General features: G+C 68.7%; 37 protein-coding genes and 1 pseudogene (1 of these 38 running past the window's edge). 19 read left to right on the top strand and 19 right to left on the bottom strand.

Features of this window, described 5'->3' with window-relative positions:
• Positions 1–282, top strand: partial view of an AAA family ATPase gene (locus tag ACH442_RS42940; RefSeq protein ID WP_396343922.1) — the 3' end only. 1686 nt of this gene lie to the left of the window's left edge; 282 of the gene's 1968 nt are visible here — the last part of the coding sequence; the start codon falls outside the window, past its left edge; its stop codon occupies positions 280–282.
• 158 nt (positions 283–440) lie between these two features.
• On the opposite strand, the gene ACH442_RS42935 is transcribed toward ACH442_RS42940, so the two are convergent.
• The 3 genes from ACH442_RS42935 to ACH442_RS42925 form a co-directional block, all read right to left on the bottom strand.
• Positions 441–821: a VOC family protein gene (locus tag ACH442_RS42935; protein ID WP_396343921.1), complete on the bottom strand. Its 381-nt coding sequence runs from the start codon at positions 819–821 to the stop codon at positions 441–443.
• A 30-nt stretch (positions 822–851) separates the two neighbouring features.
• Entirely contained in the window at positions 852–1685 is an 834-nt protein-coding gene (locus ACH442_RS42930; protein WP_396343920.1) for a MerR family transcriptional regulator, read from the bottom strand.
• A gap of 111 nt (positions 1686–1796) precedes the next feature.
• Positions 1797–2849 (bottom strand): FAD-dependent oxidoreductase, encoded by a 1053-nt coding sequence (locus tag ACH442_RS42925; RefSeq protein ID WP_396343919.1) that lies wholly within the window; start codon positions 2847–2849, stop codon positions 1797–1799.
• Positions 2850–2929: 80 nt separating this feature from the next.
• Between ACH442_RS42925 and ACH442_RS42920 the strand changes: the two genes are divergently transcribed.
• Together ACH442_RS42920 and ACH442_RS42915 are read left to right on the top strand one after the other, a co-directional pair.
• Positions 2930–3508, top strand: coding sequence for a TetR/AcrR family transcriptional regulator (locus tag ACH442_RS42920; RefSeq protein ID WP_396343918.1), 579 nt, complete (start codon positions 2930–2932; stop codon positions 3506–3508).
• Between the two features lie 299 nt (positions 3509–3807).
• On the top strand, positions 3808–4950 hold the full coding sequence (locus ACH442_RS42915) for a glycosyltransferase family 39 protein (RefSeq protein WP_396343917.1): 1143 nt from the start codon (positions 3808–3810) through the stop codon (positions 4948–4950).
• 205 nt (positions 4951–5155) lie between these two features.
• On the opposite strand, the gene ACH442_RS42910 is transcribed toward ACH442_RS42915, so the two are convergent.
• On the bottom strand, positions 5156–6589 hold the full coding sequence (locus ACH442_RS42910) for an AAA family ATPase (RefSeq protein WP_396343916.1): 1434 nt from the start codon (positions 6587–6589) through the stop codon (positions 5156–5158).
• Between the two features lie 172 nt (positions 6590–6761).
• Between ACH442_RS42910 and ACH442_RS42905 the strand changes: the two genes are divergently transcribed.
• Both ACH442_RS42905 and ACH442_RS42900 read left to right on the top strand, forming a co-directional pair.
• Positions 6762–7253 carry a sigma-70 family RNA polymerase sigma factor gene (locus ACH442_RS42905; RefSeq protein ID WP_396343915.1) on the top strand — a complete coding sequence of 164 codons (492 nt, stop codon included), beginning with the start codon at positions 6762–6764 and terminating at the stop codon, positions 7251–7253.
• Positions 7254–7310: 57 nt separating this feature from the next.
• Positions 7311–9443 carry a hypothetical protein gene (locus tag ACH442_RS42900; RefSeq protein WP_396343914.1) on the top strand — a complete coding sequence of 711 codons (2133 nt, stop codon included), beginning with the start codon at positions 7311–7313 and terminating at the stop codon, positions 9441–9443.
• Positions 9444–9464: 21 nt separating this feature from the next.
• Here ACH442_RS42900 and ACH442_RS42895 read toward each other — a convergent pair whose 3' ends face one another.
• Positions 9465–10193 (bottom strand): alpha/beta fold hydrolase, encoded by a 729-nt coding sequence (locus tag ACH442_RS42895; protein ID WP_396343913.1) that lies wholly within the window; start codon positions 10191–10193, stop codon positions 9465–9467.
• Between the two features lie 87 nt (positions 10194–10280).
• Between ACH442_RS42895 and ACH442_RS42890 the strand changes: the two genes are divergently transcribed.
• Positions 10281–10709 carry a winged helix-turn-helix transcriptional regulator gene (locus ACH442_RS42890; protein ID WP_396343911.1) on the top strand — a complete coding sequence of 143 codons (429 nt, stop codon included), beginning with the start codon at positions 10281–10283 and terminating at the stop codon, positions 10707–10709.
• Between the two features lie 20 nt (positions 10710–10729).
• On the opposite strand, the pseudogene ACH442_RS42885 reads toward ACH442_RS42890, so the two are convergent.
• The 4 genes and pseudogenes from ACH442_RS42885 to ACH442_RS42870 form a co-directional block, all read right to left on the bottom strand.
• Positions 10730–11224, bottom strand: a pseudogene (locus ACH442_RS42885) (IS630 family transposase); the annotation flags it as partial.
• Between the two features lie 272 nt (positions 11225–11496).
• Positions 11497–12891 (bottom strand): ricin-type beta-trefoil lectin domain protein, encoded by a 1395-nt coding sequence (locus ACH442_RS42880; RefSeq protein ID WP_396343910.1) that lies wholly within the window; start codon positions 12889–12891, stop codon positions 11497–11499.
• Positions 12892–13341: 450 nt separating this feature from the next.
• A complete protein-coding gene (locus tag ACH442_RS42875) occupies positions 13342–13737 on the bottom strand; it encodes a roadblock/LC7 domain-containing protein (RefSeq protein WP_396343909.1) in 396 nt (131 codons plus the stop codon).
• A complete protein-coding gene (locus tag ACH442_RS42870; RefSeq protein WP_203753601.1) occupies positions 13734–14075 on the bottom strand; it encodes a hypothetical protein in 342 nt (113 codons plus the stop codon). The genes ACH442_RS42875 and ACH442_RS42870 overlap by 4 nt, the downstream gene beginning before the upstream one ends.
• A 300-nt stretch (positions 14076–14375) precedes the next feature.
• Here ACH442_RS42870 and ACH442_RS42865 point away from each other — a divergent pair, with 300 nt between their 5' ends.
• On the top strand, positions 14376–15269 hold the full coding sequence (locus ACH442_RS42865) for a DUF5995 family protein (RefSeq protein ID WP_396343908.1): 894 nt from the start codon (positions 14376–14378) through the stop codon (positions 15267–15269).
• On the opposite strand, the gene ACH442_RS42860 is transcribed toward ACH442_RS42865, so the two are convergent.
• The 4 genes from ACH442_RS42860 to ACH442_RS42845 are packed head-to-tail and all read right to left on the bottom strand — an operon-like array spanning position 15256 to position 23403.
• Entirely contained in the window at positions 15256–16458 is a 1203-nt protein-coding gene (locus tag ACH442_RS42860) for a TIGR02679 domain-containing protein (RefSeq protein WP_396343907.1), read from the bottom strand. The two genes, ACH442_RS42865 and ACH442_RS42860, sit on opposite strands and share 14 nt — an antisense overlap.
• Positions 16445–20533: a TIGR02680 family protein gene (locus ACH442_RS42855; protein ID WP_396343906.1), complete on the bottom strand. Its 4089-nt coding sequence runs from the start codon at positions 20531–20533 to the stop codon at positions 16445–16447. The genes ACH442_RS42860 and ACH442_RS42855 overlap by 14 nt, the downstream gene beginning before the upstream one ends.
• Positions 20534–20548: 15 nt before the next feature.
• Positions 20549–21868, bottom strand: a complete 1320-nt coding sequence (locus ACH442_RS42850) for a DUF2398 family protein (RefSeq protein ID WP_396343904.1) — start codon at positions 21866–21868, stop codon at positions 20549–20551.
• Positions 21865–23403, bottom strand: coding sequence for a TIGR02677 family protein (locus ACH442_RS42845; protein ID WP_396343903.1), 1539 nt, complete (start codon positions 23401–23403; stop codon positions 21865–21867). The genes ACH442_RS42850 and ACH442_RS42845 overlap by 4 nt, the downstream gene beginning before the upstream one ends.
• A 163-nt stretch (positions 23404–23566) precedes the next feature.
• Here ACH442_RS42845 and ACH442_RS42840 point away from each other — a divergent pair, with 163 nt between their 5' ends.
• The 6 genes from ACH442_RS42840 to ACH442_RS42815 all read left to right on the top strand — a co-directional run bounded on the left by ACH442_RS42840 (position 23567) and on the right by ACH442_RS42815 (position 37842).
• Positions 23567–24286 carry a GPP34 family phosphoprotein gene (locus tag ACH442_RS42840; RefSeq protein WP_396343902.1) on the top strand — a complete coding sequence of 240 codons (720 nt, stop codon included), beginning with the start codon at positions 23567–23569 and terminating at the stop codon, positions 24284–24286.
• Positions 24287–24296: 10 nt separating this feature from the next.
• Entirely contained in the window at positions 24297–25811 is a 1515-nt protein-coding gene (locus tag ACH442_RS42835; protein WP_396343901.1) for an APC family permease, read from the top strand.
• The gene (locus ACH442_RS42830; protein WP_396343900.1) at positions 25808–26398 is read left to right on the top strand and encodes a GNAT family N-acetyltransferase; all 591 of its coding nucleotides are present in this window, start codon (positions 25808–25810) and stop codon (positions 26396–26398) included. Before ACH442_RS42835 ends, ACH442_RS42830 begins: the two co-directional genes overlap by 4 nt.
• On the top strand, positions 26395–26595 hold the full coding sequence (locus ACH442_RS42825) for a helix-turn-helix transcriptional regulator (protein ID WP_396343899.1): 201 nt from the start codon (positions 26395–26397) through the stop codon (positions 26593–26595). Before ACH442_RS42830 ends, ACH442_RS42825 begins: the two co-directional genes overlap by 4 nt.
• Before the next feature lie 698 nt (positions 26596–27293).
• Positions 27294–32324 carry a RecQ family ATP-dependent DNA helicase gene (locus ACH442_RS42820; protein ID WP_396343898.1) on the top strand — a complete coding sequence of 1677 codons (5031 nt, stop codon included), beginning with the start codon at positions 27294–27296 and terminating at the stop codon, positions 32322–32324.
• On the top strand, positions 32317–37842 hold the full coding sequence (locus ACH442_RS42815; protein WP_396343897.1) for an SNF2-related protein: 5526 nt from the start codon (positions 32317–32319) through the stop codon (positions 37840–37842). Before ACH442_RS42820 ends, ACH442_RS42815 begins: the two co-directional genes overlap by 8 nt.
• A gap of 24 nt (positions 37843–37866) precedes the next feature.
• Here the strand turns inward: ACH442_RS42815 and ACH442_RS42810 are convergent, their stop codons facing one another.
• The 6 genes from ACH442_RS42810 to ACH442_RS42785 all read right to left on the bottom strand — a co-directional run bounded on the left by ACH442_RS42810 (position 37867) and on the right by ACH442_RS42785 (position 46122).
• On the bottom strand, positions 37867–42837 hold the full coding sequence (locus ACH442_RS42810) for an AAA domain-containing protein (protein ID WP_396343896.1): 4971 nt from the start codon (positions 42835–42837) through the stop codon (positions 37867–37869).
• A 109-nt stretch (positions 42838–42946) separates the two neighbouring features.
• Positions 42947–43432, bottom strand: coding sequence for a hypothetical protein (locus ACH442_RS42805; protein ID WP_396343895.1), 486 nt, complete (start codon positions 43430–43432; stop codon positions 42947–42949).
• The gene (locus tag ACH442_RS42800; protein WP_396343894.1) at positions 43429–44490 is read right to left on the bottom strand and encodes an EcsC family protein; all 1062 of its coding nucleotides are present in this window, start codon (positions 44488–44490) and stop codon (positions 43429–43431) included. The genes ACH442_RS42805 and ACH442_RS42800 overlap by 4 nt, the downstream gene beginning before the upstream one ends.
• Positions 44491–44498: 8 nt before the next feature.
• Entirely contained in the window at positions 44499–44948 is a 450-nt protein-coding gene (locus ACH442_RS42795) for a hypothetical protein (RefSeq protein ID WP_396343893.1), read from the bottom strand.
• Complete coding sequence (locus ACH442_RS42790) at positions 44945–45466, bottom strand: hypothetical protein (RefSeq protein ID WP_396343892.1); 522 nt, start codon at positions 45464–45466, stop codon at positions 44945–44947. The genes ACH442_RS42795 and ACH442_RS42790 overlap by 4 nt, the downstream gene beginning before the upstream one ends.
• Complete coding sequence (locus tag ACH442_RS42785; protein ID WP_396343891.1) at positions 45463–46122, bottom strand: DUF4352 domain-containing protein; 660 nt, start codon at positions 46120–46122, stop codon at positions 45463–45465. The genes ACH442_RS42790 and ACH442_RS42785 overlap by 4 nt, the downstream gene beginning before the upstream one ends.
• A gap of 191 nt (positions 46123–46313) precedes the next feature.
• Here ACH442_RS42785 and ACH442_RS42780 point away from each other — a divergent pair, with 191 nt between their 5' ends.
• The 6 genes from ACH442_RS42780 (at position 46314) to ACH442_RS42755 (ending at position 57624) form a co-directional block, all read left to right on the top strand.
• Positions 46314–48149, top strand: coding sequence for an N-6 DNA methylase (locus ACH442_RS42780; protein WP_396343890.1), 1836 nt, complete (start codon positions 46314–46316; stop codon positions 48147–48149).
• 13 nt (positions 48150–48162) lie between these two features.
• Complete coding sequence (locus tag ACH442_RS42775) at positions 48163–50130, top strand: N-6 DNA methylase (RefSeq protein WP_396343889.1); 1968 nt, start codon at positions 48163–48165, stop codon at positions 50128–50130.
• A complete protein-coding gene (locus ACH442_RS42770; RefSeq protein WP_396343888.1) occupies positions 50120–51379 on the top strand; it encodes a restriction endonuclease subunit S in 1260 nt (419 codons plus the stop codon). The genes ACH442_RS42775 and ACH442_RS42770 overlap by 11 nt, the downstream gene beginning before the upstream one ends.
• A 1-nt stretch (position 51380) precedes the next feature.
• Positions 51381–54419: a type I restriction endonuclease subunit R gene (locus ACH442_RS42765; RefSeq protein WP_396343887.1), complete on the top strand. Its 3039-nt coding sequence runs from the start codon at positions 51381–51383 to the stop codon at positions 54417–54419.
• A 38-nt stretch (positions 54420–54457) separates the two neighbouring features.
• Positions 54458–55981, top strand: coding sequence for a protein kinase (locus ACH442_RS42760; protein WP_396343886.1), 1524 nt, complete (start codon positions 54458–54460; stop codon positions 55979–55981).
• 131 nt (positions 55982–56112) lie between these two features.
• Positions 56113–57624 carry an AIPR family protein gene (locus tag ACH442_RS42755; RefSeq protein ID WP_396343885.1) on the top strand — a complete coding sequence of 504 codons (1512 nt, stop codon included), beginning with the start codon at positions 56113–56115 and terminating at the stop codon, positions 57622–57624.
• The last annotated feature ends 47 nt before the right edge of the window (positions 57625–57671 follow it).

Raw genomic sequence — 57671 nt, 5'->3', positions numbered from 1 at the left:
GCGGAGGCCTTCGCGGCCCGGGCCCGGCAGGAGCTGGTCGCGACGGGCGAGACCGTGGTGGCCCGCACGCGTCCCGAGAACGCCGAGCTCACCACCCAGGAGCTGCAGATCGCCCGCCGCGCCCGCGACGGACGGTCCAATGCGGAGATCGGGGCGGAGCTGTTCCTGAGCGCCCGCACCATCGAATGGCACCTGCGCAAGGTGTTCACGAAACTCGGCATCACGTCCCGCCGCGAGCTGCGGGACGCGCTCCAGGGGCCACCGGTGCACGGGCACCGGTGAGTCTCCCCCCGGGGCGGCACCGGCCCCGACCTGGCCACCCTCGTCGGCTGACCCATCGCCGGGGCGATCCGAATCGGCCTTCGAGTGCGCGGATCTGCCGCTGCCGGTAGGTCGCGCAGGATGTGGACCACCGGAAGCCCGGGGGTCTACTGGCGAATCTATGGGGTCGCGGCACCGGCACCGAGGTCGAACTCGTTACCTTCCGGGTCGCGCATGGTGACCCAATGCCAGCCGAATGCCTGGTGTTCATCGACCCGGGTGGCGCCGAGCGCGAGCAGCCGGTCGACCTCATCCTGCCAGTGCGGCACGTGCCGAGCGGCCAGATCGAAGTGCAGCCGGTTCTTGCCGTGCTTCGGCTCGGGGACCTTGATGAACATCAACGCTGGTGCGCTGCCGGTGGTCGAGGCACCGTGACCGATGGTGGCGAAGTCCGGGCCGGCGTCAGGATCGACCGGACGGCCGAGGGCCTGTGCCCAGAACTCGGCCAGCTTCTGCGCGTCGGCGCAGTCGACGACGATCTGTGCGATCGACAAAGGCATGGGGTCTCCTTGAACGAGGGTGAGGGAAGGTCAGGACGACTCGGTGGTGACGGGCCAGCAGACCTCGGTCCGCAGCCGGCTCGGATCGTCGGTGTCGGCCGGGGTGACCAGGTAGAGCTCGCGGACCGGGCCGGCGGTCCCGATCCCGCGTTCGAGCACCTGGCGGCCCAGAGCGCCGTAGGTACGATCCAGATCGCGGCACGGCCCGGCGTGTACGGCGACCGCCGAGCGTTGAGCGGGAAGCACCCCGCACCGCACCGTGCCACCGTCCGAGCACCAGCGGCGCTCATCGTCCGCGAGCGCGGTGACCGGCAGGAACGCCGTCACCCGGCCCCCGGCCTGGAACCATTCGAAGGCATACAGGGCCCCGGCGGGTCCGCTCGGCGTGAGACCCCACCGGCCCGCCACGGCGTACAGCAGCGGATAGGCCATGGCGCACCACGGTGTAAGACTGTCCTGATCGACGTCACCGTCGATCAGCAGACACTGCTGCTCTCCGGCTTGCCGGAAGGTCAGCTCACCGGCGGAGCCGCCGGTCAGCAGTGACCGTAACGACCCGACCGCCGCCGCGGTCGCCGTCAGCTCCTGCCGCAGGACGTCGAGATGGGCGGCGATCATCGAGTCCCGGACCGTCGGATCAGCCGCCGATACCACCCGCCGTACCTCGGTCACGGGCATCCGGACCTCGCGCAGCCGGCGCACCAACTGAGCCGGCTCCACCTGCTCAGTCGTGTAGTAGCGGTAGCCCGTCGACGGATCGACCCACGCCGGTTCCAGCACTCCGACATCGTGATAGTGGCGTAACGCCTTGACCGTCAGATGGGTCAGCCGGGAGAACTCCCCGACCGTCAATAACTCTGCCACCCGGTCAGTTTGCACCCTCCGGTAAGAGGAGAGTCAACCAAGATCAGGTACATCGCACGCAGCGGTGTGGTGCGCCACGATGCTGGGGTGGACAGGAATTGAAGCACGAGCTCAGGCGGCGATCAGGTCGTCGGCGCGGCCGTCGAGGGTCTTGGCGATCGCGGCCGAGCGCGGCAGCATGACCGCCTCGTAAGCACGCAACCCCTCCTCTATCGTCCCCGCGCCGGCCAGCGCGAGCGCGAGGTCGGCGGCATCGAGCATGGCCAGGTTCACCCCGACGCCGAGCGGCGGCATCAGGTGCGCGGCGTCGCCGAGGAGGGTGACGCACGGGTGCGGGGCCCAGGTGTGCGGCACGGGCAGCGCGTGAATCGGCCGGTCGACGTACGGCCCGTCGTTCTCGGACACGAGCCGCCGCAGTGACGGTGCCCAACCGGCGAATTCGTCCAGGAGCCCGGCGCGGATGGTGGCGGTGCTGAGCCCGGTCACGGCGGCCGGCGATCTGCGGATGAGGTAGACCCGGATCTGGCCGCCGCCGTTGCGCTGGGCGAACAGTCCCCGTGTGCCGTCGGCGGCGTGCGCCCCGCCCTGACCGACGAGGGCGGACAGTTCCGGGTGCCGGTTCTCCACGTCGTCGAACCACGCTTCCAGGAACGACACCCCGGTGTACTGCGGTGTCGCGGGGGAGAGCACCGGCCGTACCCGGGAGAACGCGCCGTCGGCGCCTATGACCAGGTCGGTCTCGGCCGTCGTCCCGTCCTTGAACCGCAGGGTCCGCCCGTCGGTCGTGGCGAGGGCGTGACCCCAGTGCACGGTGCCGGGTTCGAGCGAGTCGAGCAGCAGGTCGCGCAGGACCCCGCGGTCGATCTCGGGTTTGAACCGGTCGCCCGGGGCGGGGACGTGGTGGTCGCGCAGGTCGCCACTGATCGTGTACCGCCGCATCTCCTGGCCTTCGGGCCGGGACAGGCGGAAGAACTCGTCGAGCAGGCCGGCCTCGCGCAGCGCGACCTGTCCGTCGTCGGCGTGCAGGTCGAGGGTGCCGCCCTGGTTACGGGCGGCGCGGCCGGGGTCGCGGTCGTGAACGGTCACGGCGACGCCGTGGCGTTGCAGGATGCGGGCGCAGGTGAGCCCGCCGGGGCCGGCTCCGATGATGCTGATCCGTTTCATGACTCCAGAAAAGCAGAACCGTTTAAAAAGTGCAACGAGTTAACTTTGTGCTCGATGCAACTCTCGGTTACGCTCAACCGGTGACCGAGCCTTCCGTCGGCCGCCGCGAACGCAAGAAGGCGGCCACCCGCCAGGCGATCGCCGACGCGGCCCTGCGCCTGTTCCTCGAGCGCGGCTACGACCAGGTCGGCATCCGTGACATCGCGGACGCCGCCGACGTCTCCACCACCACGCTGTTCAAGCACTTCAGCGGCAAGGAGGCGCTCGTCTTCGACCAGGAGCAGGAGGTCGACGCCGCGCTGATCGCCGCGATCCGCGAGCGCCCGGCCGGCGAGGGCGTGCTCGACGCGCTGCGGCGCCACGTGCTCGCCGCCTGGCTGCCGATCGCCGAGCACCCGCAGCGCGCCGAGTTCGTCGCGCTGGTCGAGGCCACGCCCGCGCTGCGCACGCACTACGAGCGGATGTGGACGCGGCACACCGCCACGCTCGGCGCCGCCATCGCCGCCGAGTCCGGCCTCCCCGCCGACGACCTGTCGTGCGTCACCCTGGCCCGTTTCGTCCTCGACATCCCGGCCCTGACCAGCACACGACCGGACCGCCGGGCCGCCGTCGAAACGATCTTCGAGATCATCGCCAAAGGCTGGAAAAACCCGATTTAGCCGTACGGCACGAGCCCCCGACCGCCCGGGGGATCGCGTGACACGGGGGTGGGGCGATAGTCTCCGGCCACGATTCTCGTCGATACCCGGCGCGTCACCGCGGGAACACTCCCGCCGCCGCGCGATCGGCGCACTGTCTGGAGGGCCGTCCGATTCCCCACGTCACGGGCACTCCCGCCGGCACGGCGCAGGAAGACGTCCCGGCCCCGGAAATCCTGGCGGAGCCGGGCGCCGCCGGCCGGCTGTCCCGGCTGCGCGCCGCCGCCTGGGCCGCGACTCCCGCCGTCGGGCTCTACCTGATGCTGCGCTCGCTCAGCCTCGACGTCATGTACGTGCTGGCCAGCCACGCCCACGTGCACGCCCCGGGCAAGGAGGTCTACCCGGACGGGACGATCAACAATCAGTGGCGCAGCTTCACCTCGATCATGGACGCGCTGGTGTCGTGGGACGCGCGCTGGTACACCAAGATCGCCGAACTGGGCGTGGGCGGCCCGCTCGGGGCGGTCGACAGCGACGGGGTGCCGTACCAGCTGCGCCTGATGTTCTTCCCGCTCTACCCGTGGCTGGCCCGCCCGCTGACGTACCTGCCGTTCGTCTCCCCGGTCGCCGCGTGCCTGTTCGTCTCGTTCGTCTCCGCGATCGCCGCCGCCTGGGGCCTCTACGCGATCGGCCGGCACGTGCACAGCCACCGCGCCGGCATCCTGCTCGCCGCCGTGTGGGCGCTCGCCCCCGCGGCGATGACCGAGAACGGCGCGTTCACCGAGTCGCTGTTCACCGCGCTCGCCGCCTGGTCCCTCTACTCCGTGCTGAAGGAACGCTGGCTGCTCGCCGGCCTGCTCGCCGGGCTCAGCGGGCTGAGCCGGCCCACGGCGGCCGCGCTGATCGGCACGGTCGGCCTGGCCGCTCTGGTGGCGGCCGTCGCACGGCGGGGCGGCTGGCGGCCGTACGCGGCAATGCTCCTGGCCCCTCTGGGTTTGCTGTCCTACATCGGGTACGTGTCGTATCGGCTCGGCGGCGTCGGCAAGTATTTCGAGGTCCACCAGAACACCTTCGGCGCCGAATGGGACTGGGGAAAATCGGCCTGGACCACGGTCACCGACATCATGATGGGCGTCGGCGACGACAACGGGAACAAACCGATCCGCATCCTGTCCGTGCTGATCCTGGCCGGGTTCGTGATCCTGCTGGCGCTGCTGGTCAGCCGCGCGCCGTGGCAGCTGACCGTCTACGCCGCGGCGACCCTGATCCTCGTGGTCGGCTCTCGCGCGCACATCTCGATGATGGGCCGGCACCTGCTGCCCGCGTTCCCGGTGCTGCTGATCCCGGCCCTGGCGCTGGCCCGCGCCAAGGACCGGGACCTGGCGATCCTGCTCGCCGGGATGGCGCTGCTCTCCGGCTGGTACGCCGGCTGGCTCCCGTTCATCTCCGGCCAGGCCATCTAGGATTGCGTCGCCATCCAGGATTGCGTCGCCATCCAGGATTGCGTCGCCATCCAGGATTGCGTCGCCATCCAGGATTGCGTCGCCTCCGGCGCCGCGGCATTGCGCCCTTGGCCGCCGGCGTCGAGAGCTCCGGAAACGACCACGGCTTCGCCTGGCCGTTTCCGGAGCTCTCGACGCCGGCGGGCGCAATGCGGGGTGGTTGTTCTCAGTCGCGCAGCACCGTGCGCAGCGACTCCAGCCGGTGCGCGGTGTCGACCAGCAGCCCCGGCGCCTCGGCGCTGCGGGTCGCCGACGCGAACGCCATCTGCCCCCGCAACAGGCTGATCATCGCCCGGCGCAGCTCGTCCGCCGGGCCCAGGTCCGCCCCGGCCAGCAGCGCCGCGGCCGCGTCCGGGGCACCGGCCCGGTACTTGGCGCGGGCGGCCAGCAACTCGCGGTCGGCCCGCAACCCCGGGTCGCCGGACCCCGGGTCGCCGGTCAGCTCCGCGGCCCGCGCCAGGAACGCCGCCGCCGCGGCCAGCCCACCCCGGTCCTGCGCCCGGTCCGCGGAGGCGACCAGCTCGGCGGCGACCGTCTCGTCGGTGCCGGCCGTCGCATACGCCCGATGCCACGCGTGCCGGTCCGGGTCCGCCTCCCGCGACGTGGCCTCGGCCAGCGCGGCGTGCACCCGGCGCCGGTTCGCCGACGACGCCGCACCGTAGACCGCCGACCGCACCAGCGTGTGCCGGAACACCACCCGCGACCGGATCTGCAACAGCCCCGCCGCGTGCAGCGGGTCACCGGCCTCCGGACCCAGCCCCAGATGCGCCGCCGCCCGCCGCGGCAGGAACGCGTCACCGACCGGGTCCGCGGCGGCCAGCAACAGCAGCAGCCGCGCCTCGGCCGGCAGCTCGTCGATGCGGCGCAGGAAGCTCTCCTCGATCCGGCCGTGCCCCTGCGCCAGCCCGAACCCACCGGCCAGCCGCGCCGGCGACCAGCTCAGCGGCAACTCCAGCAGAGCCAGCGGATTGCCCCGCGCCTCGGCCAGCAGCGCACTCCGCACGTCGGCGTCCAGCGGCCAGCGGACCACCGACTCCAGCAGTTCCCGCGCGTCCCTCTCGGACAGCCCGGCGACCGGCAGCTCCGGCAACCGGCCCGAACTGTCGCTCTCCCGCGTCGCGAAGACCATGACGACCGACTCGGCGTGCAACCGCCGCGCCACGAACGCCAGCGTCTGCGCCGACGCCTGATCCAGCCACTGCGCGTCGTCGACCACGCAGAACAGCGGACGCTCGGTCGCCACCTCGGCCAGCAGCGTCAGCACCGCCAGCCCGACGAAGAACGGCTCCGGCGCCGCAACCCCGCGCAGCCCGAACGTCATCTCCAGGGCTTCCCGCTGCGGCGCCGGCAGCCGGTCCAGGTGATCGAGCACCGGGCCGCACAGCCGCTGCAGCGCCGCGAACGGCAGCTCCATCTCCGACTCGACCCCGGCCACCCGCGCGATCCGCAGGCCTTTCGCGCTCTCGACCGCCGCGTCCAGCAACGCCGACTTGCCGATCCCGGCCTCGCCGACCACCACCAGCACACCACTGCGACCACCCCGGGTCGCCTGCAACAGGCCGGCCAGCGCCGCCTGCTCACGATTCCGCCCCCGCAACACGTGATCGATCCTTGGACAGCTCGTCACGCACCGTCAATAGGCGACGTCACGGGTAGGGCATTGAACCCCGAGAACCCGTATACGTGGGGTTGACACGGGACAACCACGGGACTTCGCCACCAGTACCCCGTACGGGCGCGAAGTGCGTGTTCCGGCGAGCAGGGTGGCCGGCGTGAGAGACGACCGCCTGACCGACCTGCACCACCGATACGCGCGTGACCTCCTCGGCTTCCTGTCCGGGTTCACCGCGGGTAACCGGTTCAGTGCCGAAGACCTCCTGCAGGAGACGATGATCCGGGCCTGGGGGCACCTCGACGCACTCCCCACCGAGCCCGAACACACCCGGCGCTGGCTGTTCACGGTCGCCCGCAACATCGCCATCGACGCTGTCCGGCGCAAACACGCGCGGCCGTCCGAGGTCGGCCTCGGCGACGTGATCGAACCGGGCCCGGACGACACGTCAGCGACCGTGATGGCCGTCGACGCGCTGCGGACCGCGATCGGCAACCTGAGCACGCCGCACCGGCGGGTGCTCGCCGAGCTGTATGTGCACGGCCGCAGCCCGGGCGAGGCGGCCCGGCGGCTGGGCGTGCCGATCGGGACGATCAAGTCGCGCGCCCACTACGCCCTGCGCTCGGTGCGCACCTTCGTCGACAGCCGCTGACCGGCTGAGCGACCCGAATCCCTCAAGAGCTTTGCGCGTACGCCGATGGTGGCGGCCATGATCCGGCTCCCGTCAGCGCTGCTCGGCGCGGCTCTGCTGCTCGCCACTCCGGCCGCCGCGCACGCCGCACCGACGGAGACCACCGTCACCGGGATCCTGCATCGCGCTGTCCTCGACACGTTCCCGGCGGGCCCGGAGGTCGTGCGGACCACCGTCGCCACCGAGCCCGGCACCACGCTCGACGTCCCGGAAACCCTGGCGCGGGGTATCGGCGAGGGATCCACGGTGACGGTCACGGCCGGGGCGGACGGGGCGGTCGAGCGGATTCACGGCCGTACGGCGATCGCTTCGAACGAAAGCGTGACCGGAACGCACCACCTGGTGTTCGTGCCGGTTTTCTGGCAGGCCGGCGCGGACGCCTCGGCGCTGCCCTCCGCGGCGGTCTTCGCCGCGGCCACCACCGGCGTCGACGCGTATTACGACACCGTGACCGCGGGCGCGATCCGCTTCACCCTCGACAAGGTCACCGCCCCGCAGCAGATCGTCGCGACCGGTTGTGACACCGACGCCGTCGAAACGGCCGCGCGCGCCGTCGCCGGAGTTGCCACGGACCGGTTCCACCACGTCGTCGCCTACTTCCCGCCCGAGAGGTCGTGCGGTTTCGCGGGCCTCGGCTATGTCGGCAGCGGTGGTTTCGTCTGGTTGAACGGTTACACCAGCACGCACGTGCTCGGGCACGAACTCGGCCACAACCTGGGTCTGCGGCACAGCGACGGATACCACTGCTGGTCCGACGACGCCCGCTCCGACCCGGTCCCGCTGTCCGGCAATTGTCAGCCCGAGGTGTACGCCGACCCGTGGGACATCATGGGTGGCCGCGCCACCGGCGAGCTGACCGCGGCGCACCTGGACCAGCTCGGCGTGCTCGGTTCCGGCGGCACCGCGCCGGTGACCGCCGGGCAGCCGGTCGTGCTGGCGCCGCTCTCCGGCGGGACCGGGCTGCGGCAGGTGACCTACCGGTCCGGGACCCGCACGTACTACCTGGAGTACCGCGACGGCGGCCGCCTCGACCAGCCGTTGTCCGGCGCCGGCACCGGGCTCGCGGTGCGGTTCCTCGACACCGCGATGGACGGCAGCTACGCGCACGAGCATCAACTGGTGTCGTATCACCCGGCCATGCCGGTGCTGCGTCCCGGCGAAGGCTGGAACGACCCGGCCGGCACGATCAGCATCCGCACCGGCGCGGCCACCGCGGCGGGCCTGCCGGTGACCGTCGACGGGGTCACCGACACGCGGGCGCCGTCCGCTTTTGATCTGCTCAGCCCGACGCCGTCGGCGTCGCTGACCAGTTCCCGGGCCACGGTCACGTGGACGCCGGTCACCGACGACACCGGGGTCACGTCGGTGACCGTACTGCTGGACGGCTCGGCCGTGGCCACCGCAGCGGGGACCGCGACCTCGGCCACCGTGACGATCCCGGACGGCCGGCACACGCTGCAGGCCGTCGCCACCGACCCGTTCGGCAACACCAGCCGGACCGGCACGGTCACGGTGACCGTCGACGGCAGCGCCCCGGCCGGCACTCCCGCACCGATCGCCGGCCTGCGCGCCGGAGAGACCGTCGGCCCGGCCTCGGTCCCGGTGTCGGTGAGCTGGGGACTGACCGACCCGAACGGTGTCGCGCAGCAGCGCGTCGCGCGGGACTCGGGCGCGTTCACCACGATCGGCACCACCGTCCGCAGGATCGACGCGACGGTCAAGCCCGGAGTCAGGACCCGCTGGCAACTCGCCGTCGACGACAACCTCGGACATTCCGGTACGGTCGTGGGCGGCTGGAACACCGCGACCCTGAACCTGCGTGGCGGCACCTACACGGGGGCCTGGTCCACGGTCAAGGGTTCCACCCGCCTGGGCGGCAGCGAGCAGTCCACGACGTCGCGGGGTGCGGCCGTCTCGTACGCGTTCACGGGCCGCTCGATCGGCCTGATCGGCACCCGCGACAAGACCACGGGTGCGGTCGACGTGTATGTCGACGGTGCCAAGTTCGGCACGATCAACCTGCGCAACGGCGTGACCCGCAACCGTGGCATCGTCTACACCCTGACGTGGACCGCCCCCGGCACCCACACCGTCACGTTCGTCAACCGGGGCCCGTGCTTCAACGTCGACGCCGTCACCACCATCGGCTAGTGCATCGTGACGCTGATCGACTTACTTGGTGTTGTTCGCGGGGAGCGGGTCTTTGCTCAACAATGCCGCGACGGCTTCGGGGTGGGTGACCATGAGCGCGTGCGGGCCGTTGATTTCGAAGTACCGGCCATCCTGTCGCTCGTCGGCCGGTAACCCGGCGTGCGACCCCATCTCCACGGTCCGGGCGGCGACAATGTGCCGGCGCGGCACCGCCTCGAGCGCGGCCTGATCACGCAGGACGAGCCGCTGCTCGGAGGCTCGCCACGGGTGTGGGGTCATGCGTGCCAAGGTCCACGTGACCTCGCGCGGATCGGTGATGCCGTAGAACGCCACAAGGTCCTCACTCGGGAACACCATCAACTCCACCCCGTCCACGACCCGGCGGGGAAACTGGTCCGGGTCGGCCGCGGGAGGGAACATCTCGGTGTGCGACAGGCCCATGGGCGCGTCGAGGTAGACCAGCCGCGCGACGCGGTCGGGGACCCGGTCCGCCACACCGGTGACGACGACTCCGCCGTAGCTGTGGCCGACCAGCACCACGTCTTTCAGATCGTCGTACGTCAAGATGTTCGTCACGTCGTCGACGTGCGTCTCCAAGTCGACGCTCGCGTTCAGCAGATGGACTCGATCACCCTCTCCGGTCAGGCTCGGCGTGTGCACGCTGTGCCCCTCGGCTTCGAGTAGCCGGCGCACCTTGTGCCATGCCCAGCCACCGAGTCCGGCACCGGCAACCATCACGTACGTCGTCATTGCAGCTCTCCCGTCCAAGAATGTGACGACGACGCTATCCGGGCAGCTCAGGGGCGAGAAGAACGCACTTTCGGGTAAGGTCGTCCGATGCGCGAGTCGGTTTTGTCACCGGAGGTCTTCGCCGACGACTGTGAGGGCCGGCCGGTCTTCGACGCCCTCACGAGCCGCTGGGCCGTTCTAATATTGGGCGCGCTGCTGGTGCGGCCGCACCGCTTTGCGGAGCTGCTCGGCACCATCGAGGGCGTCAGCGAGAAGATGTTGTCGCAGACCCTGCGTAACCTCACCCGCGACGGCTTTGTTCAGCGCTCGGTGACCGCCACCGTGCCGATCCAGACCTCGTACGCCTTGACGGACCTCGGCATTCAGGCAGCACCACAGGTGGTGAAACTCGCCTTGTGGGTCCGCCACCACGCCGATGACATCCGGGCGGCTCGATCGTCCCACGACGCGGACCGACCCGTCCCGCCCGCCGAGGCGAACCGTCATCACGGCCCCGCCAGGCAGCAGGTCGACTAGTTCATCATGATGTTGATCGATTACTGCGAGTTGTTCGCGACGAGCTTCTTGATGTTGAGTTGGACGAGCCTGACCTTGGCCAGGATCTGGTCGGCGGTCGCGGTCCACTGGAACGGTCGCGGATTGGTGTTCCAGGAGACGATGTAGGCCCGGATGGTTCGGACGAGGATCTGCACGGAGGCGAAGGTGCCGCGGCGGATGGCCTGACGGGTGATGATGCCGAACCAGGTCTCGATCTGATTCAGCCAGCTAGAGCCTTTCGGCGTGAAATGGAAGTGCACGTTCGGGTTCGCGGCCAGCCAGGCCCGGACGTCAGGGGTGGTGTGGGTGGACAGGTTGTCCAGCACGACATGGACCTCACGGCCGGCGTGCGGGGCGACGGCCTTCTTCAGGAAGGCCAGGAACGCAGGCCCGTTACGGCTGGGCACGCAGTCGCCGACAACTTCGCCGGTGTTCACGTTCAACGCGGCGAACAGGTTGGTGGTGCCGTGCCGCACATAGTCGTGGGTGCGCTGCTGCACCGACGGCACGATCGTCGCCGACGGCGCCGCCGGCTCGGTCTACCCGGGCCGGCCCTGCAGCACCCAAGGGCAGGCGCAGTGACCGCCTGGCAGCCGTTCGTGCCGTGGTTGCCTCGCGGCACGGCCGGTGTGCTGACCGCGGATCCGGAGAACGCGAAACGCGTGTCCGGCACGCGGGTCGCCGTACCACGACGGAGTCGTTCCCGTTCGGCGCGCACGACTCGCGGGCGGCGGCGTGCACCGCCCGCGAGGCCGGGTCGGGCGGATCAGCCCCGGTAGGCGCCGATGATCTTCGTGAACTGGTACGCGGACTGGGACACGCCGCTGCACGTGTCGTCGTTCGGGTACGCGCCCGGGCACTGCCGGTCCCGGTTCAGCGACCAGAACGTCAGCCGGGCGATGGTGTGCTGCTGGGCGTACGCGGTGATGGTCTGCATGTCGGCCAGGGTCACTGTCGCGTTCTCGTCGGTGATGCCGTTCATCGACGAGATGCCCACGTGCTGGTACGCGTCGGCGTCCGACCACCCGTACGCCGTCTTCAGTTTGTTCTTCAGCCCGTCGGCGGCCTGGATCGTGAGCTGGCCCTGGTTACCGGTGGTGTTGCCCCAGTCGAAGGTCATGATGCCCCAGCCGTCGACGACGAGGCCGGCCGCGGCCGCCCGGTTGATCAGTGACGCGTCGGGCCCGCCGGTGCCGCTGCCCAGGGTGATGTAGGTGGTGATGCCCGGGTTGTTGGCCTTGACGGTCTTCAACGCGTCGACGGTCTTCTGCTGGTCGGTGGCGCTGTTGTACGGCGTGCCCTCGATGTCGATGTCGATGGCCTTGAGCCCGTACGCGTTGATCACCTTCTGGTACGCCGCCGCCAGTGCCGAGGCGCTGGAGCAGGTGTGTTCGAGCCACGGCCCGGCCGCCCCGCCGAACGAGACGACGACGTCACCGCCGTTGGCCCGGATGGTGTTGATCGCGGTCTGGTCGGCGCCACCGGTCAGCGCGCGCGAGCCGTCCCACTTCGGGTCGCAGGTGCCGCTGTTGAGGATGAACGCCATGGTGAACCATTTGACGCCGGTCGTGGTGGTGACCGTGGTCAGGTTCGGCGGGTTGCCCCAGCCGGTGTAGTAGTAGGGCGCGACGGCTTTGATGCCGGGGCCGCCGGTGGCCGGGGGAGTGGTCGGCGTCGAGGAGCCGCCGATGGTCCACTTCTGGTTGGGCGTGCCGGTGCACGACCAGATCTGCAGCTTGGCACCGTTGGCGGTGCTCTTGTCCTTGACGTCGAGGCACTTGCCGGACGCCGTGTTGACCAGGGTGCCGGCCGCACTGAGCGTCCACTTCTGGCTGGTCACGGTGTCGTAGCAGTCCCAGAGGTGCACGGCTGCGCCGTCGGTGGTCGCGTTGTTGGCGACGTCGAGGCATTTGCCCTTGCCCTGGACCGTGCCGTTGTCGGCGAAGGTCCAGGTCTGGTTGCTGCTGCCGGCGACGCAGTCCCAGAGCTGGGGCGGGTTGCCGTTGGCGGTCGAGCCGTCGGTGACGTCCAGGCACTTGCCGTTGAGCGAGCTCGTGACGGTGCCGGCGCTGGCCGCCGAGGCGCTGGTGATGCCGAGGACGCCGAGCGTCGCGACGACCAGTGCCGAGGTGGTGACGGCGAGGATGCGGGAGCGTTTCACGGGGGGTCTCCCTTGCCGAGAGAGGGGGATTGGTAAGGCAGTTAACAATTACGCTCGCGTCGATGTGCCGGTCAACGGCACGCAGCGCGATCAACCGCGCGTTTCCCCAGCTCAGGCCCGTGCTACTGCTTAACCTTAAATAACCTTAAATGTATGAAACACGGCAGCTCCGGCCATGCTGTGAACCTGTCCACCGGCTCGGCCGGGCGCGCCTGGACCCGGGTTCTGTCCCGCGGTGAAACGTCACGCAGGGCACAGCCACGACCGTGGAACAGCGCGACCCGATCAGAACCGGGCCGCGCGCTGCTGCCGGAGACGCCGTCGAGTCCGGCGGCCGGCGCCCCGCTGCTCGATCGCAGGACGCCGGTCCGGCCGAGCACGCCCCGCCGGCCGGCGCGCTCGGCAACAGTCATGACCCGTCGGAATACGGAGGGCCGGGTACCGGCACACTCACATGTGGTGCGCGGGCCGCACGTTCAGCATCTCGGCCAGCCGGTTGGTGACCGGCCGCGCCTCCAGGTGCAGCCGGGCGATGTTGAGCTGCCCGTCGCCGATCACGACCAGCAGCGCCAGCTCACCGATCGCGTACACCGACAGGTAGCCGTTCTGGTTGTGGATCGTCACGTCGGAGAACCCGCCCTGTGACAGGACCGCCCCGGTCGTACGGCTGATCCCGTGCGCGCCCGCCGCCAGCGCCGCCACGTCGTGCGGCTCGGTTCCGGTCGTGGTGTCGTAGAGCATGAGCAGGCCGTCGACGCCGGCCACGACACACCCGAGCACGCCCGGGACCTGCACACGCAGACGAGTGAGCTCAGCGAGGACGTGCTGCTCCTCGATGGTCGTCATACGTCGAGGTCCGCCTCGATCTTGCGCAGCTGGTGACGCGCCAGGCCCAGGTTCGCCCGGTCCTTCTGCAGCGACAGGTACAGGAAGAACGCGTCGCCGTTGCGCTTGTTCTGCAGGAGGCGGATCAGGTGGTACTGGGTGTCGAGGGTGATCAGGATGTCCTCGATGCCGTCCTGCAGGCCGAGCATGTTCAGGGTGCGAACCTTGGCGCGGATCACGTCGGTGTTGCCCGCCGCCGCGATGTTCATGTCCATGATCTGCCCGCCGCCGAGCACACCCAGCGTCAGTCCGCTGGTGTAATCCACCAGCGCGACGCCGATGGCGCCCTCGATGGACATGGCTTCCTTGAGGGCCGTCTCGATATTCACTGCCTAGCTCCGTTCCGACAAATCATGTTCAGCCGCGACAACCGTGGCACGCGTGATCAGGAAGGGCACTGTACTGAACCGAGGTCGGTACGAAGATCTTTGCCCGTATCGCCCGAACGGCCCTTGAAACATCGCAACGGTGGATGGACTTTTCCCCGAACCGAAAGGACAGGAAATTATCGGGAATATCCGAATGGCATGGTGATACGTCGGTCATCGGACAAAGAAACATAGTTTCCCGTACGCCCGGTGAGCGTTCACGATGTCTGCGTGAACTTCGACCGAGCCCGAGCGCAGTCCAGTGCCGTCGCCCTCGCCGACGGCCGGCAACGCCTCGCCCGCGCGGTGACCGCCGCCGCGCACGACTGGGCGCCCGCCCAGCGGGAGATGCTGGCCATGGTCGCGACCCCGCCCGAGGACATCGCCGGTGTCATTGAACGGATCGGGAACGTACAGGAAATTCTTGATTCTCTGCCGCCGAGCCCCGGCAACAATCGGGTCGCCGCGTTCAACACCCTCTACCTGACGATCACCGAGCAGGTCGCCGACAGCCTCACCGGCCCCGACGTCACCGACCCGCACTGGCTGGAAACCCTCGACGTCGAATTCGCCCGCCTCTACTTCAAGGCCCTCGGCACGTGGGGCGTCACCGGCGCCAACCCGGCCGGCGCGTGGGAGGTCCTGTTCCGCCGCGCTCACGACGACACCGTCACCGCCATGGACGCCGCCGTCCTGGGCGTCAACGCCCACATCAACCACGACCTCGCCCTGGCCGTGGTCGCCACCTGGGAACGCCTCGGGTACCCCGGCGACGGCCCGCAGCACCCCGACTACCTGCTGGTGAACAAGATCTTCTACCAGCAGATCCCGCTGTTGCGCCGCCGCTTCGCCACCGCCTGGCAACTCGAGATCGACCGCTGCGTCGGCGACCTCGACGACTGGAGCCAGCGCATCCTGGTCCGCACCACCCGCGCCATGGCCTGGGAACAGGCCGAGGTCCTGTGGCGCCTGCGCGACGACCCGGAGGACCTGGCCCGTGCCCTGCTGGTGCTCGACCGCGCCTCCGCCTGCGCCGGCGAAACCCTGCTCACGGGAACCACCCTGCTCAAAGCCGTCTGGCTGACCGCCGCCGCCTGGTTCCGCCGCCTCGTCAAGCGCCGCTGACCGGCCCGCGCCCGCTGCATCCCACCAGGTCGCCGGCAAGGGTGTCGAGAAGGCGCTCCTCCATGACCGACCGGCCGTGGCGCCGCATCAGCTCCGCCAGCTCCGGGTCCCACGGCGTCGCCGCCGGCGTGCCGATCAGCGCACCGCCGGTGGCCACGGCCTCCGAGTAGACGGCGGCGCTCATCCGCCACGGCACCGCCGTCGGATAACGGTTCATGGCCGCCGCCGTCAACCGCACCCCGGCCCAGTCGAAGTCGTTGCGCCACCGGATCAGGGTGTCCGGCCCGGCCGCCTCCAGCAGCCGGTGCACCGCCACCGACGGCACCCCCTCGGTGCACACCAGGGGCGCGGTCGCCCGCCCGGCCATCGCCCGCAGCACCGCCGGGTTCTCGCACACGAAGATCTCCGGCACGTCCAGCACCAGGGACGACAGCCGCAGCTGGTGCAGCGTGACCCGGAACGGCACGTGCGCACCCGCCGCCCCGCTCAGCCAGCCACCGAGCAGGCCACCCGCCGCCGGCAGGTTCAGCACGAGGACCTGGCTGGCCAGGTCGTCGGGCACCACCCCGGCCAGTTCCCACAGCGCCCGTTCCGGCTCGGCGCCGCCCGGCACCGGCACGTCGTGCCATGCGGCCAGGGCCCGCAGCACGAGCCCGCGGGCCGGCCCGTCGGCGAGCGCCTTGGTGTCCCCAAGGATGCGTTCGGCGAAGACCGGCATCGGCTCGGCCTCGGCCGGGAGCGCATCCAGCACCGCCACGACCTCGCCGAACGGCAGGCCACCACGGACGATCCGGGTCAGCGTGCCGTCCCGGCGCATCCTCTCCAGCCAGTCGAGGTACCAGGGCTGTTCGGCATGCCGGCTCCCCGCGGCCAGGGCGAGGACCGCATCCCGCCCGACCGCCTCCCGGGCGCGTTCCCCGGGCCGGTTGCGGAACGGACCGACCGCCTCGGCCAGGCTGACCCCATGGGCCGAGCGCAGGAACGCGTCGACGTCGGCCAGCCGCACGCTGACCCGCGCGACCCCGGCCGGCCGGTGCACCCCCGTCACCCCGATCACGACCAGCCGTTCGGCGTCGCCGGGCGCGGTCAGCGACACCGACCCCTCGAGGCTGCCACCGGTGCGTTCCAGGCTGCGCCGGGCCGCGGCCAGCAGTCGCCGCCAGCCCGGATCCTGATCAACCGGCGGCACGGCGGGTCTCCGGCGATCCCAAGGCCCGCGCCAGGGTCCCGTCGAAGTCGGCGACGTTCATCTTGCCGTCCCAGACCAGCAGCACCGTCGAGACCGTGTGCTCCACCGTGGAGTGCGACAGGTCGTAGTGGGCACAACCGGTCACCGCCGGGTGTGTGGCCCACAGGTCGTACCCGGTCATGAACAGATCCAGGTCGAACTGCTTGGCCAGGGACATCAGCTCACCGCGGCCGTTGTCGTCGACCCCGGCGAACGCCTCGTCGAGACCGAGCAGCCGCGGCGCGTCCGGCCGCGCCGATCCGAACAACGCGTTCGCCGCCGCGAACAACGGCAGGTGCAGCGAGACCGACTGCTCACCACCGGAGAGCTGACTGTGCCGGGCCCGGGTCAGCGGCTCGGTGCTCCCACCCGGCCGGTGCAGCGCGAACGCGAACACCCGCCACTGCCGGTAATCGAGCACCTCGGCCAGCAACTCCCGGTACGGCTTCTCCGGCGCCTGCGCCCGCGCCGTCTTGATCCGCGACGCGAAGTGCCGCCGTAACGTCGTCAACTGCCCCGGCCCGAGCCGCGCCGGATCACGCTCCAGCAGTTTGCACACCTCACGCTGCTCCGGGTCCAGATCGTCGGAGAGCCGCCACCCGACCCCGACGGTCAACCCCGACGACATCCGCCGTGCCCGCATCTGTGTGTCCATCGCGTCGACCAGGTCCCGCGCCTCGATCGTGCGCCGGTGGATCTGCCCGGCCAGCGAGCCCAGCAGCGCGTCCTCGAACACCCGCTGCTCCGCCTCGGTCAGCAGCTGCTCCTGATCACGGCGCTCACCGGCGATCCGTTCGGCGAAGTGCGCGACCGGCGTCAATCCCTGCTCGTCGGCGACCCGCACCACGATGACACCCTCGTCGGTGTCCCACTCCGGCCGATGATCCAGACCGGCCGCCGGGAGTTGCGCCTGCAACTCGGTCAGTGCCGTCGTCAGCCGCGTCGCCGACTGCTTCAGCGACGTCTCGGTCGGCGACAGATCGCGCGTCGCGGCCAGGATCGCCTCGTGCAGCGCCACCACCTCCGGCGACAGATCAACCTCCGCGTCATCGGTCACCGGCCAGCGCAGCGTCACCGGGCAGCGCATCAGACCCAGAAGATCCGATTGGGCGTACGGCCTGAGCCGCACCGCCTCGCGCCGAGCCTCCCCGGCCGCCTCCCGCACGGACTCCTCGCCGACCCGTACCCGCTCCTGGGCGCCGACCAGCCGGCGGTCGGCCGCGGTGTAGGCCTCCCGGGCACGGCGCAGCGCCGTCTCCGCCGTCGCCACCGCCACCTCGGTCTGCGCGACCTCGGCGAGGACCTGCGCGGCTTCCGCCCCGATCGCCGCGGACAGCGTGCGCAGCTCCTCGTCCTTCTCCGCGTGCCGGGCCTGCGCCTCCCGCGCGTTCTGCGCCGCCGCCTCCACCCGCAGCTCGGCTTCGGTGTGCCGTTCCGCCGCCTCGGCCGCCAGCAACTCGCCCCGCTCGGCCGACTCGTGCACGTGGCGCACCTCGATGCCGAGCCGCTCGAACCGGTCGACCGCCGCGCCGACGGTCTCCAGACGCTCGACCGGCAGGGATCGCTCGGCGACCGCGCGACGCAACCCGGCCACCGCCGCGGCCTGCTCCGCGACGGCGGCGTCGAGCCTTCCGGCGGCTTCGTGGGCGCTTTCCCGCCGTACGCGCAGAAGGGTTGTGCTCTGATCCACCGCACGCTCGGCCTTCGCGATGGCGGCGCGCGACGGCAACGCCGCCCCAGCGTGATCAATCGCGGTCAGCGTCGCGCGGCGAACGCCTCGCTCCCGTTCGACGCCGGCGATCTCCGTGTCGAGGCCGGCCACACGCTGATCGCAGTCGGCGATGCGGGCCGCGCGGCGGGTGGCGCGGGCGGTCGCCCCGATGAACTCGGGCCGGTCCTTGACGAAGTAGCCGGTGCCGCTGCCCTGCGCCCACCGGCCCTGCGCGGTCACCCCGGACGGCCCGGTCAGATCGCCGAGCGCGATCCCGCCCAGCGCGGCCACGATCCGGTCTGCGGGCACCAGATCCTGATCCTCGGGAACCAGCACGGCGGCCAGCGTGGCGCCCGGCGCAGGCGTGCCAGTTCGCAGGTAGACATCCTGCTCGGCGACCTCGTCCGGCTCCGGGTGCAGCCACGCGTCGAGCAGCCCGGCGGCGTGCAGCGCGGCTTCGATCCCGGCCGCCTCCGCCTCGGGCAGGTCGTCGGCGAACCGGACCAGGCGCCACAGCGGGGCACCGGCCCGGCCCGCGCGCGGCGCCGGACGCGTCGGCGACGGCGGGGGAGCGTCGTCGTGCTCGGCCGCGATCGCCGACCGCTCGTCCACCACCGCCTGCCGGTCAGTGGTCAGCTGCCCGGCCCTTGCCGTGAGCGCGGCCAGCTCGTCCCGGATCGCCCCGGCCGGCCCAGCGACCCGGGCCGCGAACAGATCACGCAGCCCCGGAGCGTCCCCAGCCGATCCGGGGCGCTCGTCACCGCCCCGCCCGCTCGCTCCGGCAGGCTCGTCATCGGCCGGCCCGCCGGACTCGCCGGTGATCGTCGCGGCCAGCTCCGCGGCCAGACCCGGCAGATCCAGATCGGACAGCAGGCTCGAGTGCTCGCCACCCCACGCGTGCACCGCCGCGGCCGTCCCCCGGGTTGCCGCGTCGAGGGCCGCCGCCGCGGACTCCTGCGCCCCGATCGCCTGGTCCACCGCGGCCCGGGCGTCCCGGTCCTCCTGCGCGGCCCGCCCGTGCTCCCGCTCCGCGTCCGCGAGCCGATCCGCCAGCCCTCGCACGACTCGCACATCGGTGCGCCGCGCTTCGACCCGGGCCGTCAGCCGCGTGTCCAGACCGTCCGGCTCGGCGTCACCGGCCCGCCACTCGATCCCGCCGGTCTCCGCCTCGGCCGCCAGCTCCCCGGCGACCCGCCCGGCCCGCGCCCGCGCATCACGCGCCTCCGCGTCCGCCTTGACCGACTCCGATCGTCGCCGCCCAGCCGTGTCCCGCTCGGTGGCGACCTCCGCCTCGGCCCGCACGACCGCCGCGCCCAGGTCGTGCACGTGCCGTTCCAGATCGGCGAGCTGCTCGTGCGACCGGTACGCCGCCGACCCCTTCAACCGATCCAGATGCGCCCGCAACCGGCCCGGCTCACCCTCGGCCGCCCGGAGGTCCGTTTCCGCGACCGCGGCCGCCTGCTCGGCGGCGAGCGCCTCCCGCCGGTCCGCCGACAGCTTGTCCCGGCGCTCGTCGACGGCCTCCCGCCGCGCGGTCAGCGCATCCGCCGCCGCCCGCGCGTGCGTGCGCAGGTAGGTCGCGTAGACGCCGAGGAACGCGCCGGTCGCGGCATCCGCCGCGATCAACCCCTCGAGCGTACGGGCGACCGCCTCCATGTCGTCGAACGAGCGCGCCGCCTCGACCAGCAGGTGATCCTCCACCGGCCGCAGGCCCCGCTGCAGCGTGCGCGACAACTCGACCGGGTTCAGATCCTTGGCCAGTTGCGGCTTGCGCAACGTCAGCACCAGGTCCAGGAGCTGCTCGTAGCGAGCGGGACCCAGCCCGAACAGCCGTGCGTCGACGAGATGCCGGTACTCATCGGCCGAGTCCTTGACCGATTCCGGCCCCAACGCGTCGATCAGATCCCGCCGCGACACCGGCCGGTCGTCGGCATCCAGCAGCGACAGGTCCACACCCACGCGACCGTCGGCGACGAAGTGCCAGCGCGTCACCCGGTCGTTGTGTTTGTGCGCCCGCAACCCGATGCCGATCGTCACGAACGTCGTGCCGTCGCTGAACTCCATCCACACGTAGGCGTAAGAAGACTCCTGCCCCCGGTAGAGCAGGTTCGACTTCATCGTCCGGTCCTCACCGGCGAACGGGTTGAGCCGGCGCGGCTCGATCCGCCCGTCCAGCACGAACGGGAACAGCACTTCCAGCGCCTTGGTCTTGCCGGATCCGTTCGGGCCGCGCAGCACCAGCCAGCCGTCGACGAACAGGAACTCCTCGTCCCGGTAGTCCCACAGGTTGACGATCCCGGCCCGGGTGGGGGCGAAGCGTGCCAACGAAACGATCCTCTGCTAGAACAGCGTGCGCTGTTTGACCTGGGCTCTCGTGCTGCGGTAACGGCCGATCAGGGGACGGGCGAGCACCCCGCCGGGCACGGCCGTCACCGCGTCGAAGCGTACGAGCAACGCCACCGCCTCCCGCCGCAGCCGCTCCGGATCCGCGTGCCAGGTCGCGCCGAACGCCGACCCGTACGTGGCAAGAAGATCCGCCGTCGCCTCACGCAGGAAACTGTCCGTGATCAGCGGCAGCCGCCGCTCACCGGTCTCGTCCTCGGCCTCCTCGACCGGCTCCGGCTCGTCGCCGGCCATCGGAATCCCGGCCGGCAGACCCGCATCCACCCGCGCGACCAGCGACAGCTGCGCGTCAGCGGGATCCGGCATCGGCATCCGGCGTGCCCTCCGGCCGTCCGGGTCGGACACCCGCTCGGCGATCGCGACCGCCAGCAGCACCGCCGCCTGCGCCACACTCCCGGCGCCCGGGAACCGCTCCGCCGACCATCCCGCCGTGTCGACCAGCAGCACACCCTCGGATCGCCGTTCCAGGCGCAGCCCGGTCAGCCGGAACAGGTCCGCCGGCAGCGCCTGACCGCGTAGGTGGTTGCCGACCTCGGCGCTCACGTCGTCGAAATACACCACGGGCCGTTCCAGCACGGTCCGCCGGGCGGCCTGCGCCGCGGCCCGGCGCTCCGCGTTGCCGCTGCTCGTCAACGACCGGTCCAGCAGCGCCGACACCGACGCGATGTGCTGCAACACCCGCGGCGGCCGGAACAGCGCGAACACCGCGTCCCGGGCCACGTCGTACAGCGCCTCACCACTGCCCGGATCGCTGGCCCACGCCGTGCTCGACCCGTCGGCCAGGCGCAGCACACCCCGCTCCTCCAGCCACGCGACCGCGTCCACGAACGCGCGCCGGTCGGCACCGGAATCCGGGTCCAGGCCCAGGCCGGTGATCCGGTTCGCGTCGCCGGCGACCGCGTCGGCCAGCTCGCTCAGCGTGATCTGGATACCGGCCCGGCCCAGGGTGGCCAGGCACAACGACAGGTACGCGTACCGCTGACGGTCGAACGGACGCCCGGTCCGGGACAGCGCCGGACGATCCGGGTCCAGCCGGTCCGCCGTGCGCACCAGCCGCGCCGTCGCGCCGTGCAACTCCAGCCGGTAGCCGAACGCCTCGGACAGATCCCGGCGCAGTTCGGCGGAGAAACGACGTACCCGGGGAAGGGCTTTCTCGTCGGGGAACGTGGCGGTGATCAACGGGTGGCGCAGCAACAGGCGGACCGCCCGCTGGTAGTCGGCCAGCTCCAGGTCGGAGACCTCCGCGGCGAACCTCACGCGGTCACCGCGGTGTGGCCGGCCGCCGTCACCGACAACTCGTAACCGTCGAGGTGCAGCCGACCGGATTCGGTCACGACCGTGCTGAACCTTCCGGGCGTGGGGGTCAACGTCAGCCGTACGCCGAAAGCCGCCGCGGCCAGCGGTGTGTCCCGGCGACCGGCGGTGCGGGCGGAGAGCGCGATGTCCAGCAACCGCCGCAACGCATCCGCCTGCGCGTCGTCGAGCTCCACATCCTCCACCGCGATCAGCCGCGCCGCCGCATCGGCCTGACGCCGTTCCCCGGCCACCTGCCGCTCCCGCAGCGCCCGCCGCGAAGCCTCCGACCGGTCGATCCGCGCCGGCCGCCCGTTACCCTGCCCGGGCAAGCGCCCCGACTGGACCAGCGACCGCGACAACTCCACCGCCGGCGCCTCCCACCAGGACAAACGACTCGCGATCGCCTCCGGGTCGGCATACGCCACCCCGACATGCCGCGGTGCGCCCAACCCGAACACCACGTCGAAGATCGCGTGCGCGGCCTCCTCCGACCCGGCCCCGGTGAACCACGCCGCCAGGTGCCGCAACTGCGACTCCCGGCTCACCCCGCCGCGCCGCGCCTCGGTCACCCGCCGCAGCAACGCCAGCACATCGCCGATCGCCGCCATCGTCGCGCCACCCAGCCGCTCGGCCTCACTGGGCGCGTCACCGGCCGGCGCCAGCCACGACCGCAGCCCCGCCCACCGCCGCCGCCAGTCCGCCAACCGCTCCGCCGGCGTGGAGAACAACCGCTCGTCCGCCTCCGCCGCCGCTTCGACCATCCGATCAAGACCGGTCACCTCGACCTCGACCACGGCCTCCCGCAACCGCGGCGTGTACCGCTGCAACTCGTCGTGGAAGTCCCGCAGGTGCGCCAGCAACGCATCCTTGTGACTCAAGAACACTTCCGGGCGTACGTCGTGAGTGCGGCCCAGATCCCCGAGCATGTGATAGAACCGCGCCGCTCGCTCCGCCACGTCGGCCAGTGCCCGGTCCAACCGGTTCAGCTTCCGGTAGACCTCCTCGGCGTCACCCTTCTCGTTGGCGTCCCGCAGAGCCTTCAGGTCGGCGAGCAGATCCGCGAACACCAGCCGGGACAGTGTGCTGTCGTCCAGCCCCGCCGCCAGCACACTCTCCACCGCACGATGCGCCCGGTAGCCGGCCTCGGTGAACTGGTACACCGAATGCCGGTTCCGGTACTCGGCGAGGGTGGCCGCCCGCGCCCCGTCCTGACTCCGGTCGAGGACACCCCACTCGACCAGCGCGTCCAGCAGGCGCGGCAGCTCCAGCGCCGCCGGGTCAGGACATTCCGGATGTACGTCGTGAAGCCCGCCCAGCGCGGCCTGGACCTCCGAGGTGTGCAGCACGACCTGGTAGCTGTTGCGGGCACTCTCGAACGCCCGGAGCAGCCAGATGTACGCCAGCCGGTTGTCCGCGTTGACGTAGGAGAACAGCCGCAGCCGGTCGTCGACGCCGAAGTCGTCCAGCCCGAACGAGCCGCCCTGCTGCGCCGCCATGCCCGCCCTCTCCCCGCAATCAGCCCAGCCTATCGAGGTTCCGGCGACGCGCCCAGCGTCCACCCCGTCGGGTGAACGCATTCACCCTTGTCGCGCGCTAATTGTCGTGCGTAGGGTAGTCGTGCGTCACCCCTGGTATCGAAGACTACCGAAAAGACGGGGCATGTCCGGAACCTTCGACGACAACCATCCCGGCGCCGGGTACGGGTACTCGCACGCCCGCGGGAACAACCTGTGGCCGCTCTTCGCCGACGACCTCTTCCGTCTGGCCCACGACGGGCACCGCCTCCGCGTCGACCAGGACCTCATCGCGGCCGGGCTCGCGTGCGCCCTGCTGGCCGAGCTCGCGGTCACCAACCACCTCGCCGTCGACGGCGACAAGCTGGTGGTCACCAGCCGGCGCCCGCCGCCCGACGCGCTCGCGCACACCCTCCTCACCGAGGTGATGAGCCAGCCCGACCCGGTCCCGGTACCCGACTGGCTGCGCTATCTGTCCGCCCGCCCGTCGTACGCATCAGGGCACTTCCATGCGTACGAGCAGGTCGCGCGCCGCCTGATCCGCTCCGGCGACCTCGTCGAGGTGCCGCGCCGGCGACTGTTCGGGCCGCCGCGCAGCGGTTACGCGCCGACCGACAACAACAAGGCGTACTGGACGTGCGCGCGCCTGAACATGGTGGCCGAGCGCGGTTACCACTTCGACGCGTTCGACCAGGTGCTGGCCGGGCTCTGCCTGTCCACCGGCGTCTACCGCCGCGTGTTCAGCAGCCCGGCGCAGGTCATCCAGCGGCTCGGGCACGACAGCCGGCGCATCCGGCCACCGATCCCCACCCTGTTGCGCCACCTCGACCGGCTCGTCGGCAACACCGTCGCGATCAATTCCTGAGAGGGTTCCCATGTCCCACCAGTCTTCTCCGCCCCGCTCACGCCGTACGATCGAGCAGGCCCTGGCCGCCGGACGCCTCGGCGTGTGGCCGGTGGTCTGCATCGTGATGGCCGCCGCCGCACCACTGACCGTCATCGCCGGCGGCGCCACCACCGGCTGGGCCGTCACCGGCGTCGTCGGCATCCCGGTCGGCTACCTCTTCGTCGCGCTCGTCCTCGCGGTCTTCTCGGTCGGCTACGTCGCGATGTCACGCCAGGTCGTCAACTCGGGCGCGTTCTACACCTACGTCACGCACGGGCTCGGCCGGGTGCCCGGCGTCGGTGCGTCCGCCGTGGCCGTGCTCGCCTACAACACCATGCAGATCGGCCTGTACGGCGGGTTCGGCAAGGTCAGCGCCGACTTCGTCGGCGCGCACACCGGCCGTTCCGTGCCCTGGTGGCTGTGCGCGCTGGCCGGGTGGGCGGTCGTCGGGCTGCTCGGCGTCCGGCGGGTCGACCTCAACGGCCGCGTCCTGGCCACCCTGCTGATCGCCGAGATCGCCGTCGCGCTCGTCCTCGCCGCCGTGCACCTCGCCCACCCGGCCGGCGGCCACGCCGACCTCACCGCCATCGCCCCGTCCCGGCTGCTCACCGCCGGGATCGGCGCGGTGCTGGTCACCGCGATCACCGGCTTCGTCGGCTTCGAGGGCACGGCGGTCTTCTCCGAGGAGTCGAAGGATCCGCAGCGGACCGTCGCCCGGGCCACCTACATCGCGCTGGCCGTCATCGGTGTCCTCTACAGCCTGTGCGCCCTCGCCATGACCGTCGCGGTCGGGCCCGGCGACATCGTGGCCGCCGCCACCGAGCACGGCACCGAACTGATCTTCGACCTGGCCACGCCGTACGTACCGTCGTCGCTGCTCGTCGCCGGTCACCTGCTCTTCATCACCAGCCTGTTCGCGGCGCTGCTGTCGTTCCACAACACGGCCGCCCGTTACTTCTTCGCCCTCGGGCGCGAAGGCGTACTGCCCCGCGCCCTGGCCCGCACCAGCGTGCGCAGCCGGTCCCCGCACGTCGCGTCGATCACCCAGACCGTCCTGGCCTGCGTCGTGCTCGGCGTGTACGCGTACGCCGGCTGGGACCCGATGATCAACCTGTTCTTCTGGATCACCGTCACCGGTGGGCTCGGCGTGCTCATCCTCATGCTGGTCACGTCGATCGCGGTCGCCGGCTACTTCCTGCGCCCCGCCCACCGCGCAACCGTCGGCGCCGCCCGCGGCGTACTCGCCCCGCTGGTCGCCGCCGGCGCCCTCGGCTGGATCCTGGCGATCACCCTGCAGCAGTTCCACGTACTCCTCGGCGTCGAACCGTCCTCACCGTGGCGCTGGATCTTCCCGGCCGCTTTCGGGGTCACAGCCGTTCTCGGCATGGTGTGGGCGCTCTACCTGCGCGCTGCCCGGCCCGCCGTCTACGCCGCCATCGGGGCCGGCGCCCACCAGACCCTGCTCGACGCCGACGCTTCCGCCCAGGCCGGAGACGTGCGATGAACCCGGCCGGCACCGCCACCAGCATCCGCCGCGCCACCACCGGCGACCTCGCCACGATCGCCGGCATCCTCGCCGCCGCGTTCCAGGACGGCGACCTCGCCGACTGGCTCATCCCCGACCCCGGCCTGCGCCGCCGCGCCTACCCGCCGTACTTCGCCATGCTCACCGACCACGCCCTCACCCACGGACACGTCGACCTGCTGGGAGAAGAAGCCTGCGCCGTCTGGTACGACACCACCCCGGCACCCCCGATCGAGGACTACGACCAGCGACTGGCCGTCATCACCGGCCCCGCCCTGCACCGCTTCCAGACCCTCGACCAGGCGATGCACGCCCACCACGACCGCGAGCCGCACACCTACCTGGCGTTCCTCGCCGCACTCCCCGGCCGGCAGTCCCACGGCCACGGCTCAGCCCTGCTCCGGCACCACCACGCCCGGCTCGACCAGCCCGCCTACCTGGAAGCCACCGGCCCCCGGAACAGCGCTCTGTACGCCCGGCACGGCTACCGCCGGCTCGAGGCGTACCGCCTGACCGAGGACGGCCCCCACCTGTACCCGATGCTACGAACCAGAGCCGGCACATGACAGGCGGACGTCCCGCGCTGATGGGCATCCAGGAAATCCAGCGCCGCCTCGGACGATCCCGGCAACGCGTCCAACAGCTGACCACCAAGGCCGACTTCCCGGAGCCGTACCAAACGCTGGCCATGGGCCGCGTCTGGCTGGCCGACGACGTCGAAGCGTGGATCCGCAAACACCGCCCCAACCGCGCCCGCAAATAACGCGCCTCAACGACGGTGATTCCGGAGTGAGCCGTGGGGGGGGGGGGGGGGGGGGGCGCCCCCCCCCCCCCCGGGGGCGGGGGGGGGGGGGGGGGGGGGGCCCCGGGGGGGCGGGGGGGGGGGGGGGGGGGGGGGGGGCCGCCCGCGGGGGGGCGCCCCCCCCGCGGCCCCCCCCCCCCCCCCCCCCCCCCCCCCCCCCCCCCCCCCCCACCCCCCCCCCCCCCCCGGGGCGCGGGGGGGGGGGGGGGGCGGCCCCCCCCCCCCCCCCCCCCCCCCCCCCCACGGCGTTGCCGACGTCTGGTTCCGCGCCTGCGGCCCCGGCACCGATGCGCCGGACGCGCTGCGCGCCGGCACACCGAGCAGTTGCGCCTGCCCACCCGTCCGGCGCCGGCCTGCGGGCCGGCTCACCGGGCAAGCCGGCCCGCAGTCAACCGTTCGCGCGGTGGTGAACACGAAACATTGCGACCGGCTGCTTGGCGGGCGTGTACCGCTCGGCGGCGATCGGATGATGTCTGCGTGGCCGTTCGGCTGGATTGTTGACGGGGAAGAGTTTCAGGATTCAGGGGGGTGTTGCGGAAGAGTCTGACCTATTTAAGATCAGACGGCCCCTGAGGTCGCTAAATGCGGGACGGCAAAGGCAAGTCGCAAAGTACGGGGGAACGGCATTGGCGGAGGATCTGCCGCCTAATGTTGCCGCAGTGGCTGACCTGGTGGCCGCCGAGGCTCGAAGGCCAGAAGTCTTAGAAGGGATTCTGCGGGATCAAGGCATTGTCATGCCGGTCGCGCGTCTCCTGCGGCTCCCGGAGCGATTCCCAGCGTGTTTCACGCTGGACGACGATGGTCGGCTCTCGCCGGTCGTCCCTGAGGCGGAGGTCGTCGGTGATCCCGGGTCGTTCGAACCCGAACAGCCGGCGTGGTTCCAGGTGCCCATGGCGGATCCCCTCGGCATCGACGATCTCGTAGCAGTTCATGGGGATGCGGCAGCACGGCTCGCAGACGGCGTCTGCGGTTCGTTCCACCAGGTGGGCGTCGATGACAGGATCGGCGTGGTCACCTTTGGCGAGGTGGCTGACCGGTCTTCCGGCGTACGTCTTGATCTGCGGCTGCTGGCGCTGTTGGAGGACCCCACTCGGCCGGCGGACACGCTCGGTGAACTGTGCGAGGCGCTGGGGATGGCCGCGCCTGGACCGGGATCGATGGAGCAGGCCACGGCGGTCGCGAATTGTCTGCAGCTGATCTGGAAGAAGATCGATCTTTCCGACCCTTCGTGGAGTCTCGCCCGCGGCTGTATGGCAGCCGCAGGCAACGACTGGGCGATGATTCTTTCCGAAACGCCGTTACCGGCGGCTCCGGCCGATGGTCTGGCCTGCCGTGATGATCCGCTGCTGGTGCCGATCAGCGGTGAACAGCCTTATCGGACCTCGGGCGAAGCGGTTCGAGCAGGTCTTGAGAAAATGCGTGAACTCGGCTACGCCGATCGGGCGCCGCAGCAGGAAATGGCCCGAGCCGTTGCCGACGTTCTGGACGCCGGTGGCCTGCTTGCCATCGAGGCGCCGACCGGGACGGGGAAATCACTTGCCTATCTGTCGGCAGCAGCCGGGCGTGCCGGTACGGGTGAGCGGCCCGTCGTGGTGGCCACGGCGACCAAAGTGCTGCAGCATCAGTTGCGCCGGGATGCCGAGCGCATGCAGCGGCAGGGGCTGTTCCATGCGCCGTTCCGGCAGCTTTTCGGGGTGGGTAACTACATCTGCACCCGGGAAGTGGCGTCGGCATTGGCGGCCCCCGGCCCGGGCTCCGGACCGATGCACTGGCTGGCGCTGGCCGTGGCGGTAAGGGCGCTGGCGGTGTCAGCAACGGGAGTCTGGGACGACGTGGCGGATACCGACGTGGTTCGTGGCTCCGCGGAATATCGAGGAACACGCGACACGCTGCGCACCGATGCCGCATCCTGTGAACGCCGCGCATGTCCGTACGTCGATGAATGCCCGCTGTTTCGCCGGCTGGCCGGAATGGGTGAGCGCCCCGGCGTGGTGGCGGTCAACCACGCCCTGATCGCGGCTTGGGCCAAGCTTGCGCAGGAGGGCATCCGCACTCCCGGCGACGTGCTGGCCGACGGGGTCAGTGACCTCGTATTTGACGAGGCCCACGAGCTTGAGGACTCGCTCACCAACGCCTGGACCTCTCAGGTCGGCGAGCGTGATCTGGCGGCCTTGGCAGCGCGGGTGGACAGCCGGTTCGGGCTGGACCGGCACCTGCGGTCACTGGCCCGGCGAGGTGCTGACCTGCGCGGTGGTGGGAAGCTGGCCGGGCTGGCGCGTCGGCTGCGGCAGGACACCGAGCTGCTGGCCGGGACGGTGGCCGGCTATCTGCACGAGTACGGCGGGCCGGGACGATCCGCGGTCCTGCGGCGAGGCCTGGTACAGACGCGGCCCGAATACGGCAGGTTGGCGCAGCAGGCGCGGACTGTGCAGCGGTCCTTGGGGCAGCTCGGTGCCGAGCTCACCGCACTGGAAACGGCCGTGCGAGCGATGCAGGAGCGGAACTCGCAGGTCCCGCGAGCATTGATGGCGGGAGTTCTTACTCGCGTGAGCGGTCTGCTGCGGGCGGTTGACCAGGCCGATGAGGTGCTCGGGCGGCTCCACGATCTGCCGGACGAGCATCTTTGGGTGTACCAGCTGCGGGCCGAGACCGACTGGCTTTTCGAGAGCGTGCCGATCGACGTGGGTTCGGCGTTCGCCACCGGCATCGTGCAGAAGGCTCGCAGCGTGACGTTGACCAGCGCCACGCTGACGGTGGGGGAGACCTTCGACTTCATCGGTGCCCGGCTAGGTGTGCGAGTGGAACCGGGAAGCAGTGCACCGGGTGTCTTCGACGGGCGACGACTGCGCAGTCCGTTCGATCATGCGCAGCAGTCAGCTGTCGTGTTGACCAATCATCTGCCGATGCCGATTCCGGCCCAGGAACGGGAGTTCACCGAGGACCTGGCTCGTGACCAGGTCGGCCTGCTGTCGCTGACCGGTGGCCGAGCGATGACGCTGTTCGCGGCCCGGCAGCGGATGACCGCGGTGGCAGAGCGGGTCGCTCGGCATGCGGACGACCTCGCTGCCCGTGGGGTGCGGATTCTGGTGCAGGGGGAGGTCGGTCCGGCCGAGATCGGGCGGCGCTTCCGTGCTGAGCCGGGAACGGTCGTCTACGGGCTGCGAACGTACTGGCAAGGATTCGACGCGCCCGGCGAGACGCTCAGTTATCTGGTTATCGAGAAGCCGCCGTACCCGCACCCGGGCGATGCAGTGGTGGCCGCCCGGGTACGCGCGGTGGCCGACCGCGGTGGTGATCCCTTCCTGGAGTACCTCGTTCCCAAGACGGCGGTGTTGCTGGCCCAGGGCTTCGGCCGCCTGATTCGTACCGAGGCCGACCGCGGCGTCGCCCTGATCTGTGATCGGCGGATGCAATCGCCGGGCGCGGCGAACCGGATGTTGCTTTCCACTCTGCCCGGTCCGCGCCTGCACCTCGCCGAGGACCGGGACGACGCGTGGCGGTTCGCCCTGCGATTCGTGACCGGTGCAGACCCGGACCTGACTACGGCTCTGCAGGCCGACGGCGATGACCGGAGCGCCGAGTTGGCACGGCTGCGGCTGATCCCGGGCGAGGATCCGGAGCCGAAGCTGCGCGAAGCGGCCCGGGTGATCTTCGGGGTCGAGGAGTTACGGGAATCGCAGTTGCGGCTCATGCTCGCCCACCTGGCCGGGGCGGACACGGTGGGGATTCTGCCGACCGGCACGGGCAAATCACTCTGTTTTCAGTTGCCGGCGATGCTTCGAGCCGAGAACCGGGCGACCGTCGTGGTGAGCCCGCTGGTCGCTCTGATCAAGGATCAGCTCGACGGGCTGCGTGGCCGGCTCGGCCTGCGTGGCGTGCAGGGCATTACGGGCACCACCCCGTCGAGCGTTCGCAGCGAGATCCTGCGGGATCTGGCCGCCGGCAAAGTACGGCTGCTGTACGTGTCGCCGGAACGGCTGGTCCGCGATCCGGTGCTGCATCGTGCCCTGCAACGCCAGGATCTCGCCGGGCTCGTGGTCGACGAGGCGCATTGCGTCAGCGATTGGGGACACGACTTCCGGCCGGAGTTCCGACGCGTCTCGCAGGCGGTCGCGCATCTTGGGCGGGCACCTCGGATGGCGCTGACCGCGACGGCGACGCCGCCGGTGGCGCAGGACATCATCAGCGCTCTGGAAATGACCGAGCCGGTTACCGTCAGCCTGCCGTCGGACCGGCCGAACCTGAGCCTCCGAGTGGTGCAGGTCGCCGGGGAGCGCGAGCGTGCGCGTGAATTGCTGCGGATCGCTGTGGCCATGAAGGGTGCGCCGGGGATCGTGTATGCGTCCCGGCGCTCGATCACCGAGGAGATTGCCGCGCTGCTGCGCCGGGCCGGCCTGACCGCACGGCATTACCACGCCGGGATGGTGCCCGAGCAGCGCGAGGTGGTGCAGGAGGATTTCTTGGCCGGCACTACCCAGGTCATCGTGGCGACCAAGGCGTTCGGCATGGGCGTTGACAAGCCCGACATCGCCTGGGTGGTGCACTTCGATCTCCCCGAGTCGCTCGACGCATATGTGCAGGAGGCCGGACGAGCTGCCCGGTCACCGGGTCTGACCGGTGAGTGCGTGCTGCTGCACACGGCCCGGGACGCGGGACGCCGGCGCCGGCGGCTCACCGACACCGGCGCGGGGCAGCGGCTCGACCGATTGCGAACCGTTCTCCGGCTGCTGGAAAGCGGACCGCGCCGGGGCGGCGACGTCGTGTTCGACCCGGACGCACTGGCCGAGACGGTTGGTGTCGAACCCGACGAGCTGAACGTGCTGCTCGCCTGGCTGGAGCGCACCGGCACGCTGGTGCAGCTGCCCGATTGCTCGGCCCGGGGAACCGTGCACATCGGCGTACGGGAACCTGCCGACCTTGACGAACGGATCCGGTTCCGAGAGACGGCTTTACTGCTCAACCTGCGGCCGGAGGTGGGCAGCAGGATCGACTTCGAGCGGCTCGGTGAGCAGCACGGTGCCGACCCGGATCGGCTGGAGCAGGACCTGGTCGCATGGTCACTGGACCGCTTCCTGACGTTCTCGTCGACGCGGCGGCACCGTCGGGTACGACTGCTCGCCGCCCGGGTGAACGAGCCCGCGCTGCGCCGCGAGATCGAGCGGTGGAGCCGATGGCAGCACGCGCAACTGGACGCGGTGATCGCCTACACCGGCGCCGGGACCTGCCGGCGGGCCGAGGTGATCGGCTACTTCGGCTTCCCCGCCACCGCGTGCGGTGTTGGACAGCAGGCCTGCGACAACTGTGGTGGGCGCTCCTTCTGGCAGGACCTTCCCGCCTCGGCCGTCCCGGACCCGGAGCAGCTGATCAACGTGGACCTGACCGTGCTGCAAGCAGTGGCCTGGGCCAGCGGGTTACGCACCGGCCGGTACGGCGCCGGCGGCCTGAAAGCGGCGGTATTGGGCGCTGGGACGATCGGCAATCGTCCGCTCGGCGACGGTCTGCGGCGCTGCCCGCAATTCGGTGCGCTGCGGCACGTACGCGCCGCCGAGCGCCGCTTCGACGAGGCAGTGTCCGCGCTCGGCGCCGCGGGCTACCTGGAGACTGTCCAGGCGCAGCGGGATGGGATGACCTACACGAGCCTGGCGGTGACCGCCGCAGGACGAGAACGGCTGGGAATGCAGCATGGGTGAACTGGTCAGCATCGAACGCGTCATCACCGACGCACTTCTCGAACACGGCGAGATCATCCTCAGCACAGCCGAGCTGCATCGGCTCGGATTCGGCGAGCACAGCGCGGAGGTCACCCTGGTCGCTGCGGGTGAGCAGGTGCCTGCGCTGTGGACCGCCGGACGCCGTCAGTTGTCCGGAGAGGCCCTGGCTGAATACCTGCAGGACACCGCTCGTGTCGGCGGGCTGCTGCGGTTGGAGAAGCGCGGCGCCGCCGTGGTGGAGTTGGTGTTGTTGCCGCCGGCTGCCCGGCTGGAGGTGGTGTCGCCGGCACTGTCCCCGCCGGTCGCGCCCATGCCGGCCGGCGCCGGTGCCGCCGCTGAGTCGCGCACCCGGCGGCGCATCAGCACCGGGGCACGCTACCGGCTCCGGCAGCGCGATGAGTACACCTGGCGCGAGGGCGTCGGCTTTCTCGATACCGCCCGGGAGAACCTGCGCACGGCTCTGGAAAATGGCGGCTGGGATCCCGCGGACGCGGTGCGAACCCGCCTCGAGGGAGAGCGACTCGCCACCCTGGATCAGTTCGACGAGCTTCTTGCGGTCGACGCCGCCAAGATCGAGCACATGGCGCACCAGGAGGCCGCTGCGCGTACCGTGCTGACCCGGATGGGCGGGCGCGGTGTCCTCGCCGACGAGGTGGGCCTCGGCAAGACTGTGGAGGCCGGCCTGGTCCTCAAGGAACTGGTGCTACGCGGGCTGGCCCGCCGAATCGTGATCATCTGCCCGGCACCGCTGCGAGAGCAATGGCGCCAGGAGCTGCGGGAGAAATTCGACGAAGACTTCCAGGTGGTCACGACCGGCCGTGACCCGCAGGCCTTCCAGGCCGATCGCCTGATCATCACGCTCGAGCTGGCGATCCGCAACGAACAGCACCTGCAGGACGCCTTCGACCTGGTCATTGTTGACGAGGCGCATCGGCTGTCGGGCTCCGCCTCGCACGCCCGCCGAGCGGTCGTCGAGCGGCTGATCGCCAAGTCACCCCGGGTGCTGTTCCTGTCGGCCACCCCGGTGCAGAACAACCTGCTGGAGCTCTACCGCCTGGTCGAGCTGTTGCGCCCTGGCACGTTCGACTCGCAGGCCGCTTTCGAACGTCGATTTGTTGACCAGAGCGACCCACGCCGGCCAGTCAACGCCCCCGAGCTGCGGCGGCTGATCAGCAGCGTGGTTGTGCGCACCACCCGGGAGCAGGCCGGCGTCGACCGGGTGCACCGGATGCCGCCGCTGGACCGCGGTGTCGAACTGACCGCACCGGAGCGGCAACTTTACAACTTGATCGTGGACACTTTGCGGCACCGGATGACCGGCCCCGGCGACTCCATGCGTCGCAAGGCGCTGGCGTTGCGCCTGACCGCCTCACCACAGGCGGTGTCGAAAAGCGCGCTGCGGATGGCCGGCAAGGAGCCCGACGGCGACCTGCGGCGGGTGCTGACCGATATCGGTCATCTTGCCGGCGACATCCGACACACCTCCCGCGAGCAGGCCGCCCTATCGATCCTGCGTGACTGGATTGGCGAACACGGGCGAGTACTGCTCTTCACTCAGCACACCGACACTCTGCAGGGCCTGCTGAAACTGCTCGTGGTCGAAGGTATCCCGGCGGCGGCGTTCCACGGCGGAATGACCTCGGCGGCACGAACTGCGGCCGTCGAACGGTTCAAGTCCGGCGCCGCGCCGGTGCTGTTGTCTACCGACGCTGGCGCCGAAGGACAGAATCTGCAGGTCAGCAACTGTGTATTGAATTACGACCTGCCCTGGAACCCGATGCGAGTGGAACAGCGGATCGGCCGGGTGCATCGAATCACCCAGACCCGGAACGTGCACATCGCCAACCTGTTCGCTCGCGACACCCTGGACGAGAACGTCTACCGGCTGCTGCACGACAAGCTTGCCATGTTCGAGCTGCTTTTCGGCCAGGTCGTCACGGTCCTGGGTGAGCTGGGCGGTGCGCAGGACACCAGCATGGAGGCTCGAGTGCTGGAAGCGCTCTATGCCAACAGCGACCACACCATGCAGCGCCGCCTCGATGAACTGGGCAACGACCTCGCTGACGCCCGTACCCGTGCGGGGAAAATGATGACCGCAGACTCCGGGCTCAGCGCCTGGCTCGCCCAACGCCAGCAGGAACGGGCGCACCGTGCCGCGCAGCCGCAGGCTCGCGATCTGCTGCCGCAGACCGCAGAAAAGCCGCGACGGCGGCAGAAAGATCTTGAGCATTTCGTACGAGGTTTTCTCGCCGCTGCTGGGGCCGAGGTCTCCAGCCCTGCCGAGGATCTGGTCGCGGCCGCCCTTCCGGCTGATCTGGCCGCCGAGTTCGGTCGTGATCAGCTGTACCTCGCTTTTACCGGTGCGGCCCTCGAACACCACCCGGACGCGGAGTTCTGCGTGGTCGGCTCGGATGTCTTCGACGACATCCTGGCGGTGCAACGGCAGCGCGGTGACCTGACCGGGTCCATGCCCGAACCCACGTCACAGGACCCTGTGCTGCCGCACGACCCGCGGGTGCGCTTGGCGTGGCGGCGTATCGAGCACGATGAATCATGGTCAGCGCGGGCCACCTATCGCGTGCAGGAGGACACCGCCAGCGGCAACCAGGAGCTCGTCACCGTCGAGGTCGGGTCCCTGCCTACCGGCGACGACGGCCGGCTGCCGCTGGCTGACGAAGCACCAATTCCCGGCGACCAGGAGCCGGCCACCATCCTCGCCCGAGTAGAGGATGCGGCTGTCAGCCAGCTGGGTAAGCAGCTGCTGCAGACCCGTGAGGCCGAGCGCGAGCAGCGGAGTAAGGCACAGGAAGCGCTAGTTCACTACCTGGAAAGCCAGCTGGCCGAGGCGGATCGGATCTGGAAGTCCAAACGGACCGCGAGCGCGCTGGACAATGTCAATCGGCGCATGGAGCAGCTGCAGCGGGCCGTCGAGACCTCGCGAGAACCGGCGGAACGGGGAGCCGAGACGGAGCTGCGCGCAGAGCTGCTGGCCCTGGAGGTGCACGGTCCACGGCAGGTCGCCGTGGTGGAACGCTGGGAGCGCACCGACGGTGTGGCCCGCGAGATCCGCTATCCCTGGTCCGCCGATTTGCGTCCGGCTTGCGAGGTGACCGGCGAGCCGATCACGACGCTGAGCATGTGTGGCAGCGGCCACCTCATCGACGAAACGGCCCTGCACAGCTGCGAAATCTGCCGTTCCGAAGGATGTGGAAGGTGTGAGCCGGATCGTGTCGTCTCGGACTGCGCCGGCTGCGGTCGCGCGGTTTGTGGCACCTGCCGTATGTCCGGTGTGTTCTGCGGGGACTGCCGTTATCCAGTGCGCGATTCGAGTATCGACACTCGTTGGGAGCTGGGCTGGCGACTCGGCGCGGACGCGTATCTGCTGGTCGGTGAACGACACACGACCCATGTGAGCCGAGACGGGCAACGCCGCGTCCTGGTGCCCGCGGCCGATGTTGAGGATCAGACCCGGTCCCGGGTGCGGGGCATGGCCACCCGGCTGGGCCTGCCGCCGTCGACCGGGCTCGTGTCCGCCGGCTCGACTGTTGACGCCGAGGCTTCAGTGGCCGGCGCGTTGTGGTCGGAAATCGAGTACAGCACCTGGTGGGACGCTCGGATGGATGCCGGCGCGGACATCGACGGAGCTGCCGCGTTCGTGCTGCCGGACCTGACCGGGCCGGACGTCACGGCCGAAAGCGTCTTCGCGGCCCTGCTCGCCGACCTGCGGCAAGAACAGAGCCCGCCGGTCGCGCCGTCTCTGGCTGCCGTGCCGTTCACGATCACGCGGCGGATCGACCTGCGCGGCCCCGAGCTGATCTACCAGGAACTGTGGCAGGACGCGGACCGGGAACCGATGACCGCTGTACGGATTACGGGACCGTTGGTTACCGGTACGCACATCGCGCCGCCACCGGTACGCGCGATCGCCTCGGCGCAAGCCGGCGAAGCCGAACTTCTGGTGGAGGGGCTGCACCGGTCGTACCTCTATCGGCTCACCATCGGCGACAACGCGGTGATCGGTTTTGTCCCCGGGCTCGCAGGCGCGACCTTCGGCGCCGAATCCAGACTCGCCCGGCAGGTAGCCGATGCTGGCCTGACACCGGATTGGGTGCGCGCCCGGCCTTCACCGCAGCCCGAGCCGACGGGATTGACATTCAGCGTCCCGGCGACCGGAACCGAGGTGTCCCGGACCGTTACGACCTGGCGGCTGCCAGTCGAGGGCGCCGGCTCGGGACCGGAGCTCGAGGCGCCGAAGTGGGCCAGGGCGCTCGAGCACCATCGCGACGTGGTGACCCGGGATGACGAGCCGACCCGGATGACGTTCGCGGCGCTTGACCGACCGTTGCGGCAGGTCGCCGACGAGGAGCTGATCAGCGTCGAAGAAACGTGGACCTCCGGGAAGGGCCAGGCGGTCCGTCGCTACCTGATCGGTGCGGGCACGCCATTGCGCGCCGATGTGCTGAACGGACGCACCCTGCTGGCGCCGGGACAGCCGCTCGTGGTGCGCCTGGAAGACGGCACCGTGGCAGCCGACGACATCACGGTCGACCGGCACGGACACCTGATCACCGCCGCGGAGGCCATCACCTGCCGAGTCTGCGGCGATTCGTACGGTGCCTGCTGTGGCGCTCTGGTTGGCGTCTGCGCCGGATGTGATCAGCCGGCCTGCGAATCTTGCCGAAGCGCGGACGTATGCCACGCATGCACCGCTATTGCGCAGCGCGGAACCGATGTCGAACGTGCCGCGGTGGTTGTCCATGTCTCGACCAGAGAATCGCATCAAATGCAACCGTCGACTGTGGCTGAGACTGCCGCCGTAGCCGAGGCGGCTCGCATGGCGGAGGCTCTGCAGATGGCTGAAATTGCCCGCCGGGTCGAGGCCGATCAGGCAGCCCACACCTTGCGTCAGGCTGAGGAGAAACGCCTGGCAGAGGCAAACGCCGCAGCGGAAGCGTTGCGTGTCGCGCAAGCCCAGCGGCTGGCCGAGGCGCACCGCGCCGCCGAGGCGGAGCAGCAACTGGCCGTGCTGCGAGCGGCTGAGGTGCAGCGCATGACATGGCAGCAATATCCGGCCCCGCAGCCGGCATCACAGCCGATGGCGGCACCGTTCACGGGACGGTTGAAAGGCCCGAAACGGCACCACCCGTTGGTGCATTTCCTGCTGATCTATACGTACGGGATCGGCAACATCATTTACGCCAGGCGCATCGCTCGGTGGAACCGCGAGAACGGACCGTTCGCCCGGGAACTCACCCATTGGAAAGCTAACGCCGTGACCATGCATCTGCTGCTCATCTGCACCTACGGCGTTGGCAACATCATTTACGCGTGGTACGTGGCCCGGTGGAACCGGGCGCAGTGGCGCTACTCGCGGCAGCCGTGGCGAGCCAACTCGATCGGCGTGCACGTGCTGCTCAGCCTGTGCACCTTCGGCCTCGGCAACACCCTGTACGCCTGGTACATCGACAGCTGGAACCGGCGCCGCGGATACCGATGACGCGGCGCCGGTCCAGCCGGTGCGCTACAGTCCCGCGCCGCGCTTGCGCAACAGACGGGTGACACTGCGGAAGCGGATCGCCTCGGCGGTGGCGGGAGAGTAGTACTCGACGTGGCCTATCGCGCCGCGTCGGAACTCGACTACTGGCACTCCGGCACGGATGTGCGAGGCCCGCACCAGCGATTCGGCCTCCGACTCGCGCAGCCAGCAGATGAACCGGGCGCCGCTGGGCGATGCGCGTTCCAGCAGCGCGTTGGCGCGGTACTTGATCGCGTCAGGGGAGTTGTCGGAGTAGTAGCGGATCCAGCCGACGACTTTGCCGTTCTCCCGGACCGGAGCGTCAACCTTCGTCTGGTACGCACGTATCGCCGCCTCGGCCTCGCTCGGGCGAACCCACGCGACGCTGCGGAATCCCTCTGGAACCGGAACATAGCGCGAGGCGCCGGCGGCGGCCTCCATCTCCTCGGTCGAGAATGTGTCCTCGCTCGAGGCTGCTGCCCGGGGTTGCGGAGCAGGCCGCACCGTGATCACCCTAGGTGCGGGTGGCGCTGCAGGAACGGGCTCGGGCGCTGGCACAGCGATGACGTCGGGTTCGACGACATCCAACTCGACAGGTTCCGGCTCGATCACCCCTGGTTCGGAGAGCTCGGTAACCGGTTCGGCGGGCTCGACAAGCGGCTCAACGATCAGCTCGGCAACGGGCTCGGGAGCCGCGACACCGCCGAGCTCTTCAATGCGACGCCACAGCGGCTCCATCGCAGCCGCTGGACTGCGGCTGAACGCGCTGCCCCGGATGCGGACGAACACACAGTTGCCAACTCGCTCCAGCAGGGCCTGCCGCCGGATGTCCTCCTCCCACTTCTCGGGCCCGTGATAGGCATCGCCGTCGCACTCGACGGCCAGCCGGCGCCCGTCGGCCAGGGGCAGCACGAAATCGATCCGATAGCTGCCGATCTTGAACTGGGGGAGCGGCCGGAGGTCGCGCAGCAGCATCTGCTTGAGCACCGCGCGCTCGAAGTCGCTGTCGCAGCGCTTCTCCAGGTCCTCGTAGGCCTCGGTAGCCGAGCCGACGTTCTGGCAGTAGCTGAGCAACCGGCCGCGGGCATCATCGGCGGGTACATCGCTGGGCTGGAAAGAATGGAACACCCACAGCTGATCCCGTGCCCGTGACGCGGCCACGTTGACCCGCCGGTGATAGTCGCGCTTGGTGAACGGCGCGATCCGCTCATGCGAAGAAGCAACCAGCGACAGCAGTACGACATCGCGTTCGTCGCCCTGGAACGTGTAGGAGTCGCCGACCCGCAGGCGCCGGCGCTCCATCTCGTCGAGCCCGATCCTCTCCTGCAGGCGCTGCAGCAGGTACATGCCTTGATCACTGGTGCTGAGCAGGCTGATCACGCCGAGAGTCTTACCCTCGTACGCGGGGTCGGCCACGATCGACTCCACCCGTTCCACGAGCAGACGAGCCTCTTCGACATTGACGTCGCCGAACGAGCCCACTGCCTGCCGGATGCCGGCCGGAGCGTGCACCGTCCGCACCGGAGCACCGATGCCGGCCGGCCGGTCCGTGCGCAGCGGCTCGATCTTGTGGTCGTAGTAGTTGGCGCTGGAGAACTCGATGATCTGCGGAACGCATCGGAAGTGCTCGGTCAGCAGAATGCGGTCCGAGCGACGTACCGCGTGATCGTAAAGACTGCCCTCGGGATCGAACTGATTCGCCGACGGCACACCCTCCATGTGCGCCTCGATCAGGCCCTGGACGTCACCGATGAAGGTGAGCTGCGGGCCGATCTGCTGGTCGTCGCCGACCACCACGGCACGTTCGGCGAGGGCGAGCACCGGCAGGGCAAACATGTCCGCCTGCGATGCCTCGTCGACGATAATCACATCGAAGCGGGCGCCGTTGGTGAACTGCTCCACGGCCCGGTCGATTGACATGACCCATACCGGTACGGCTTCGACCGCGGCGGCCATCTGGCGCTGCGCCTCTGCCTGCCAGTGGGACGCCTTTTTACCCGTACCTTTGCCAATTTTGCGCAATGAAGTGGCCCAGTCGGCCAGTGCCGCGCGTTTACGGTCGTCGAGCGACTGGGACACCGCCAGCCAGGCCGAGGCGACGACGAGTTCACGGGTCAGGCTGCGGATGCTCTCCCGGGAACGTTCAACCCGCCGGCTCAACGTCTCCGCGTCGAGGTCGCCGATGACCTGGTCGAACCAGGTCTGCACCTGCCGCCACCGCCAGCGCAGCAGGCAGTCCGGGCCGGTTCCCTGCAGCGCAGCCGCCTTGCCGGCATCGATCTCACCGGCCCACAGCGGTGCGACCGCCGTAAGGCGAGCGGCCAGCCCGGCATAGGTGGTCGCCTCCGGGCGCAGCGCGGCAAGCCGCCGGATCTCCGCGCAGGTCTCATCCCAGCCGGCGAGCTGCGGGTTCTGCCACTGCAGATCGAGGATGCGCCACAGATCGCTTGCCTCGGGATGCGACATGCCCTGCTGCAACACAGCGGCCACCGTGTTCTGCGCGGCGGTCAGCCGGTCGTACTCGAAAAGCGCTGTCGCTCTGTCCATCAGATCCGCGACAGGTTGCAGAGCAGCCGAGGCGGTCCGCGGTTCCAGCTGCGGAATCACCTGGCGGAGGGCCGCATACAGTCCGGGCCATTCGTCGTGATCCCAGCGGACCGCGACCCTGGCCTGCTCGATCAGCGTGCTGACCCACATCTCCGGAGCACCCTGCATCTCGGTGGCGGGGATGGCCAGCCACTGGGTCCAGTCGATCCACCGACCGGCGAGCTGGTTGCGCACCTGCATACGCATCACCGAGGCACTGACCAGGTCCACGTCCTCGACGGTGCGCAACGGCTCGCCGTCGACCAGGCACTCGGCGACCAGTTTTGCGAGACTGCTTTGGAACAGCCGGCTGACGCTCTTGCCGGCCGCGAACCGCTGCCGGATCTCGGCCAGGTCGGTCTGCAACTGGCGCGGCTGAGATGCATACCCCTCAGCGACCGTGACCACATGTCCGCCGAGCGCCACCGTCAACCCGGCGAGTTGAGTGATCGCGGTCTGGCAGGCGGAGACGTGCTGGCTCCACAGCTGCTGCCACTGCGGGTCGGCGAGCTGCTGACCGAGCCGGTCCACCCAGGCGCCCTCGCGCCGGCGCAGCAAGTTGATCGCGTCATTGAGCCGCCGGGCCAGATCGGCGAATCCCTCCGGGCCGAATTGACGGACGGCCTCCAGGTGCACGCCGGCGTTCGACAACTCACCGAGGGCCGCGGCGAGTGTGGCGAGGCGCTGCCGGGCGGCCAGAACAGCACTGCTCTGCGGCAGGTCCGCATGCACGGGCAGGTGGCGCAGGCTCTGCACCCGGTCCTGCTGGCTGAGCCGTTGAGCGAGATCCAGCAGCAGCGTGAACTGGTCGGCGGTCAGCGGCGCAGGCTGTTCGTCGCGGACCGCGTCCGGGATATCGCCGAATGCCTCCTCGCGAGCCGCGAGCCATTCACCGATGTCGGCCGCGTTCAGCAGGGCATCATCGATGCGGTACGTGCGTGCGTCGCTCTCGGCGATCGATCGCAGCGCGGCCAGGGTGCGGCCGAGCTCGCGTTCCGCCTCCTCGATCTGAGTGGTGAGCGACGAGATGAGGCTCTGCTCGCGCCGCTGATCGAGGGTGGCGGCCCGGTCGGAGAGCTCCCGGGCGGCCAGTTGAAGCTGGACGAGCTGGTCAGCCGATCGGCCCAGCACGGCCAGGCACAGCGACTTGACCTCGTCGGGTAGACCGTCGCGCAGCACCCGCAGCGGGTCTTCCTTCTGCGCCACGACCAGGACCCGCTTGCCATTGGCCATCAGATGGCAGATCAGGTTGCGGATGGTGTGGGTCTTACCCGTGCCGGGCGGCCCCTGCACCGCGACGTTGCGGTTGGCCGACAGGCGGCGGGCGATCGACTCCTGCGCCTCGTTGGTGGGCAGCGGCATCAACAACCGGCCACCGACCGAGCCCCAGCGCTGCGGATCCTCACCGGGCATCCGCAGCCTGCTCGGCTCGTGAGCCAGGATCGACGCGAGCGCGCCGACGCTCTCGGTGCTGCCATCGACGAGCCGGTCGCGGAAGCTTTCCAGGAACCGGCGCAGCATGCGCTGCTTGGGACGTACGAACAGCACCCCGGTGTCATGGATGTGTGGCTCACCGATCGCCGGACCGGTAGCGTCCCGCAGCAGCGATTCGTGGCCGAGCCGGCGCAGGGCCCGTTCCAGCAATTCGCGCCGTTCGAGCTGATCCCACAGGTCAACCGTGATCACGCCGTTGTCGCCGAGCGCGAGCAGCTGCCGCAGGTGCTTGTCATCGAGACCGGACAGGGCGTCCGTCTGTAGCCGGGACGGTCCCTGCGGGGACACGCTGACCATGCCCTTGTCCGGGTCGTACTCGATCGCTACCGGAGTTGTCACCAATGGATATCGCACCTGCTGGCCGGCGATGTCCAGATGCAGGACGCCGTGCCCCCACACCAGCTCCTCGGTGGCCGCGTTCATGTCGAGCCGGCTGCGCATCTCGTTGAGTCGCGTGTACAACTGCCGAGTGGCCACCACCTGGCTGTGTTGAGCCACCCACGGCCGCCAGTTGGCGGCGACCCAGGCGGCCACCTCTTCGGCGAGGCGTCGGGTCCGTTCCGGGCTGGTGCCCGCCGGCGCTTGGAACGCGGGTTCCCGATCGAGCTGCAGGGGACCGTCCAGCAGCGGAGCGATCCGTGGCGGGGCCACCAACGTGGCCACCTTCGGCATCGGCGGCCGGGTGACTCGCAGCCAGCTCGTCTCGTCGCCGCCCGGCCCGAGCTGCAGGTGCGAGCTCAGCTCCGGCAGTCGGTGCTCCCAGATGGCGGCGCCGGTCGGCACGGCCCGGGCTGGGCGTTCCATCTGCGCGCGGACCGCCAGCAGGTACTCGGTCAGGGCGGCGGCCCGGTCGCGGATGGTGGCGGGCGCATCCTCGTCGAACAGCAGCGAGGTCATGGGCCGATGTACTCCTTTTCCGAACCGGGCACAGCCCGCCGAGGCTATCGCGATCGAGAGTGATCGGTGGGTAGCCGACCGGGGCTGTTCGGGCGAACCTTGCTGTCCGTCAGGCTCGGATCGTCGCGCCGTCCAGGACATTGACGAGCTCGTCGTCGCGGCGGACGTCGTAACCACGCTTACGCAGTGCCGCGACGATCCCGTGCTCGGCGGACACCGGAATCTCGAGATAGTCACCGTTGAGGGTGGTATCGGCGATCGTGCCGAACTCCGCCTGCAGGTCCTCGGGCAGCAGCGTGAACGAGCGATCAGCCACCATCCGCGGCCAGTCACCCGCAATGACGGCCCCTACCTGCCGGACGTCAAAGGGCTCGTCATCGTCGTGGCCGTCGCCGCTGACGCAGTCGGGGTCGGCCGGGTTGTAGGAGACATGCCGGACTTCCACCTTGCGCGCCGCACCGAACGTCCCGGCAGCGGCGATTGCCTCGATCTCCCGAGCCTCGTCGGCGGCGGTCGTGTCGTCGGCGAAGGCGAAAGTCTCGAGATCGGGCAGGTAACCGTAGACGAGCTTGCTGGTTCTCGAATTGTTGATCATGGTGCGGAAGTCTCCGGTGGTGAAGCTGAAAGCTGGCTGTGCGGCGGTCGCGCGGCGTCGGGCCTCGGCTCGCCGGCGGTGACCTCGTCGAGCAGATCGTCGATCTCGTCGACCGTCGCATCCACGACCGCGTCGGCGGCGGCGGGTGACGGCTGGGCGACCCATTCGTCCCACGACAGCCCGTGCTTCTCCGCGAGATAGCGGGCACGGTAGAGCCGGGTCGCGTCGTCGATCGCCGAGTGGAGCATGTTGAAGCTGAGCCCGGCCGAGAGAATGCTGCCGGCGATCGGCACGACCTGGGCGAGCTTTGTTTTGGTCAACTTGAATCCGAGCAGCTTGAAGATCTGCGAAAGAACCTTGACCACCGGTGCCTTGCCCAGCTGCTCCCATGTCGCGCGCCGCATCATCTGCTGGGTGAGCCGGGACAGGCTCGCCATCGCGGCCGTCTTGCTCGCGGACGACGACGCCATGCTGTAGTTCAGGACGCCCATGAGGAACAACTCCTCGCCGGGCTCCTCCGGGTCGTAGCCGTAGTGGACGGCGACCTCGGCCACCGCCCGGCCGAGGAGGGCCAGCGAGGCCGCCGCATCAGACGCCACCGCGAGGAGTGCCACTCCCGCCGTCGTACCACCGCTGACAGTCGTGCTGACGGTAGCTCCGGTGACCACGACGGAAGCGACGCCGGACTCGACGACCCCGAGGAACGGGATCGTCAACGCCGGTCGGCCCTTGTCGAGCTCCTTGAGGTCGAGCGACGTGAACAGTGACTCCGCATCCAGGTCCGGGTGCGTGCTCCGCAGCTTCTCCACACGCCTGTCCAGGGACACGGACCGCACCGAGGGGAGAAAGACCGCCTTGAAAGCGCCTTCCAGGGCCTTGCCGATGGTTTCGTCGCCGACTTCCAAGGCCTTCCCGGCACCAGGGACCTTCCGGAGCTGCTCGCCGGCGCGCTTGGTGACAAGCGCTACTTTGCCGGCCACGCGAGTTCTGGCGCTGGTACGGCGCTTCCGCTCGCCGTTCAGCAGGTCGGCCCACGCCCGAGTCTCGTACTCGGACATTCCGCTCGTCATAGCTCTTCTTTCCGTTCGCTCAGGCGCTTCCGGGCCACTTCCAGGCAGGCCTGCAGGGTTTCCAGGGGGACGCGCATCGCGCTGGACAGCACGTGATCCGGGCTCGTCTCACCGCGTTGCACCAGCTCGTCGCGGAGGGCGAGCAGACCGCGATGGTAGGCGTCGCCGTCCGCCGGCAATTCGGCCAGGCGGCTCTCGGCGTACTGCCGCACCATGGTTCGAAACCCGCCGACGGACAGCACCTCGTTGAACTCGGCAGACATGTCACCGAGGTATCGATCCGCCTGGCGCAGGATGGTGGAGGTGATCCCCGCCGGCACCGGACGGGTCAGTTCGACGACGAGCCGGCGCGGGCCGACCGGGTAGACCTCGGACTCGGAGTCGTCCCACTCGGCGACCACGTGCAGGTCGGCGGAGCGCCGTTCGAGGTAGGTGTACTTTTTCACCCGGGGATCCCGGCGATGTCGGTGACCTTGACGCTGATCTTGGTGCTGCTGGTCCTGGTGCTCAGCGAGATCTCGTCCTGGTCGTACTTGGTCCCGGTCAGCTCGAACGTCCCGACGATCGGGCCGCTCTCGGCCCCGCTGACCTGGTAGGTCACCTCCCAGGTGTCATCCTCGGAGAGCGTGGGCCCGGCGTAGCCGACCTCGACCTTGATGTCGACGTGGCACCCGGCCGAGCCGAAGCACTGCTTCCTGGTGATCTTCGGCGTCAGGGTGAGATCCGAGGCGGCCGGCGTCGGCCCGGGCGCTGCCGTGGTCGCAGCCGGCTCAGGCTCCGTATCGTTCGCCGCCTGCTCGAGATCCCAGGCGCTCGCCGTCGCGGGTGAAGCGACGGCCTCCGGCTTGTCGTCGCGGGTGATCGCCAAGGTGCCCAGGACGGTGAGCGCCATCAGGATCACCACACCGGCACCGACGGTGGTGACGATCCCAGCGGTGCTGCGGCTCTTCTCGGGAAGGGTCATCGCAGCGCCACCGTCACGCCGCCGGAGAACATCGAGTCGTGCAGCTCGATCGACGTGAGCTGGGTCCCCTTCGGCACGTCGAAGACGAGCTTCCCCTTGACCGTGTTCCCGGGGTTGATCTCGGTGAAGAAGACCTGGCTGTCCTCGTTGGCGTAAATGGCGGCCCCGGAGTCCGCTGAGTACTCGACCTTCTTGGCGTCGAACGCCTTCTGCACCGAGTCGGCGAAGGTCTGCGCTTCCTTCCCGATGTTCTTCACCTGCACGTCCACCAGGCAGAACTGCCCCTGAGCCTTCTGCCCGAGGACATCCGACCCGATCTTGCCGACCCCACACTTCACGCCGGTCACCGTGAACTCGAACTTTCCGTCCCTCACCGCGTCCTTCAGCCCCGCCGTTTTCTCCTCCCCCTTTTGGGCCTCGGTCTTTGCTGTCTTCTGTGCTGCCTTCGTCGTCTCGACCGCGACGTCCGCCGTCGCGCTTGTCGCGTCGTCGTCTCCGCCGGAGGCCACCGCACCGATGCAAGCGATCAGCATCAGGCCGACGAACCCGCCGACGATCCAGAGCAGCTTGCGCTTCTTCTTGACCGGCGGCGGGACCGGCGCAAACGGTGCGGCCGGTCCGGAACCGTGCTGAGGCTGCTGCTGGGAATAGGTCACGAGTGCTCCTTTGACGGTAGAGAGTGTGCTCACGGCTCAACTGCGCCGTGACGCCATTTATAGAAGCATCGTCTGTCAAGCGTGTCAACGGACGTTCGGCTTGACGACCGTGTACACTCCCCGTTGTGCAACGGACAGCGAGGGTTACCGCAGCTGACATCGCTCGCATCGCGGGAGTCGGCCGCGCCGCCGTGAGCAACTGGCGAAAGCGTTACGACACGTTCCCCGTTCCGGTCGGTGGTACGGCGGCCAGCCCCCAGTTCGACCTTGAGCAAGTCGAGCGCTGGCTGGTGGAGAATGAGAAGCTCGGCGCCGTGCCCGAGGAAGACCTGTTCTGGCGCAACCTCCTCGCGGCCGAGTCCGACCCCGCCGAGGCGCTCGCGTTGGTCGGCGAGCACCTCAGCGGTGAACGACCGCTGCTATTCGAGGCACTCCGCGCAAATCTTGACTCCCTCGCCGAGCGACTCGGCAAGGGCGGCCGCGAGGGGATCTTCGAGCAGTTGTGGTGGCGATTCTCCGAGCAGATCGGTCCACGCCTGGTCACGACTCCGGAGCCGCTCGCCGCCACGATGATCAACCTCGCGCGGGTGCGAGGGGGCACGGTCCTGGACCCGGCATGCGGCACCGGCCATGTCCTATACGCAGCCGCAAGAGTCGGTGCTTCGTGTGTCTACGGGCAAGATGTCGACGCCTCTCTGGCACGTCTCGCCCGGCTCTCTCTCGTGGTCAACGAGTTTCAGGGAGAGATCCGCACCGGGGACTCGCTCCGGCATGATGCGTTCCCCGGCGTGATGGTCGACGCGGTCGTTGCGCATCCGCCGTTCGGACTCAGTAACTGGGGCCAGGAAGAACTCGGCGGTGATCATCGCTGGGAGTTCGGCGTGCCACCACGTACGGAACCCGAGCTCGCGTGGGTGCAACACGCCTACGCGCACCTCAAGCCAGGTGGCCGAGCCGTGCTGCTGATGCCCCCCTCGGTCGCCGGTCGCCGAGCCGGTCGCCGGATTCGGGCCGATCTGCTCCGTCGCGGGGCACTACGGGCGGTCGTTGCGTTACCTCAGCGCGTCACACCCTCGTACGCGGTGAATCTTCAGCTCTGGATCCTTCAACGCCCGACTCAGGCACCGCCGCCCGACGTACTCCTGGCTGACGCGTCGATCCTTGCCACGCGGGACATGCGCGACGACAACGAGATCCTGCAGCGCGTGGAGATCGCGGTTTCCGCGTTCCTCGACGAAGGCGACGCCGGGGACCCGTCGTTCGCCTACCCCGTGCCGGTGATCGAACTTCTGGATGAAGAGGTTGACCTGGCGCCAGCCCGGCGGGCGCCGATCGGGGCTGACCACGATGACGTCGCCGGCGAACTGCGCGCGTTACACGCGGCGGTCGCGAAACAGGTAAAGGCATTGTCGAAGGGCATTCCGGCGCTGCCATCGGCGTCTGACGGCGCACCTCCGCCCACCGTATCGATAGCAGACCTCGGACGTGCCGGCGTACTGGAAATCCTCGGCCCGATCCGGGACGCCGGAACCGACGACGTGGTCGATGACACTCCGGTGCTGACCGCGAAGGATGTCGTTCTCGGCAGCAGCGCTTCGAGAGGGGGAGAAGAACGGCCCTCGCAGCGCATTCCGCTCCAAGACGGCGACATCGTCATCCCGCTGGTGGCCCGGCAGATGGTGGCCCGCTATGTCGCGGATGCAGGCGGCAGCCTGCTCGGTCGCAATATGTACCTGCTGCGGCCGAAGCCGGACGCCGTCGACCCGTGGTTCCTTCTCGGCTACCTGCGCACCGAATCGAACGAGCGATTGACCACCAGTTCTTCTGGTGGCATGCGCATCGACGTGCGCAAGGCCCAGGTTCCCCGCATTCCCGTTGCGGAGCAGCATCGCCACGGCGAAGTGTTCCGAGCACTGGACGACTTCAACACCCTTGCGCAGCAAGTCGCGTCCCTGACTGCCGATATGGCTCGGCTGACCGCTGAGGGGCTGACCTCCGGCAAGCTGCGCCCCACTGAAGAGAACTGAGGAAAGGATCTCGGTGAGCACTGATCACCAGAAACTCGCCAACTTCATCTGGTCGGTCGCCGACCTGCTGCGGGGCGACTATAAGCAGTCCGAGTACGGCAAGGTCGTCTTGCCGCTGACGGTGCTCCGCCGTCTCGACTGGGTCCTGGAACCCACCAAGAATGCCGTGCTGAGCCGCTACCAGCAGCTCAAGGATGCCGGGGTCAAGAACATGGAGCCGGTGCTCCGGCGCGAGGCCGGCCGGAACTTCTACAACACCAGTGAGTTGACATTCCGCGCGATCGTGAGCGACCCGAACCACGTCGCCACGAACCTCAGGTCGTACATCGGCGGTTTCTCCGAGGGAGCCGTCGACGTCCTGGACAAATACGGATTCGACGCCCAGATCACCCGCCTCGACGAGGCCGGGCTGCTCTACCAGGTGGTCAGCAAGTTCGTCGAGATCGACCTGCGGCCCAACGTGGTCAGCAACCATCAGATGGGCTACATCTTCGAGGAACTCGTCCGGAAGTTCTCCGAGATCAGCAACGAGACCGCCGGTGAGCACTTCACCCCGCGCGAGGTTATCAAGCTGATGGTCAACCTGCTGCTCGCCCCGGACGAGGACGACCTGGTCACGCCCGGCATCGTGAAGAAGATCTACGACCCGGCGTGCGGCACCGGCGGCATGCTCAGCGAGGCCCAGGACCACATCGAGGCGCACAACGCGCACGCCACCGTCGAGGTGTATGGCCAGGAGCTCAACGGCGAGACGTACGCGATCTGCCGCTCCGACATGATGATGAAGGGCAGCAACCCGAACAACATCGCCTTCGGCAACTCGTTCAGCCATGACGGGCATGAGGGCCAGCGGTTCGACTACATGCTGGCTAACCCGCCGTTCGGTGTGGATTGGAAAAAGGTCGAAAAGATCGTCAAGGACGAGGCGGCGCGCGGCCACGTGGGACGCTTCGGTGTTGGTCTGCCCCGGATCAACGACGGGTCGCTGCTCTTCCTCCAGCACATGATTTCAAAGATGAAGCGTTTTGAGGACGGTGGCAGCCGCCTGGCAATCGTCTTCAACGGCTCGCCACTTTTCACCGGCGCGGCCGGCTCGGGGGAGTCGGAGATCAGACGCTGGATCCTGGAGAACGACCTCCTTGAAGGCATCGTCGCCCTGCCTGACCAGCTCTTCTACAACACGGGTATCTCGACGTACTTCTGGATCCTCACCAACCGCAAGGCGCCCTCTCGCCGCAAGAAAGTCGTCCTGCTTGACGGCCGCGATTGCTGGGTCAAAATGCGTAAGAGCCTTGGCGACAAACGCAAGATGCTCAACGACGACCATATCGCCGCGCTCACGCAGGCCTACGTGGGAGCCCTCGCCATCGCCGACGACCCGGCCCACGAGCAGTACAGCAAGGTAAAAGTCTTCCAGACCACCGACTTCGGCTACCAGCGCATCACCGTCGAGCGCCCACTCCGCCTGCGCTTCGAGATCACCGAGGAGACGCTTGGGCTTCTCTCTGAGGCCAAACCGATTCTGCGGTACAACGGAAGCGAAGCGCTGCTGGCCACGGCTAAGTCTTTGATCGGCTCGGCGGCCAGCAGCCGCTCTGAGTTCGCTCTGAAGCTGGCCGCGCTAGGCAAGCTGCCGACGCCCGTGGAGAAGGCAGTCTGGGAAGCGTTTTCGATCAGGGACCCGGAAGGTGAGATCCAGACCGACCGTAAGGGCAAGCCGTTGCCCGACCCGGACCTGCGCGACAACGAGAATGTCCCCTTGAACGAGGATATCGACGACTATCTGAAGCGCGAAGTCCTCCCACACGTCCCCGACGCTTGGATCGACGAGCCTAAAACTAAAATCGGCTACGAGATTCCCCTCACCCGCCACTTCTACGTCTACCAGCCACCTCGCCCCTTGGCGGAGATCGACTCCGAGATAAAATCTTTGGAGGCTCAGATTCAGGAGCTGCTGAGTGGGGTGACTGATGAGGCTTAAAGACGTTGTCTATATCAACCGACAGGCCCTTCAGGAAACAACCTCACCTAGCTACGAGTTTCACTACGTCGACATTTCCTCGGTTGACGGAGTGGGAAGCATCCTGGTGCCGGAGTCGACTACATCGTTCGCCGTCGCCCCGTCGCGGGCTCGTCGGCTGGCGCCGGCAGGCGCCACCATCATCTCGACTGTCCGTACCTACTTGCGAGCTATCGGCCGCGTTCCGCCATCGCAGGGCCCTCTGGTGTTTTCTACCGGCTTTGCAGTGCTCGAGGCAAAGCCTGAGGTGGATCCTGGTTTCCTCTACTACCTTTGCCGCTCGGAGCCCTTCGTCCAGCATGTCGTCGCCAGGTCGGTGGGCGTAAGCTATCCGGCGGTGAATCCGAGCGATGTCGGCGCCTTCGAAATAGATCTACCGCCAATCGAGGAGCAGCGGCGCATTGCCGAATTTCTCGACGCCGAGACTGGGCGCAACGGAGATTTGGCTCTCCTGCTGACCAAGCTTCGGGGCGTGCTGCTGACTCGGAGGGCGGTGGCCGTGCGCGGGAATGTGCTGGGGGCCGGGATGCCGGGCGCTCGGCGACCTGCGGGCCTGGCGTGGGCGGAAAGCATCCCGGCGTCCTGGGAAACGGTGCGGCTGAACCTTGTGGCGCGGATGGGGAGTGGGCATACTCCGAGCAGATCACACCCGGAATGGTGGGTAGACTGCACTATTCCTTGGATCACCACTGGTGAAGTGAGTCAGGTTCGTGACGACCGACGTGAAGACCTCGTGGAAACCAGGGAAAAGATTTCTGAACTTGGTCTACAGAACAGTGCTGCAGAACTTCATCCGGCGGGTACGGTCGTGCTCTGCCGAACTGCCTCCGCTGGCTACTCAGCCGTCATGGCCAGCGACATGGCCACCAGTCAGGACTTTGTGACCTGGACTTGCGGACCGAAGCTAGACCCATATTATCTACTGTGGTGCCTGCGCGCTATGCGCCCTGATCTGCTGGGTCGCCTAGCCATGGGTTCGACTCACAAAACAATCTATGTTCCGGACCTGCAGATGCTGCGAGTTCCGCTGCCGCCATTGTCGGACCAAAAGGACATTGTCAAGCGAATCCGCGAAGGCAACAATCGCCTAGACCGGACGCTCGACGCGATCGATCGCCAGTTGTCGTTACTGGCGGAGCGACGACAGGCGTTGATTACGGCGGCGGTTACCAGGCAGATTGATGTGACTACGGCGCGAGGAGTGGGCTGAGGTGGAGGTGCACCGGGAGAGCGCATTCGAGGCAGCGATCGAGCAGGCGCTGCTTGACGCTGGCTGGAATCAGGGGATTGCGGGGAACTATGACCGGCAGTTGGGGCTGGACACCTCGGAGTTGTTCGCGTTCATTGGGGCCACCCAGAATGATGCTTGGCTGAAGCTGGTTGCCTATCACGGGAACGACGTTGACGAGACGGAGCGGCACTTCAAGGAATACCTGGCCAAGCAGATTGATGAGCGCGGGCCGCTTGATGTGCTGCGGCGGGGGATTAAGGATAAAGGAATCCTGTTCCGGCTGGCGTACTTCAAGCCGGCGCACTCGATCACCGATGACGCGCTGAAGCTGTATCGGGCGAACCGGCTCAGCGTGACCCGGCAGTTGCACTTCTCCGCGAACGACGAGAAGAGCCTCGACCTTGCCCTCTTCGTGAACGGCATCCCGTTGGCTACCGCGGAACTCAAGAATCCGCTGACGAAGCAGACCGTCGAGGACGCCAAGAAGCAGTATCGCGAGAAGCGCGATCCGAAGGAGCTGCTGTTCTCGCGGCGTACCCTCGTGCATTTTGCTGTTGATCCTGATTTGGTTTTTGTCACCACCAAGCTTGCGGGGCAGAAGACCCGCTTCTTGCCGTTCAACACCGGGTCCGAAGGGCCTGGGGTTTCCGGCGGTGCGGGTAACCCGGCAACCCAGGGCTACCGGACCGCCTACCTGTGGGAGCAGACGTGGCATCCGGACACCTGGATGGACTTGATGCGGCGGTTCCTGCACACCGACAAGGAGTCGCGGGCGCTGATCTTCCCGCGCTACCACCAGTGGCATGCGGTCACCACCCTCACTAGCCACGCCGCTGCGCACGGCTCGGGGGACAACTACCTGGTCATGCACTCGGCCGGCTCCGGCAAGTCGAACACGATCGCCTGGTTGGCGCACCGGTTGTCCAGCCTGCACACCAGCCAGGCGATCGCGGAGAAGAACATCAAGGCGAACGAGCCGGTGTTCGACAAAGTCATCATCATCACCGACCGGGTGGTGCTGGACCGGCAGTTGCAGGACACCGTGTTTCAGTTCGAGCACGTGCCGGGCGTGGTGCAGCGCATCGACAAGGACTCCGCTCAGCTCGCGGCTGCGCTGACCGGAGAGACCGCCAAGGTCATCATCAGCACGATGCAGAAGTTCGGCTTCATCCTCGACAAGGTGGAGGGGCTACGCGGCAAGCGCTTCGCGGTGATCGTCGACGAGGCGCACTCGTCGCAGTCCGGGGACAGTGCCGCCGCGATGAAAAAGGTGCTGCTCCGCAAGGGCAGCGACGACGTCGACGACGACGGTGATGTACTCACCGCGTCGGCGCTGGCGCGAGGCCGGCACGAGACGCTGTCGTACTTTGCGTTCACCGCGACGCCGAAGCCGAAGACCCTGGAGCTGTTCGGGACGCTCGGTGCGGACGGCAACATGCATCCGTTCCACACGTACTCGATGCGGCAGGCGATCGAGGAAGGCTTCATCCTCGACGTGCTTCGGCAGTACCTGGACTACGACGTGTACTGGAAGCTGGCCAACGACAACCCGAACGACCCGGAGGTCGACCCGAAGAAGGCGTCGTCGCAGCTCGCCCGGTTTGCAGTGCTGCACCCGACGATGATGGCGCAGAAGGCGGAGATCATCGTCGAGCACTTCCGGAGGCACACTGCGTCACGGCTCGATGGCCGGGCCAAGGCTATGGTGGTGACCGGTTCCCGGGAGGCGGCGGTCAAGCTGTACACCGCGATCCAGAAGTACATCGACACCAACGGGTACGTCGGTTGTGCGCCGTTGGTTGCGTTCTCAGGCGAACTCAGGATCGGTGACGAGGCTGAGGTGACCGAGGCTCGTCTCAACGGCTTCGGGGAGAGCGAGTTGCCGGAGCGGTTTGCCTACACGGCCGCCGACGACAAGCACGCCGGGACGCCCAAGGCGAAGCAGCCGGTCGAGTTCAAGATCCTCGTGGTGGCGGAGAAGTACCAGACCGGCTTCGATCAGCCGTTGCTCACCACGATGTACGTGGACAAGGTGCTGAAAGGCGTGGCGGCGGTGCAGACCCTGTCACGGCTCAACCGCATCCATCCGCTCAAGGCGCAGGGCGACGTGTTCGTTCTTGACTTCGTGAACAAGGCCGCCGACATCGCGGACCAGTTCAAGCCGTACTTCGAGACCGCGGCGACGGTTCCGACCGATCCGAACCTGCTTTATACGGCGGAGAACGCGGTCACGTCATACGCGTTGCTGGTGGAGTCGGAGATGCAGGCGTACGTCGAAGCTCTTCTCGAAGCCGAGGGCAAGGCGAAGACCGACGCCGCGCTGCAGAAGGCACACGCCGCGTTGTATCGCTTCACGGACCCGGCGCGCGACCGCTATGTCGTCTTGGCGGTGGAGGATCCGGAGGCCGCAGACGGCTTCCGGGCCGCTCTGCGCGACTACACCCGGATGTACGCGTTCCTAGCTCAGGTGGTGCCCTACCAGGATCCCGATCTCGAGCGGCTTTTCCTGTACGGGCGAGCGCTGCTGAGCCGTTTGCCGCGCCGTCAAGACCCCTCGGTCGACATTGGTGAGGTGCAGCTGACCCACCTGCGCCTCACCAAAGGTGCCGCACACGACGCGTCGCTGGAAGCCGAAGGTGAGCAGATGCTGCCCGGCTTCACCGGAGGTGGCGCCGGCCCAAAGAACGACCCGGACAAGGTTGCTCTGTCGGAACTGATCGACGAGCTCAACGACCGGTTCGGCATGGGGTTGGGTGAGGGCGACAAGGTCTGGTTCGAGCAGCAGGTCGCGGCACTCGCCGAGGACGGCGCGGTGGAGGCCGCCGCGCTCGTCAATGACGAAAGCAACTTCGGGGTGGTGTGCGAGAAGCGCATCGAAGATGTGATCCTGTCTCGGCACGACGACAACGGAAAGCTGATGCAGCGTTACCTGGACGATCCGACGCTGCGCAGCCACATGAACGAGTTCGCGCGTAGTCAGGCATACCGGCTGATCCGCCGGAGGCACGGCCTCACGTGAGCCGGTAGCCACCACGGGGGTTATCAATGCAGGCGGGGATGCGGATTGCCGACCGGTACGAAGTGACCGAGGCGATCGGCAGCGGCGGCATGGGGCAGGTCTGGGCCGGCTATGACGAGCGGCTCGACCGGCCCGTCGCGGTCAAGTTTCTCAAACCTGGCCTGGCGAGCGATGACGGTCGCCAGGCCGTGGTGGAACGCTTCAAACGCGAGGCCAAGGTCACTGCCCGGCTCGATCACCCCGGTGTCCCAGCCGTCTATGACGCCGGGGTGTTGGACGAACATCTCTACATCGTCATGCAGCTCGTGCCGGGCACCGAGTTCACCGACTTGATCGCCCAGCAGGGGCCGCTCCCTGTCCCGTGGGTGGCTGCCATAGGCGCTCAGATGTGCTCAGTGCTCGCCTCCGCCCATGCAGCCTCACTCGTGCATCGGGACCTCAAACCGGGCAACCTGATACTTACGCCCACCGGGATGGTGAAGGTTCTGGACTTCGGTGTCGCTGCCGTACTCGACAACGACCTGCCCAAGTTGACTGTCACCGGTGATTACATCGGCACTCCTACCTACATGTCGCCGGAGCAGGCTCTTGGGGCGGGCTCGGTTGGTCCTCGTGCTGATCTTTACGCCCTCGGATGTGTGCTCTTCGAGCTGCTGGTCGGTGAGCCACCATATCTGGCCGACAGCGCGCTCGGCATGCTCTACCAGCATCTTGACGAAGAGATCCCGCACGTCAGCTCATTCCGCGACGACGTGCCTGGCGAGCTGAACGACCTCCTCGTCGCACTGCTCGCCAAGGATCCGCAGGATCGCCCCGAATCGGCGGCGGTGGTATACACCCGCTTGCTCAAGTGGGGAGCACCGGAACTGCCGGCACTACGCCGGGCATCGCAGGATCGCAGCGCCGCCGATCCGACCTCGCCCTACCGCTTCCCGTTCGGGCCGTTGCCGCGGGAGAGCGTTGCGGGTAAGCGGTTGATCGCTGCGCAGGCCGGGTCGAAGATCATCCCCAGCCTCGACGAGGTGCAGCAGGTCCGCGACAGGGCGATGGCACTGATCGACGGGGAACGCTTCGGGCAGGCGGCGGACGCCCTGGAGACGATGCTCCGGCGCGCCGCGCCGATCTACGGCGTACGTTCTCCGGAGATTCTCGAAGCACGGCTCGACTACGGAGCCGCGCTTATGCTTGCCGGTGACTATCGCACTGCCTTGGTGACCTTCGAGCAGCTCGGTAGCGATCTGGCCGGACGGTACGGTCCGGATCATCCCCTCATCTGCGAGTGCCGCCAGCAGATGGCGACCTGTCAGGCCGAACTGGGTGAAGGTACTGAGGCCTTGCGGACCCTACGCAGCCTTCTGGAAGACAGCCCAGGCCCGGAGCGACTGGGCATCCTGCACCAGATCGCTGTGGTCACTGCCCGTCTCGGCCAGGTGTCCGAGGCTCTTGCCCAGTTGGTGTCACTCCTGCCAGATCTGCGAACGGCCTACGGCTCGGATTCCGTAGAGGTTGTTGAAGCCGAGGCGTTGATCGGGCATCTCCGGCGTATCGCTGGAGATGCCTGACTCGGACTGAGTCACGCGGTCGGCCGGGCAGAGAGCATCGGTCTGTACATGTAAGAATCCACATCAGACACTGCCGCTTCGGCCCGGAGGACGATGTGAGTTCGGCCAGCCATCGACCCGGCTCTCGGGATGTGACTCTGCAGGTCCGGCAGGTCGAGGCCGCACTGCGCTCGGCCTACATAGACGCCGGCCTTCTCAATCTTGATGATCTGGAAGGTCGACCGGTCGAAGAGAGGAAACCGCGAGAGCTATCTCGGGCACTCGCGGCGCAGGCGGTAAGAATCGTGACCGGTTGGACTCCGCAGGACTCAGCGCTTGCCGTCATCGACGGTGTTGCTGATCAGGGAATCGACGCGATCGCGGTGATGGAGAAGCCCGATCCTCACGTTTTCCTGATCCAGGCGAAGTGGAGCAAGACTGGCCACGCGAACGCTGATCGTTCTGCCGTGATGGAACTCCTCGCCGGGCTTCGGCTCATCGACGACGAAGATTTCGCGCCCTTCAACCTGCGGGGGCGTGTCTTGGCGGAGCAAGCCAAAAACGTGATGTCTCAGGGGCCGGTCCCCGTGACGCAGGTTGTTGTCCTGATGCGCGCCGAGGACGTGCCCCTCGGCTTTCTTGATGCCATCAGCCTGGGCGAGCGCGAGTTCAATCGTCACGGCAGCGTTCTTGACAGCCGGATCATCCTGGGGCGCGAGGTTTGGGCTTCGGTCCGTGAAGACCTGTCCCCGCGGCCAGTGCAGTTGCAGGCGGAACTTTTTCCCTGGTTCATGGTTGACTTTCCGTACGTGTCCTATCAAGGGGTGGTGGAAGCTGAACAAGTGGCGCAGTGGGTCGAGCACGGGTCTAGCCTGTTTCACCTGAATATCCGAAATCCTCTCGGCCGTACCCCGATCAACAATGAGATAATCGGTACCCTGATCAACGAACCGGCCAATTTCTGGTACTTCAACAATGGCGTCACCATCCTCTGCGAATCTGCCGAATCGGTACCACAAGCCATCCGATCACCGCATCGGCGACCGATCGGGCTGACGCTACACAACGCCAGCGTCGTCAACGGCGCGCAGACGGTCCGATCCGTGGCGGAGGCTGTCGCGGCGGACGAGGAAGCCGGCTCGGCGCAGGTCGGCGTGCGCATTATCGTGACGGGTAAAGCTGCGGAGTTCGCCAAACAGGCCACTCAAGCGACGAACCGGCAGAATCGGGTAGAGGCCAGGGACTTCATTGCTCTTGATCCCGTGCAGGCTGCCATTCTAGAGGAAATGCGAGCTGAGCTCGGGCTCGACTACAGCGTTCGCCGGGGCGAATTGGAGCCGCAACCGGATACCGGCTGTTCCGTAGTCGAGGCTGCTTGCGCGCTCGCATGTGCCCACTCGGACAGCCAGTACGCTGCCCGTATCGCGACCACGCTTGACGTCCTATGGGAGCGCGGCTCGCGGGGTATTTACGACGTCCTGTTCCGACCGCAGCCTGGCGTCTATGCGCTGTGGAACGCCGTGCTGATCTTGCGGCAGGTCCGCCGCGCCCTTCACGATCTGCGCGCCCAATACACCGGGCGGGGCGCCGCGCTGATTGATCATGGGGCTTACCTCCTAGTACGGCAGCCGCCATTCGTGATCATGGCTGGAGTTCGAGGGTGAGGCGGCGGGCATAGTGGGCTCGTCTGGCTCGTGCCTGGTGACGGCGC

Source organism: Actinoplanes sp. NPDC020271 (assembly GCF_044388125.1).
Lineage (GTDB): Bacteria > Actinomycetota > Actinomycetes > Mycobacteriales > Micromonosporaceae > Actinoplanes.
The sequence above is the reverse complement of the archived record's forward strand: the minus strand, read 5'-3'. Positions and strand labels throughout refer to the sequence as shown.

Bases quoted from the DNA above. Each gene is read 5' to 3' on its own strand.
- ACH442_RS42935 (WP_396343921.1), bottom strand. From the start codon at position 821: ATGCCTTTGTCGATCGCACAGATCGTCGTCGACTGCGCCGACGCGCAG.
- ACH442_RS42925 (WP_396343919.1), bottom strand. From the start codon at position 2,849: ATGAAACGGATCAGCATCATCGGAGCCGGCCCCGGCGGGCTCACCTGC.
- ACH442_RS42915 (WP_396343917.1), top strand. From the start codon at position 3,808: ATGCTGCGCTCGCTCAGCCTCGACGTCATGTACGTGCTGGCCAGCCAC.
- ACH442_RS42900 (WP_396343914.1), top strand. From the start codon at position 7,311: ATGATCCGGCTCCCGTCAGCGCTGCTCGGCGCGGCTCTGCTGCTCGCC.
- ACH442_RS42895 (WP_396343913.1), bottom strand. From the start codon at position 10,193: ATGACGACGTACGTGATGGTTGCCGGTGCCGGACTCGGTGGCTGGGCA.
- ACH442_RS42890 (WP_396343911.1), top strand. From the start codon at position 10,281: ATGCGCGAGTCGGTTTTGTCACCGGAGGTCTTCGCCGACGACTGTGAG.
- ACH442_RS42875 (WP_396343909.1), bottom strand. From the start codon at position 13,737: ATGACGACCATCGAGGAGCAGCACGTCCTCGCTGAGCTCACTCGTCTG.
- ACH442_RS42870 (WP_203753601.1), bottom strand. From the start codon at position 14,075: ATGTCCATCGAGGGCGCCATCGGCGTCGCGCTGGTGGATTACACCAGC.
- ACH442_RS42845 (WP_396343903.1), bottom strand. From the start codon at position 23,403: ATGGCGGCGCAGCAGGGCGGCTCGTTCGGGCTGGACGACTTCGGCGTC.
- ACH442_RS42840 (WP_396343902.1), top strand. From the start codon at position 23,567: ATGTCCGGAACCTTCGACGACAACCATCCCGGCGCCGGGTACGGGTAC.
- ACH442_RS42835 (WP_396343901.1), top strand. From the start codon at position 24,297: ATGTCCCACCAGTCTTCTCCGCCCCGCTCACGCCGTACGATCGAGCAG.
- ACH442_RS42830 (WP_396343900.1), top strand. From the start codon at position 25,808: ATGAACCCGGCCGGCACCGCCACCAGCATCCGCCGCGCCACCACCGGC.
- ACH442_RS42825 (WP_396343899.1), top strand. From the start codon at position 26,395: ATGACAGGCGGACGTCCCGCGCTGATGGGCATCCAGGAAATCCAGCGC.
- ACH442_RS42815 (WP_396343897.1), top strand. From the start codon at position 32,317: ATGGGTGAACTGGTCAGCATCGAACGCGTCATCACCGACGCACTTCTC.
- ACH442_RS42810 (WP_396343896.1), bottom strand. From the start codon at position 42,837: ATGACCTCGCTGCTGTTCGACGAGGATGCGCCCGCCACCATCCGCGAC.
- ACH442_RS42805 (WP_396343895.1), bottom strand. From the start codon at position 43,432: ATGATCAACAATTCGAGAACCAGCAAGCTCGTCTACGGTTACCTGCCC.
- ACH442_RS42800 (WP_396343894.1), bottom strand. From the start codon at position 44,490: ATGTCCGAGTACGAGACTCGGGCGTGGGCCGACCTGCTGAACGGCGAG.
- ACH442_RS42790 (WP_396343892.1), bottom strand. From the start codon at position 45,466: ATGACCCTTCCCGAGAAGAGCCGCAGCACCGCTGGGATCGTCACCACC.
- ACH442_RS42770 (WP_396343888.1), top strand. From the start codon at position 50,120: ATGAGGCTTAAAGACGTTGTCTATATCAACCGACAGGCCCTTCAGGAA.
- ACH442_RS42760 (WP_396343886.1), top strand. From the start codon at position 54,458: ATGCGGATTGCCGACCGGTACGAAGTGACCGAGGCGATCGGCAGCGGC.